The sequence below is a fragment of the Solibacillus isronensis genome, assembly GCF_900168685.1.
Classification (GTDB): Bacteria; Bacillota; Bacilli; order Bacillales_A; family Planococcaceae; genus Solibacillus; species Solibacillus isronensis_A.
The window spans coordinates 1-57,671 of the sequence record NZ_FVZN01000010.1; the positions used below are offsets into that span (position 1 = coordinate 1).

The following is a 57,671-nucleotide window of genomic DNA, read 5'->3' on the forward strand; positions in this document are numbered from 1 at the left end:
AAATTTCCGCTCGACTTGCATGTATTAGGCACGCCGCCAGCGTTCGTCCTGAGCCAGGATCAAACTCTCCATAAAAGTAGTTTGAAAGCTCATTTGCTTTGCTAGCGATCCAACTTCGTTAGAAGTTAGAATCTATTGTTTGCTTCATTTAAGAAGCTTGTTTCATTAACGTTGCTTGTTCAGTTTTCAAGGTTCATTTTGTTTCAATGTCGTTTTAGCGACTCCTCTAATTTAACATCTCTGTTTCTTTTTGTCAACAACTTTTTTGAAAAAGTTTTTTTGAAGAAATTCGAGAAAGTAATTTAGTTGTTATCAAGTACGTCTTAGCGACATTTAATATATTACAATACTTTCAATGTTTTCGTCAACACTTTTTTAAAAATAATTTCAGAGCGTTTTTAAACGCTCTGATTAATATACTATAACCCGTACTCAGATTCAATATAATGTCTGTCTACATAATAGTTCCTGTGGAAGATCGCTTCGTTTTTAGCGATAACCGTTTCCACCAGAATTAGCTCTCTTTCAATTAAGTATTCAACAAACACTTCCAAGTCCACAGAGTAATAACTCAACTCAGGATGATCATGCAATTGCTGAATCGTCCATGAAGGTTGTGCAAGCATTGTTTCTAAAATATGTTGCGCCCCATCCGTAGTTCTGGAATTTATTAAAAACTCACCGGCTAAAAATAATAACTCCAGACGCTTCTCGAGACTTTCGTTGCTCATAATTAATTCTTCATATAATTTATAAATTGCAGGGTCATTGCGTTTCACCTGGGCCCAAACTGTCACTTCAGGATAATGCCCGCTATCAATAATCGATAATCTTCCTAAATGATGTAATGAAGCAACTACATGATTGTACGCATCTAAAAAATGACCATCTTCAAATAATTCTTTTCCTTCTTTATAACGGCGGATTAACTTGGCAAACTGGATACCTGTTTTTAATTTACGACCGAAGAATGGGAACTCTTGCAATTCAGAACGTAGTTTATATAGAAACTCATTGCGGTCAAACATAACTTTACCGTGGAAAAGCCAATCAACTAACCGCTTATGCGAACCAATGAAAATCCATTTACGCAAACGTTCCTCCGTTAAAATATGCATCACCATTTTCGCTTCACCATATGAATAGTGTTTCGAATAAATAGGCTTATCACTTTCTTTTACAATAATTAAAAGAACCGAATCAAATGTATCGGTCATATTCTCAGCACCTTCACGCTTGTTTATCAATATTACTCCAAGCGTTTCCGGCTGACTTGCACGTTCCTGATAAATCGGTCTTAAAATATGTTCCATTGTTATCCCCCTATAAAGTTTACCTTCTATATAATGTCATTGTAGATGCTATAAGATAAATTAACTAGTATTACGCTGATAAACTTTCAACCATGCGGAAAGTCCATCATTCCCTCATATCAAATAATATAAATCCCGTTATTTTTTCTTTCGCCATTCATTTCTAAAAACCCTTCATTTAAACATTTTTAAATAGTATTAAGGGATATTTACGAGCCGCCTAATTCTTTCCTGTCTACTAATTTATATCCAATTTATGTTATAGTATATTTTAGATTAGGAGGCAATTGAAATGAAAAAATATAATAGTAAAATTAATAAGATCCGCTCTTTTGCATTATCCCTTATTTTCATCGGCTTCGTTATTATGTATGGTGCAATCTTTTTCAAAAATAATCAAATACTTGTATTAATCTTCATGACAATTGGACTTCTTTGTATCATCGGCAGTACAGCTGTATACGGCTGGATAGGATTGCTGTCTACAAAGGCTGTGCAAGTTGTCTGTCCGGAATGCGGGAAATGGACAAAGGTTTTAGGTCGCGTGGATATTTGCATGTATTGCAATGAACCGCTCACTTTAGATCCTGCATTGGAAGGAAAAGAATTCAATCAAGAGTACAATAAAAATTAATATTCTACGGGACTGGAGTAAAGGTGATCAAACTTTTGCTCCAGTTTTTCATATAAAAAAAACCCAGCAACAACCGTTACTAGGTTAAATTATTATTGAACTTTTGTTGCACCGACTGCTACACAGTCAGGACATGTACCATAGACTTCTAAACGGTGCGAATTAACTTGAAAGCCTGTTACTTGCGAAGCAAACTGCTCCACTTCATTTAATCCGGGATAGTGGAAGTCTACAATTTTACCGCAGCCATCACAAATCATGTGATAATGGTCGCCTGTTACGAAATCGAAACGACTCGCTGCATCCCCATAAGTAAGCTCTTTTACTAAACCTACTTCACGAAAGACACGTAAATTATTATAAACTGTTGCTACACTCATATTAGGAAACTTATCGCAAAGCGCCTTGTATATATCATCAGCTGTTGGGTGAATCATACTTTGAATTAAATATTCCAAAATCGCATGACGCTGAGGAGTAATTCGTACACCAGTAGTCTTTAACGTGTCCAGCGCATCCTTTAAATGCAATTCAGACATCGTCATGCACCCCTTTTCATACATATTATTAATTTGTAATTGTTATAATTAGTGTAGCGAATTTGTCCATGCGTTGTCAACAATTGCTTATTCCAATTGAAATAAAAGTATTTGGTAAAAAAGCTAATTGAAAATGAAAGCGATTAAAGGCTTATTCTTTCGTATCGCGTTCTCAATTAGTACCCTCTAAGAATATCCATCTTATTTTCTAAATCACGTTCCCCATTGAGCCATTTTGCCAGACTTGGTTTGAAAATGTCCAGACTGCGCTCCACATAACGTGATGAATGACTTGAAAAATGTGGTGATAGCGTAACATTGTTCAAGTCCCATAGCGGGCTGTCTGCCGGTAATGGCTCGATCTCATAGACGTCTAAAACAGCATGTTCTATTAGCTCGTCTTGTAAAACGCCAACAAGAGTATCCGTTTCTACTAAGTCACCACGCCCAAAATTCATGAAGATTGCTGAACTCTTCATCAGTTCAAAATGCTCCCGAGTCAGCATATGCTTCGTTTCCTTAGTAGATGGCAGCATCGAAAGAATAATATCCGCTTTCGGTAACTGCTCTTTTAAATCATCCAGCTTATATGTTTCATTCATATACTCCGCTTCGTTGCCTGAGCGATTACAGCCAATTGTATGTACGTCAAACGCCTGCAGAATACGTCCTACTTCACCGCCGATTGCACCCGGACCGATAATCAATGCTGTACTTCCGTTTAACTCTGTTGGACGCGCCTTTTTATTCCATTCTTTCTTCTGTTGCTGCTCATAAATAAACGGCAATACACGTTTCAATGATAAAATATGAGCTAAAATCGATTCAGTCATCGGCTTCTTATGTATACCGCGCACATTCGAAACGAGTATATTACGTTTCGCAATCGCTTCTGCCGGCATTTTCTCGATTCCTGCAGATGCAACGAAAATCCATTGCAATTTGTCTGCATACTGTAAATGCTCTTCCTTTAAATCTTCCCCATAAGTTACTAAAACGTCTGTTTGAGCAAGTTTCTCCACATCCAGTTTCTTATCAAATAAAAAATCTACTTGAGGAAACTGTGCCAAAAGCGGCTGTTTTAAATCTTCACGTGGTTCAAATGTAAAATAAATCGTTACCATTGTAACTCCCCTTTGTGCACATATTAATTCGTGCGATTTTTTAAATAGTTTAACACATCTTCAATATGATTTTTTACCCGTACTTTACGCCACTCTTTTTCAACGATTCCCTCTTCATTAATTAAAAATGTTGTTCGTTCAATACCCATATACTCTTTTCCGAAGTTTTTCTTCAATGTCCATACTCCATATTTCTCCGCAACTTCATGATTCTCATCCACTAATAATGAAAACGGCAGTCCGTGTTTTTCAATAAACTTTGTATGTTTCGCTGCATCATCCAAACTCACACCTAAAATTACAGCATTCAAATCTGAAAAATCTTCATATTTATCGCGGAAGTCGCAAGCCTGTGTTGTACAGCCCGGTGTTAAATCTTTCGGGTAAAAATAAAGAATAACGTTTCTGCCTTTATACTGTTCCAGCGTAACCATTTCCCCTTCCTCGTTTTGCAATTCAAATGCCGGTGCTTGTAAATTTTCTAATGTCATGTCTATTCCTCCAAAATTTTCTTCTATGATACAAAACAATGCCCGATGCTTCAATTTCTTTGGCGTTCCCTTTCATTACATACTACAATAGATATGAAATCATTTCATGTAACCTATTTTGGAGGAATAAATTATGAATCATACTAAATCTGAACAGCTTCATACAGAAGCACTCGAACATATTGTTGGCGGGGTAAACAGTCCATCCCGTTCTTATAAAGCAGTAGGCGGTGGCGCACCGGTTGTCATGGTCCGCGGTAAAGGAGCATACTTTTGGGATGTGGACGGTAATCGTTACATCGATTATTTAGCAGCCTATGGACCGATCGTTACAGGGCATGGTCATCCGCATATTGCAAAAGCCATCGCACACGCAGCGGAAACCGGTGTATTATTCGGTACACCGACAGAGCATGAAATTAAATTCGCAAAAATGTTAAAAGAAGCTATCCCTACATTGGATAAAGTACGTTTTAACAACTCCGGTACAGAAGCCGTGATGACATGTGTACGTGTAGCACGCGCATTTACAGGCCGTACAAAGATCATTAAATTCGCCGGCTGCTACCACGGTCACTTCGACCAAGTACTTGTTGCTGCGGGATCTGGTCCGGCAACATTAGGTTCACCTGACTCAGCCGGTGTTCCTCATGCTGTCGCAACAGAAGTAATTACCGTTCCATTTAACAATAAGGAAGAATTTACACTGGCAATGGAAAAATGGGGCAATGATGTTGCAGGAATCTTAATCGAGCCAATCGTCGGCAACTTCGGAATTGTAGAACCGCATAAAGGATTTTTGGAACATGTACATGCATTGGCAAAAGAATATGGCGCATTAACAATTCACGATGAAGTCATTACAGCTTTCCGTTTCCACTACGGTGCAGCACATACAATGCTTGGTTTAACTCCGGACTTAGTCGCAATGGGGAAAGTAATCGGCGGCGGTTTGCCAATCGGTGCATACGGTGGTCGTAAAGAAGTTATGGAAACAGTCGCTCCACTTGGCCCTGCATATCAGGCTGGTACTATGGCCGGTAACCCTGCTAGTATGCAAGCAGGTATTGCATGTCTTGAAGTGTTGCAGCAACCAGGGATTTATGAAGAAATGGATCGCTTAGGTGCTCTTCTTGAAGAAGGTATTTTAGCTGCTGCCAAAAAACATAATGTGACGATTACATTAAACCGCTTAAAAGGCGCATTTGCTATTTACTTTACAGATATTAAAGTAGAAAACTATGAGCAAGCGGAAAATACGGACGGCGAAAAGTTCGGTCGCTTCTTTAAATTAATGTTATCTCAAGGCATCAACTTAGCCCCTTCAAAATACGAAGCATGGTTCTTAACGACAGAACATACAGAAGCAGACGTAGAAGAAACGTTAAAAGCAGTGGATTACGCATTTTCTCAACTATAATAACAACTGCCGCTATACATTTTATAGCGGCTTCTCTTCATTGACTCCCTCAGAAAGGAGGAAAAAAACATGAAACTAGGTGCACGCGTTTTAAAAACGGGTGTTGCAATTGTTTTCGCCTTATTTTTAGCCCAAATACTGAATGTACCCTCACCTGTATTTGCTGCAATTGCTGCTGTATTCGCGATCCAGCCTTCTATTTACCGCTCTTATCTTACAATTTTAGAGCAAATACAGGGTAATATAATCGGCGCTACCGTTGCTGTCCTATTCGGTCTTGTCTTTGGACATCATATAGTGTCTGTCGGTATAGCCGCTATTATCGTACTTGGTATTATGATGAAGCTAAAACTCGAAAAATCTGTATCTCTTGCACTCGTAACGATGATTGCCATTATGGAAGTACCGGGCGATGATTTTTTAATGTTTGGTTTAATCCGATTTAGTACGGTGATGCTAGGTGTATTTGCCGCTTTTGTTGTAAACTTATTGTTTTTACCGCCTAAATACGAAATTAAGTTATTTAAAAAGATCAACTCTGTTCAGGATGATATCATTCGCTGGACACGTTTAGCTGTTCGCCAAGCTAGTGAACATACATCTACAAAAATGGCGGTAAATAAATTGCAGTCCCGCCTAAATGAAATTGATACAATGTACGGTTTTTTCAAAGAAGAACGCAGCTATTTCCGAAACCGGAAGTATGTAAAAGCCCGAAAGCTTGTTATTTACCGTCAAATGTTATTAACATCGAAGAAAAGCTATGAGTTGCTTGTTCGTTTACACAAACATGAAAATGAGCTCGGCAAGTTACCAAGTAAATTTCAAGTAATCATTCAAGAACGTTTGGACTTCTTGTTAACCTATCATGAACAACTGTTATTGAAATATACCGGAAAGCTTAGGCCGGAACATTCAAAATGGACACGGCACGAAGAATATCTGCAAGGCAGTGAGCTAATGGAGCAGTTTATCAAACAGATCGCCCTTGCTCAGGAAGAGGCGGCAGAGGATGAGCAGTTTTCAAGCTACCACCTGCTTTATATTTTATCGCGTATATTAGATTACGAAGAAAACCTGGAGCATCTTGATACGTTGATCGTTTCCTATCGAAGCTTCCACAGTGAAGAAAAAAACCTAGATCTGGAATCAGAGTTCTACTAAATAAAAAGAAGGTGTGCATTTTTCGCACACCTTCTTTTTAACTTTTCATCTTCGGATCAAGTGCATCCCGCAATCCGTCACCCATAAGGTTAAAGCCGATTACCGTCAGCATAATCGCAAGTCCCGGGAAAATCATTGCCCATGGTGCGTTTAGTAAAAACATCCGCGCATCTGCGAGCATTTTCCCCCACTCCGGCTGAGGCGCTTCTGCACCAAGTCCTAAAAACCCGAGTGCCGCCGCTTCGATAATCGCTGTCGCAATCGCCAGTGTCCCCTGTACGATAACCGGAGTCATCGAGTTCGGCAAAATATGCTTCCATAGTATCCTGGAGTTTTTCATACCGATTGCTTTTGCAGCATGAATATACTCTTCTTCTTTAATGCTCAGCACCCGCGACCGGATCAGTCGGCCGAAGTTCGGTATATTAATAACCGCTATGGCAATTAATGCATTTTGCAGTGATGGTCCTAAAATCGATACAATTGCGATCGCCAATAAAATACTTGGAAACGCAAGCATAATATCAAAGATTCGTGAAATAATTGTATCAACCCAACGACCATAGTAACCTGCAATAATCCCTAAAAAACTGCCGGCAACTGCAGATATTAATACAGCCGATAAACCAACCGTCAATGAGATGCGGGCTCCATGTAAAATTCGCGAAAATATATCACGACCTAGATCATCTGTTCCAAACCAGAAATCAGCAGATGGAGGCTGCAGACGCATACTTAAATTCTGCTCATTTATACCTTGTGGTGCAAATAGAGGGCCGAATATTGCCAGAAGCACAAAGAATAACACAATTGCACTGCCGAACAGCGCAGACTTACTTTTCTTGAAATTCGTCCACGCCTCTTGCCACGGTCCCTTTACTCGTTCTTCTTCAATTCTCTGAACTTGATTTTGTATAATTTCAGCCATGCTATGCGCCTCCTCTCTAGTTGTATTTAATGCGCGAATCAATCACTGTATATAAAAGGTCGACAATCAGGTTAATCATTACGAATAAAAAGGCAACGATCAAAATACCTGACTGGATAACAGGATAATCGCGGAATCCTATCGCTTCGTATATATAGCGCCCAATTCCCGGCCAACTAAATATTGTTTCCGTTAAGATGGCGCCGCCTAAAAGCATACCCGTTTGTAAACCGACTACTGTCAAAACAGGAATCAACGCATTTTTCAATGCATGCTTATAAACAACAACGAACATTTTTTGACCTTTTGCCCGAGCTGTACGAACAAAATCCGAACGCATTACTTCCAACATCGAGGCTCTTGTCATACGTGCAATGATCGCCGTTGGAATCGTTGCAAGTGCAATGCCAGGTAATAATAAGTGCTTTAACACAACAATAAATTGATCAAACCGTCCTTGCCATAATGTATCAATTAAGTAAAAGTGAGTTATTGCCATAACCGGATCACGTACTTCTTCCCGTCCCGATGTCGGCAACCAGCCCAGTTGAATACCGAATGCCCATTGCTCCATTAAACCTAACCAGAAAATCGGCATCGAAACACCGATTAAAGCAATCACCATCGCTAAGTAATCAAACCATGAATTTTGAAACCACGCCGAAACAATCCCTGCGTTTACCCCGACGATAATCGCAATAATCATCGCGAAAAATGCCAGTTCAAATGTAGCTGCTAAATATGGCCACATTTCAGAAGAAATTGGCTGCCTTGTTCTTAATGACTCCCCCAAATCTCCCGTTACAATTCCTTTTAAGTAATCGAAATATTGAACATACCACGGATTATCTAGGCCAAGTTTCAGGCGAAGTGCCGCGATTGCATCTGCAGTAGCTTGCTGTCCTAAAATGACTTGTGCTGGATCACCGGGTATGGCACGAATAATTAAAAATACTAAAAAGGTCATCCCAAGTAATACAGGTATTAAATGCAGTAGACGTTTGCCAATGTAGTGAAGCATGCTCTTCACCCCTTTTATGAATGTATGTTTCTACTAGTTGAAAAAAAGGAGAGGAATATTCCTCCCCTTTCACTTAACTTTCTATTACTCCATTGAAACGTTATGCAATTTATCAGAGCCTGTTGGGTGTGGCAAGAACCCATTTACACCTGCTTTTGCTGCAAGTAATGGTGTAGAGTGTGCAAGCGGAACCCATGGAGCATCGTCATGAATGATTTCCTGTGCTTTTTTGTATAATTCATTACGCACATTTTCATCTGTTTCAGACTGTGCCTGAATTAATAAACTATGAACTTCTTCATTAGTATAGTACGCATAGTTGTTTGAAAGGATATTGTCTTTGTCTAATAATGTGTAGATGAAGTTGTCTGCATCTCCATTATCACCAGTCCAGCCAAGCATGAATGCATCGGCTTCACCGTTTTTCGCTTTTTCCAAATATGTTGCCCATTCAAATGTTACGATTTTCGATGGAATCCCAACATCTTCTAAGTTCTTTTGAATAACTTCCGCCACTTTCGCTCCGTCCGGCATATATGGACGAGGTACCGGCATTGCCCATAACTCAATTTCTTTTCCGTCATAACCAGCTTCAGCTAATAAAGATTTCGCTTTTTCCGGATCATACGGATATGGAGAAATTGCATCGTTGTAACCGCTAATTGATGGTGGCATCGGGTTTGCCGCCACTTCTGCACGTCCTTCAAAGAACGCATCAACAATCGCTTGTTTATCGATTGCATAGTTTACTGCTTGACGTACCAATTTGTTATCAAACGGTGCACGTGTATTCGTTAAACCTAAATAGCCAATGTTCATCGATGGACGTTCAATCAGTTGTAAAGTAGAATCCCCTTCAACTGTTTTACCGTCTGATGGGTTAATACCATCAGCTAGATCGATATTGCCTGCCATTAATTCATTTAAGCGAGCAGAGTTATCCGGAATTGAACGGAAGATAACTTTATCTAATTTCGGGAAACCTTCTTGCCAGTAATCTTCAAACTTCTCAATCGTAATTGAGTCATTACGTTTCCATTCTGTAAATTTAAATGGACCTGTACCTACAGGGTTATCGCCGAATTTATCGCCTGCTGCTTCAAATGCAGTTGGTGAACCAATTCCGAACGGGCTCATTGCTAAGTTTTTAAGGAATGGTGCCTGTGGACGAGAAAGTGTGAATACAACTGTGTAGTCTCCTTCTGCCGTTACATCTTTAATAATATCTTCGCCCTCTGCTTTAAACATAGAGTTGAAATAGTAGAAATCTTCCTCTTTTCCACCTTTCCAGCGATTGATATTTTTAATAACCGCTTCTGCATTGAAGTCTGTGCCGTCATGGAATTTTACACCTTCTTGAAGCTGGAATGTGTAAGTTAAACCGTCTTCACTTACTTCCCATTCTTTTGCTAGTCCAGGGTTGATCGTTGTATCTTGCTCCCCGAAGTTTAGTAATGTTTCAAATAGGTTTTGTGTTACTTTGAATGATTCGCCATCTGTTACGATACCTGGATCAAGTGAAACTGAATCTGCTCCACGACCAAATACTAAAACTTGAGGTGTTGAAGAACTTGAATCGTCTGTCGTACTGCTGTCTGTATTTGTACTTGAATCGTTGCCTGATTCTGATGATGATGTTTCTGCATCGTCAGCACCACAAGCAGCTAAAAATAATGACATTATTAATAGCATCATAAGACTTACTAAATACAATTTACCTTTCCTCAATAAAAAAACCCCCTAGACTTTTTAATCTATAAAGTGTACCCTTTGTAAAGGACATTTTGAAAAAGCCTAGGCAACTTGTTGAAGCTGCTGTCTGTATTTTACAGGCGGCAGTTTTTTTAAATTCCACTGGCCTCGATAATAATTGTAATACGTCATATAACTCTTTATCTCTCGTTTTACTTCTTCTAACGTCTCACACTCTTTTAGATTGGCTTCATCTTTAAAATGCCCGAAGAATGATTCCTGGGGCGCATTATCCCAACAGTTCCCACGCCGTGACATGGACTGACCTAAGCCCAATCGCTTCACCAATGCTTGATAGATCGGGCTTGTATAATGAAAGCCCTGATCCGAATGGATAAAGGCATCTTTCACTAAATGCTTGTGTTTTTTCAATTTCTTTAATGTATCGAGGGCGATATCCAACGATAAGGAATTTGATACTTCATACGCTAAAATTTCGTTCGTTTCAGCGTCTTTAATCGTGGATAAATAAGCGCGTTTTCCGTTTCGATACGTCAAATACGTGATATCTGTTAATAACACTTTTCCTACTACACCTTGTTTGAAATTCCGTTTTAAGTCGTTTGGGCATGTACGGTGTTCTTTCGTTGCTTTTACCATACGTCGATAAGGATTCGCTTTTCGAATGGGACAAACAATATCATACTTTTTCATAATGCGACGAATTCGTTTTAGGTTGTAGGTGATACTATATTGATTTTGAAGTGTCATTTTGATTTGGCGCGCTCCCTTTTTGCGTCCTCGGAAATGATAGGCCTTTAAAATGATTTCTTTCACTACTTCATCTGCCGCATCTTGGGTTGCCCGGTTTTGGGCGGATTGTTCATCAAAATAATTGTAATAACCCGAACGGGAAACACCCATCATTTCACATAAGTAGCTCACCATGCGCTTCAATTTATACTTTTCGATGGCTCCTTGAATTAATTCAAATTTTATTTTCGCTTCAATTGTGATTTCTTCTTCAACATCTGCCTTTCGAGTAGATCCAGCTTTTTTAGTAGTTCATTCTCTGCCTCAAGTAATCGCGTTTTCGCTTCTAAACGTGCATATTTTTCTTCAAGGCTTAATTCACGTTCAAGTTGGCGTCCCGAATTCGTTTTACGTGTATCCTGTAAACCATTTATTCCGGCTTTTCGGTAAGCTGCTTGCCAGCGTTTTGCGGAAGAACGAACACGCTCCAAACCGATTAATTCAACGTCCAATCCCGCTTCTTCAAAAATGGCTCTTGGTAATTTCCCCTTTTCATTTTCTGCAATAAAATGACGCTTAAATTCATCTGTATAGGTAATGGCCTTGTCACTGACGGCCTGTACATTCGGATTACATTTTAATTGTGCTTGTTGTTTCTCTGTGAAGTAGATTTTTGTCATTCAATTCCGCTCCAGTATCTTTTTTCTTATTATAAATAAAAATACCCTACAAGATAGGCTTTTTTCAAAGTGTCTATCTTATAGGGTACATTTTACTATTATCATTGTGGCGTTTCATATAAATGACACGCAACAGAATGACCTGGTTTAACTTGCTGGAGCATCGGAATTACTTGTTTGCACTTATCCATCGCAAAAGGACAGCGTGTATGGAATGTGCATCCTGTCGGCGGGTTTGACGGGCTCGGTATATCACCTTTCAGCAATAGCTGTTCCCGCTCAAACTGCGGATCCGGAATTGGTACAGCCGATAAAAGTGCTTGTGTATAAGGATGTAATGGCTCATGATATAGCGATTCGCTTTCCGCAATTTCGACTAGCCTGCCTAAGTACATCACGCCTACCCGGTCACTAATATGTCGCACAACCCCTAAATCATGGGCAATGAATATATATGTCAGTTTCAAATCTTCCTGCAATCGCTGCATTAAATTTAAAACTTGTGCTTGAATCGATACGTCCAGGGCAGATACCGGTTCATCTGCAATAATCAGTTTCGGATTTGTCATTAAGGCTCTGGCGATACCGATACGCTGTCTTTGTCCGCCGCTAAACTGGTGAGGATAGCGCTTTGCATGATAGGAGCTTAAACCGACGATTTCCAAGTATTCATGGACTTTCTTTTTGCGTTCCTTCGCATTCCCAATCCCGTGGACAATTAACGGTTCCTCTAAAATTTTTTCAACCGTATGTCTTGGATTTAATGAAGCATATGGATCCTGAAACACCATTTGAATCTCTCTTCGAACTTTTCGCATTTGTTCGCTGTTTAACTTTGTGAGCTCTACGCCATCAAATGTCACCTGGCCGTCTGTCGGTTCATGTAAACGCATAATTGCTCGGCCCGTAGTAGATTTCCCGCAACCGGATTCACCAACAATGCCTAATGTTTCCCCTTCAAAAAGCTCAAATGATACGTCATCGACAGCCTTCACATCACCGACATGACGTGCAAACATTCCATGCCGGATCGGGAAATACTTTTTTAGATTGTCAACTTTCAGCAGCACTTTCGACATGTGTAACTCCCCCTTCTTCCATATCCAATAAGAAGCATCTTGCTTTATGTGTACCGGAGGATTCATATAGCGGAGGATTATTTGTTAAACAACGATCGAATGCATATTCACAACGTGCTGCAAAACGGCAGCCTTCCAAAATGGATCCTGGTTTTGGAACATTCCCAGGAATTGAATAAAGCGTATCTTTTTTATAACGCATATCCGGTACTGACTGGATAAGGCCTTTCGTATAAGGATGCTGCGGGTTTCTAAATATTTCATTAACCGGAGCTTCTTCAACGATTTGCCCTGCGTACATAACAATGACGCGCTCACAAGTTTCCGCAACTACACCTAAATCATGTGTAATGAGTAAAACAGCAGTGTTCAACCGTTCATTTAAATCCCTCATTAACTTTAAAATTTGGGCTTGGATTGTTACATCAAGGGCTGTTGTCGGTTCATCGGCAATAAGCACTTTCGGATTACATACAAGAGCCATCGCAATCATTACACGTTGCCGCATTCCTCCCGACAGCTGATGTGGATAGTCTTTAAGCAACTGTTCCGCGCGCGGCAAACCGACCAGCTTCATGATTTCTACCGCCCGGGCACTCGCTTCTTTTTTCGACCATTTCGGATGGTGGATTCGAATCGCTTCGATCAGTTGATTCCCAATTGTAAACAACGGATTCAGCGAAGTCATTGGCTCCTGGAAAATCATCGCAATCTCATTTCCTCGGATTTTGCGCATTTGCTTATCTGAAAGCTTCGAAATATCTTGCCCTTTCAATAAAATTTCTCCATTTGTTATTTTTCCGGGAGGACTCGGTACAAGCCCCATAATAGAGAGGGAAGTAACACTTTTACCACAGCCGGACTCCCCTACGATGGCGAGAATTTCCCCTTCATGAATTGAAAAGCTTATTCGATCGACAGCTGCAACCTTTCCACTGTCTGAAAAAAATGTCGTTTCTAACTCTCTCACTTCAAGCACAGCTTTTCGACTCATTTAACCACCCCAATTTTCTGAAGATTAAAAGTATTTGAAAATATGATATTATAACATCTACTAATTTACAACATTATCGTAAAAAAATGTAATTTTAAATATACATAAAAAAAGTGACCATGTTGATTTATTTCAACATAGTCACTTAAATTTAATCTAATTTTTGTACTTGGAATAAGTTATAATATGCTCCTTGTTGCTCCATTAGTCGTTGATGTGTGCCGGATTCTACAACTTCTCCATGTTCGATAACGAAAATGTTATCAGCATGAGTAATTGTAGACAGGCGGTGAGCAATAATGATCGTCGTCCGTTCATGTGCTAAACGGTCGAGCGAGTCTTGAATTAGTGCTTCACTTTCCAGGTCGAGTGCAGAAGTCGCCTCATCCAATACTAGAATTGGCGGATTTTTTAGAAATACTCGTGCAATTGCTACACGCTGCTTCTGCCCGCCTGAAAGTTTAACACCACGTTCTCCTACTTTCGTGTCATAGCCTTCCGGTAGACCCATAATAAAGTCATGGGCATTCGCCGCTTTGGCAGCAGCAACGATTTCCTCATCTGTCGCATGCGGATTTCCCATTAAAATATTCTGTTTCACTGAATCACTAAACAAAATATTATCCTGCAATACTATCCCTATTTGTGAGCGTAATGATTCAATCGTTACATCTTTAACGTTTTGATCATCTATTTTTACCGCTCCCTCCGTTACATCATAGAAGCGCGGGATTAAGCTGACGATTGTCGATTTCCCCCCGCCGCTCATACCTACGAAAGCAACAGTTTGTCCAGGTTCAATTGTGAAGTCCACTTCATTTAAAATTGTGTTGCCACCTTTATCATACTTGAATGTAACTCGATCAAATTGAAGCTTCCCTTTTGCTGCGGGTAACACCATCGCGTTAGCCTTATTTTGAACTTCATATTTCTCATCCATCAGTTCAAACATGCGGTCCATTGAGGCAATTGACTGAGTCAATGTTGTCGACGAGCTCACTAATCGGCGAAGCGGTCCATACAGGCGTTCAATATAAGCATAGAATGCAACAAGTACACCGATAGATAAATCCCCTTGTAAATATTGATAACCTGCATAACCAATCACGATCAGCGGCGCCATATCCGTAATGGTATTAACGACAGCAAAAGATTTGGCATTCCAGCGTGAATGGTCCAGCGCTTTATTAAGAAACTCTCCATTCGTTTCATCGAAAATCTTCTGCTCGTGCTTTTCCAATGTAAAACTTTTAATGATGCTCATACCGGCTACACGCTCATGTAAATAACTTTGAACGCCTGCCAAAGCCTGTGACCGTTCCTTCGTTAAGCTGCGAAGTCTTCCGAAGAAATACTTTACACTAAATGCATAAAACGGCAGTGCAATAAGCGATACAAGTGTCAACTTAACATCCATTGCAAACATAACACCGATTACGATTAAAATCGTCGCTAAATCGAGCCATAAGTTCATCAATCCGGTCATAACAAAGTTTTTTGTTTGCTCAACATCATTGATGACTCGTGAAATTACTTCTCCGGCCCGCGTATTCGCATAATACTTTAAGCTTAACTTTTGTAAGTGGCCATACAATTCTTTACGTATATCAAACAAAATATTGTTACTCAAGTTTTGCGCAAAGTATTGGCGGTAATATTCAATTGGTGGTCGAATAACAAAAAACAATACGAGTGCAATTCCGATCCAAGTAAATAATTGGCTTGTTTTTTCTTCTGTAGACATACCATCATTTAATAATATATCATCGATAATTATTTGCAGGAGCCATGGTAAAAATAACGGAATCGCAAATTTAAGTATGCCGATTACGATTGTTAAGAATAAAAGCAGTTTATACGGCTTGACGAACCGCATATAACGTTTAATACTATCCAATGCAAAAAACACTTCCCCTCAGAAATTTTGCAACAGCAATTATCATAACATAATTCCCCATTAAACATTTACACATGTACTTTACCCAAAAGAAAAACACAAGCAACCTAAAAAAGTTACTTGTGTCTCCTCTACTCTTTATTTGCTTCAATTTCACTTAATAAAATATACCGATTTGTCCACGACTCTATGAAGTCCGGAGCGAATGGTCCACGGCGTTGTTCAATCCAGCTAACCAATGTTTTAACATTCCGCTGTAAAATTTTATCTATGACTTCAGGGTAGTTCATTTCCAACCTATGCTGCTCATACTCATCTTCATCCAATAATGCATGACTCATATCAGGAAACACTTTTACATCCAAATCATAGTCAATATATTTTAAGCAGTTGTTATCAAACACAAACGGAGAACTGATGTTGCAATAGTAATACACCCCGTCATCCCGCAACATACAAATAATATTGAACCAATGCTCTGCATGAAAGTAACAAATCGAGGGCTCACGTGTCAGCCAGGTGCGACCATCTGATTCAGTAACAAGTGTTTTTTCATTTGCACCGATAATAATATTTTTTGTTGCTTTCAATACCATCGTTTCTTGCCAGACACGGTGGATATTACCATTGTGCTTATAACTATGTATTTGGATTTTTTCTCCTTCAACCGGTAATGCCATCATAAAGCCCACCTTTTCGTCTTAGCTAAAAATTCTAGCAGTCTTTATTGTATTATAACAATGCTTTGGCAAAACTTGTAGTTCGAATGCAATTATTTTCAATTTTGCGTGAAAATTATTGCGAATCCTTAATAGTTGCACATATTAAAACAAAGTATCAATAAGTTTAGCTTCTTTCTATGATTTCCCCGCTAATCCTTTTTAAAACAAAAAAGATGCTCTGAAAGTTTGCACTTTCAGAACATCTTTCTGCACTTCATTAGAAGTTGTTTTTGTTACGCTTCGCGAATTGTGCGTTACGCTGCTCTTGTTCGCGTTGCTGTTTTTGGTTTTGTTGTTGAACTTCATTGAAGTTTTCGTCTTGACCGAATTCTTCAAGGTTGTTGTTTTGTCGGTTGTTTTGACTATTATTTTGTTTTTGATTTTGGTTTTGGTTTTGCTGGTTGAACTCGTTGAAGTTTAGTTCTTGACCAAACTCTTCAAAGTTGTTCTGTTGGTTGTTACGTTGGTTTTGGTTTTGTTGATTATTACGGTTTTGCTGATTATTACGGTTTTGGTTTTGTTCATTGCGACTCATCTTTTGTCACCTCCATGACCTTTATTGTGGTCCGGTGATAAAAGAATTATGCATTGATTTTCCCCCAGATTTTTAACATCGGCACAGGCATTGGTAAATTGGCAATTTGCTCCTTTGTAAAGAAAGCCGTATTTTCCGGATTTTCATTCACTTCAAGTGCATCAACTAAATAGCTGTCAATATGCCATTTCAAATGAGAAAACACATGTTTAAAACTTAAAATTGGTTCTTTAAAATTGGGCTCCAAAGTTACGTTATATTGTTTTTCCAAGTTGGTTAAACTATTTTCATCTGCATGTCGTTCAATCATGATAAATTGCCACATATTTGCGAGCAGACCATCTGCCGGACGCTTCTCCATTAAATAGCGACCTTCTTTATCACGAATAATATAAACATCATATTCCATATTTTTTGTTTTCAGCTTTTTGGATTTAACCGGTAAGCTAGATGGGTCGCCTTCATGGAATGCTGTGCAATAATCACGCACTGGACATAATAAGCATTTTGGTGAAGTCGGTGTACAAATCAACGCACCAAGCTCCATCAGTCCTTGATTAAACGCAGATGTATTTTCAGGGTCAATCAGCTCCGTAACAGCTTGTTCAAAAATTTTCTTTGTTTTCGGTAAAGCGATATCTGCATCAATATTTAATACACGACTTAGTACACGCATAACATTTCCATCTACAGCATGCTCCGGCTTTCCGTAAGCAATACTTAATATTGCACCTGCTGTATAAGGTCCAACACCTTTTAGCTTTGAAATGTCGACGCGGTTATCCGGTACTTTTCCGCCGTAAACTTCGACTACTTCCCGAACACCTGCTTGTAAATTACGGACACGGGAATAATACCCTAGGCCTTCCCACATTTTAAGCAGCTCTTCTTCCGGTGAATAGGCTAAGCTTTCCGCTGTCGGGTATTTTTCTATAAAACGGTTGTAGTATGGGATGACTGTATCAACTCTTGTTTGCTGCAGCATTACTTCAGAAACCCATATTTGATACGGTTCTTTCGTACGACGCCATGGCAAATCTCGTTGTTCTTCCAAAAACCATTGCACTAAAGCCTGGCGAAATTGTTTTGTATATGGATAGTTCACATTGTCCTCCAAAAATTCGATTTTATTTCCTTCAAAAAGGGTATATTATAATGTGGATACTATTGCTAAATTTTTCCGTTCTCGAACGGTGTTAAGATCGAGGGGTTGATACATTTGGATTCAGGCACACATTTCGTCATGGGGATTGCTATTGGAGGCCTAGCACTTGTAGACCCGACTGTCGCAAGTCATTCCATGACCTTTACGGCTGTAATGGCTGGAACGATTATCGGACAACAGGCACCAGATATTGATACGGTTTTAAAACTTCGTAATAATGCGGTTTATATACGCCATCACCGAGGGATTACACATTCAATACCTGCCGTTTTACTATGGCCTCTATTAATAACAGGTGTACTCGCTCTTGTTTTACCTGATGTCCATCTATTCAATGTTTGGCTATGGACACAGATCGCCGTATTTTTACATGTGTTTGTAGATATTTTCAATGCATACGGCACACAAGCATTGCGCCCATTTTCTAAAAAGTGGGTTGCACTCGGTGTTATAAATACATTTGATCCATTTATATTTACGATGCACTGTATCGGTATTTTACTTTGGTTATTAGGGACTGAACCCGTTCTTACATTTACGGTCATGTACATCATTATTTTCTTCTATTATATTTTACGTTTTGCTCTTCAAAAGGCGGTTAAAACTGCTGTCCATCATGAACTGCAGGACGAAGAATTTGTAATTGTTGCTCCAACAATGCGCTTTTTCCATTGGAAAGTCGCTGCTAAATCCAAAACGCACTTTTATGTTGGCCGTGCCTATCGCAGATCCGTCAATATTTACGATAAGTTCGAAATCGAGCCTATCCCAAAGACGGAGCTCGTTGAAAAAGCGATAAAAGATCCAAACTTAGATGCCTTTTTATCGTTTTCACCACTTTACCGGTGGGAAATTTCTGAGCTTGAAAGCGGCGTAACAGAACTACGTTTAATCGATTTACGCTACCGCAGTAACGATCGCTATCCTTTCGTTGCAGTCGCCCATTTAGATGACGAGCTTAACATTGTCAATTCTTATACCGGCTGGATTTTCACAGAAGAAAAATTACAGAAACGACTGCAAATAGGAGCCGGTAATGACTAAATAAAAAGACGGAAAACCACCAGCCACAACTGGTGGTTTTATGTTGCAATCAGCATTGAAGCTACAATTGCCTAATGGTTTTAATTCAATGTATCATCACTGTCATTTAAAAGTTGCGCATATTTCGGATTTTGTGCCGCAAATAAATGAAGCTTATCCCCATAACTTTCAATTAACTGGCTTACTAATTTAGCCGTATATTCCGCGCCGCGATAATCTGCACCGGCCTTGGCAGATGTCGACTCGAAATCGCTGCATAATAATTCCACCCATGTACGGGCACGACCTGCCGGTAATTTAGGATTTTTCACTAATAATTGTTCCGTTAATTTTTGATATAATTCTTCCATGCTACTTCCCTTCTTTCATTGGACGTAATATAGAAACTGGTAATGCTTCTTCAAAACGTTCCGATCCTAATCGGTGTCCCCATGCAAAACGACCTTTTAAATAATCTACCTGGAAAAACTCACCTGGCGATCCGTTCAGACGATAGATTTCACCCGGAATAATTGTTGAAAGATCAACTAAATACGCCTCTGCCATTAATGCTTTACGCTCATATACAGCATACTCATTCACAATTCCCAATTGCTCTGCTTTTCTTGCTCGTTCACGTAAATTTGCAATTTCCTGACGCAATTCCTGTTCAGACATTGAACTATATGTTAATTCATTCATTATGTTGTTGCTCCTTCTGTTCTATATATTCATTAATTTTCTCTATTGGAAAGCCCTTTTGATAAAGTGCCTGTTTAACTTTTTGCCGAAGCTCAGACCCTGTTAATTTGGATGCATATTTGCGCCAAATTTTATCACCTTGAGCTTCTATTAACTCGGACCATTCATCTTCATCGCGGTCTAATGTAATCTGGTCGAGTATTTCTTTAACAATCTCATAGGAATAACCTTTACGCAACAGCACATCCTGGATTTTCTGCTTCACTTGTGCCGGCGTTCTGTTTTTATTGGAACGCACGGCTTTTTCTGCTAATTCCATTGCTAGCTTTAACTGTTCATCATGTTCAAATGTCGCCAATACCTTCTGCTGCAAATTTTTATCAATTCCTTTTTGCATCAGGTCTTGGCGAATTGCTGCCGGTCCTTTTTTTGTCGTACGCTTTCTCGTTTCAAGCAGTGCTTTTGAATAACTTTCATCATTTAAAAAGCCTAAGCCCGTTAATTTATGAATAGCTTCCTGTACAACTGCCTCCCCATGCCCTGCTTTCAGGAGTTTAGTTTTCACTTCATGTTCACTGCGCATTTGGAAGCTTAAAAAGTTAAGCGCTTTGTTGAACGCTTTTGCAATTTCATCTTCATATTGTATTTCATCTATTTCCATCTGCTCAAGTACTTTGCCTTTTTGCAGACCGAACTTAATAAGTGTGCCTTCATCTACGGCAAAAGCATATTTTTCGTTCAAGTATATATTGTAGCGCTCTTGATTGTTTTTTTGACGACCAATTTTTGTAATGATTTGAACTTGCACCGTGTACACCTCACAATAACAATGTACATTCTAGTATACATCTTTTTACTTATAGTTTCATGGAACGGTATACTGATATGAACAAAAAGAAATAAAGGCGGTGTTTGTTATAAAAGTTGCAATTGCAGGCGGTACAGGAATGGTTGGCAGGAGATTGAGTAAGCTATTACTTGAACAAGGTCACGAAGTCATAGTTTTAACGCGGGGAGAGCAGCAAACTGAAAATAACATCCACTATGTGCAATGGTTAAACGACGACTCGACACCGGAGCGCTATGTTGAAAATACGGATGCATTCGTAAATTTAGCTGGTGTCTCGCTAAATGAGGGACGATGGACAGATGAACAAAAACAAAAAATCCTATCAAGCCGTTTGGAATCTACCGAGGAAATCATCCGTATTATACAAAGCGTGAAGTACAAACCGAAAGTACTCATTAATGCGAGTGCTGTTGGTATTTATCCTGTTTCCGAAACAGCTGTTTATACGGAACAAGCGACCGAAAAAGCAGCTGATTTTTTAGGAAGCGTTGTTGCCCAGTGGGAAGAAAAAGCAATGCAGGCTCACCAATTAGGTATCCGCACTTGTTTAACCCGTTTTGGCGTTATTTTGGAAAAAGGTGAAGGAGCACTGCCGATGATGGTACTTCCTTATAAGCTTGGTATTGGCGGTACAATCGGATCAGGCAAACAGTGGCTTAGCTGGATTCATGTAGAAGATGTGGCACGTGCTATTCTTTTTGCAATTGAGAACAATTCATTATCGGGGCCGATTAATTTTACAACACCAAATGTAAAACGTATGAAGCAATTCGGGTATTCAATTAGTAAATCACTAAAGCGTCCACATTGGTTCCCGGTACCAAGCATCGCTTTGAAGCTTGCTCTTGGCGAGAAGAGTATGCTCGTACTGGAAGGTCAGCATGTCGTACCCGAAAAATTATTAAATGCAAATTTCGAATTTAAGTTTGTTTCTGTAGAAGATGCAATTCGTGATCTATATGAATAAAACAATGCTTTTCACGCAACCTACCTTGTAAAAGGAGGTTGCTTTTTCATTGAAAAAACATATTTTAGGGATTAGCTTCGTGTTAGTCGCCACATTTATTTCCTTTATATCTGTGTCTGTTGCAAAAGCCGAGGAATTTCATTGGGGCTTCAAGCCAAGCCGAAATGGCGCACCTGTTGAAATAGGGGAACCGCTTGAGTCTATGTTAAGTAAATACGGTGCCATTTATAAGGGTAATGAAGAAAAGAAAATTGTTTACTTAACATTCGATAACGGCTACGAAAACGGCTATACCGAAAGTATTTTAAATACTTTGCGGGAAGAAAAAGCTCCAGCCACTTTCTTCTTGACCGGTCATTATTTAACTAGCGCGACCGATTTAGTAAAAACGATGGTCAAGGATGGCCATATTATCGGAAATCACTCTTATGGACATCCAAATATGGCGCGTTTGACCCCTGATGGAATGAAGAAGGAATGGAAACAGTTCGATGATAAGTTAAATGAACTGACTGGTGTCAAACGGACTTATTATGCTCGGCCGCCAGAAGGTATCTTTAATGAAGAAGTTCTGAAAGTCGGAAATGAAGCGGGCTATCGCCATATGTTCTGGTCGATCGCTTTTAAAGACTGGCTAAAAGATGAACGACGCGGCGCAAAATATGCTTATGATGCATTGATGAACCAGCTTCATCCAGGCGCCATTATTTTAATGCATACAGTAGCGCAGGATAATGCCGAAGCGTTACCGCAATTTATAAAAGATGCAAAGGCACAAGGTTACACATTCGGCTCATTGGATGATTTGGTGCTTGAATACGAAAACATTTCCCCGTATTAGAAAAGTAGCGTTCCTTTCTTTTCATTGTACTTTCCGTTATACTGTAATGATGAAGAAAAGGAAGTGACTCGCACTAAATTTTGGTGCGAGTTACTCTATTTAAAGGACGTGTAAACTTGAGTGAACTAAAAATGGAAGTCGGGCAAAAGTTCCCGTTAACGATAAAACGCCTTGGCATTAATGGTGAAGGTGTCGGTTTTTATAAACGTAATGTCGTATTCGTAAAAGGTGCGATCCCTGGAGAAGAAGTAACAGTAAAATTAACAAAAGTATCACCGAAATTCGCTGAAGCAGAAATTTTGGCAATACGTAAAGCAAGCGAATTCCGTCAAGAAGCACCTTGTCCTGTATATTCTGAGTGTGGTGGTTGTCAATTACAGCATATGACTTATGACGCGCAGTTAATGAATAAGCGTGATATCGTCGTACAAGCATTCGAAAAATACGCTAAAGAAATCGGACAAACTGTTGAAATCCGCCCAACAATCGGAATGGATAATCCTTGGCATTACCGCAACAAATCTCAGTTCCAAGTACGCAAAGAAGGCAAGCGTGTATATGCAGGTCTATTTGCAGAAGGAACAAATCAGCTTTTAAATATTAATGACTGTCTTGTACAGCATCCTGTTACTTCAAAAATTACAGTTGCTACTCGTAAAATATTACAAAAGCTAAATATCCCGATTTATGATGGGAAAACATTAAACGGATTAGTTCGTACAATTGTTGTTCGTACTGGTATGCGTTCTGGCGAAACACAAGTATGTCTTGTTACAACACGCCGCGAACTTCCGCATAAAGAAGAATTGATTGAACGTATTAAAAAGATTGATCCTTCAATCGTTTCTATTACACAAAACGTCAACCGCGAGAAAACATCATTAATATTTGGTCCAGATACTTATATTTTAGATGGTAAAGACGCGATTCATGAAAAGCTGGGCGAATTTGCATTTGATTTATCGACACGTGCATTTTTCCAGCTTAACCCTGAACAGACAGTACATTTATACAATGAAATTAAAAAAGCTGCGGCACTGACAGGAAAAGAAAATGTTGTCGATGCATACTGTGGTGTTGGTACTATCGGTATGTGGCTTGCAGAAGGTGCTCGCGAAGTACGTGGTATGGATAATGTCGATGAAGCAATTGCTGATGCGAAGTACAATGCCCGTACAAACGATAACCTGCAGCATGTACGTTTCTTCCCAGGCTCTGCAGATAAATGGCTGTTCCGCTGGTCAAAAGAAGATTACCGTCCGGATGTCATTTGTGTGGATCCGCCTCGTACAGGTTTGGAGCCAGGCTTTATTAGAACTGTATTAAAAATCAAACCAAAGCGCTTTGTCTACACATCTTGTAACCCATCAACACTAGCACGTGATCTAAAAGAATTATCAAAGGCTTACAACGTTGAATATATTCAACCAGTCGACATGTTCCCGCAAACAGCACAGGTTGAATGTGTTGTGAAACTGACTTTAAAAAAATAGTAAAACTACACTTAAAGAGCAGCATTTATCTCTGTGAGATAAATGCTGCTTTTCTATACATAAATTGAGTTCAAATCCGGGGACGCTTTCCAGGGGCGTGAGGCCAACAGGATGTTGGTCACAAAAGCGTTGCCACAGGACGTGGTGTTCTTAGCTTTTGTTCCTAGTCTCAGGCTTACGCTAATCCCCTAGGAGTCGCCCCTCCATTCCAATCAATTTAAAAATTCTTTTATAAAATTTTTCCAAGTTTAATTCTATTTTGGTAAAAACTTGCAAATATGATTCAATTGACGCAATATTAAATTAAATATATTCTGGAGGGATCAATTTGGGAAGAATCATTCATTTTGAAATTCATGTAGATGATATGGAACGAGCGAAAAATTTCTATCAAGCTGTTTTTGAATGGAGGTTTGAGGATTATAGTGAATATGCAGGCATGCCGTATTTTGGAGCCATTACTGGCGACGATCAATATCCAGGTATTAATGGTGCTTTAATGCAACGTCAAGGCCCTTCTCCTTCAGAAGGACAGAGTGTTAATTCCGCAGTATGTACTTTAGGCGTAAGCGATTACGATGCAACCGAAGCAAAAATTTTAGCAAATGGCGGCAAAGTAGCATTGCCTAAATATGCATTGCCAGGTATGGCTTGGCAAGGTTATTTCATCGATACCGAAAATAATATTTTTGGTCTTCACCAACCAGATTCGGAAGCAAAATAACATGAAAGCGACGAACCTTTTAAATAGGTTACGTCGCTTTTTTAGTAAATCATTTTAAGAGAACCTCCCCCACTTCTTTACTTTCATGTAAAATAGAAATCGCCAGGAGGTATTAATTATGAAAAACTTTCTATTTGTAGTGATCACTTTTATTATTTCTTATTGGGCAATTGCATCTTTTGCAGGCCTCATCTTCCCAAGCAATGATGAAAATTCAGCTACTTCAGCAAGCTCACTTCAAGCTGCTGTGACATTTGGTGGTGTAAACTATTTAAATGTGTTCATCTACATAATTTTAGCAATGATTATTACAGCAATAGTCTTCTTTTCAGTAAAAAGCAGACGTTCCAATTAAGTGAACGTCCGCTTTTTTATATAGCTATTTTTTTCGATTTACCGAAAAATTGAATCATAACTGCTACAGTCAAAAGCATGAGCGAAATAACAAATAAAAACCCGTTACTCGGAAAAATTTCCAAATATAATCCGCCTAAAAGTGGACCTGTCAAACTGCCTAAACTGAAGAAAATACCACAAAGCAAGTTCCCTGTCGGCAACAGCTCTTTCGGAGTCAAATCGGTCATATATGTGATACCGAGCGAGAACATCGAACCTACACACATACCTGCTAAAAAGAATACTGCCGCTACAAACAATTCGGAGTGCTCGAAGAAATTTCCTATTAAGAAAAAGATGCTTCCGGCAAGCAATCCTGAAACAATGACTTTATGGCGACCAATTTTATCGCCTAATGCACCAAGCGGAAACTGCATAACAATCGCACCGATTGAAAATCCAGCCAAAATAACGGATACATAAGCTACGTCAAAATCTTTTCGTAACGCGTATACCGGGAATAAAGCATTTAAGGACGACTCTAAAAATCCATAAACAAACGGCGGTAAAAAGGCTATCCAGCCGTACTTTATAGCAAGACTATAACGCTTGAAACCCGACTCATTTGCGTCTCCTGCCAACGCTTCCGGTTTTTCGTTTTTCACGAAGAAGATTAAAGACCATGCCAATAAACATAAGGCCGATGAAATAATAAACGGAAAGCTTTCCGAAATTTTAATTAACGGGACAAACAATGGGCCGACAGCAAAGCCTACACCGAAAGATATGCCGTATATGGACATGCTTTTACCAAGTTTATGTGTAGCTGTTGTTGAAGTAATCCAAGTTTGTGTCGAAAAATGCAGTGCATGATCCCCAATACCGATTAACAGACGGAGAACAAACCAAAACATAACACTTTTCCATAATGGAAATAAAAACAGTGACATGAAAACGAGTGCCCCACCTAATAAAATAATAGGTTTATAACCGTATTTACGTAATGGCTGCTCGATAAATGGCGAGATCAATAATGTACCTATGTATAAACCTGTTGCATTCAAACCATTGAGCGTCGAGGATACACCATCCCCTTCAAAAATCACTGAAATTAGAGGTAAAAGCATTCCTTGCGAAAATCCTGAAATTGATACAATAATAACTAAAATAGCAAATCTGCGTTGTTCATAACTCATTTCAATTTTTCTCCCTTAGTTCATACAAATTATCGTATCACAGCTTTTGGGAGAAATAAAAGCAAACTCAAAAACCCTAGCTAACTTTATCTCTAAAAGTTAACTAGGGTTTTAAATATCACTATAATCCATTTCTGCTTTGCGTAAACAGTCGTATCGGCAATTAGCCGTAAATGTTTAAACTTCCTCCTTTTCCTGAGTTTGTCTATACATGTTTTTTCCGACCATCTCCTTCATATTTAAGTATGAATTTACTTTATCATAACACTTCAATAATGTAAATATTCAAAATTAACAGAATGTTAAAATAATTAACAAGTACTATACAATTTCCTATTTTTTAAAGTTAATTTAATAGATTGGTCCGGTATATACTACAAGTTGTTGTTTAACTTTTAGAAAAGGGCGTAGTATAATATTAATAAGTCAATGCAAAAGGAGCATCATAAATTATGAAGCCAATTACAAACAAAGAACAACAAGTAACATATTTAAAAGAACGTCTGGAAATTTTCCTAGAGGTGCTTGATGCAATCGATCCTGAAACGACGGAAATTGAAGATATTGATCGCTTAATTCAAATGATGGATGATTTAGAAGAAAAAATGGACCAATTCCAATCTCGCGAAGAAAAATAGCAAATTCAGCAATGCCTGTACATTAGGTATTGCTTTTTTTGTTCTTTTGACTAGTTCTGCTATTATTCGCTGTTTTTTCTTTTAATCTGACAACATTCATGTAAGCGCTCTTTTTTTTCCACTTTAAAAGAGTTATAATGTAAGATGGATTATTAAGAAGAACATCACATTTATTTCTTTGTGAAAGTTTTGTTCTAACTTATATCAAGCTTTTCACTGATCAAAATACACATATTTTTCTGGGGGGAAAAATAAGATGGCATACTTAGAAACTTTAGAAAAAAGTCTTTATTCTTTAGTAACTGAAACATCTACTAACTTACCAAAAGACGTTCGTCGTGCTATTAAAGCTGCAAAAGAAGCAGAAAATGCTGGTACACGTGCAGCGATGTCTTTAGACACAATCACTACAAATATTGTAATGGCAGAAGATAATGTATCTCCAATTTGTCAAGATACAGGTCTACCAACATTTAAAGTATATACTCCGGTTGGCGTAAACCAAATTGAAATTAAAAAAGCAATCCAAACTGCAATTGCTGCAGCTACAGGTGACGCAAAATTACGTCCAAACTCAGTTGATTCATTAACGGGTAAAAACTCTGGAACAAACATTGGTGCTGGCCTTCCAGTAGTTAAGTTTGAACAGTGGGAAAATGACTATATTACAGTTAAGCTTATTTTAAAAGGCGGCGGCTGTGAAAACAAAAATATCCAATATTCTTTACCTACAGAATTAGAAGGTTTAGGACGCGCTGGTCGTGACTTAGACGGTATCCGTAAATGTATTTTACATTCTGTATGGCAAGCACAAGGACAAGGCTGTTCTGCTGGTTTCATCGGTGTTGGTATCGGTGGTGACCGCTCTTCAGGTTACGATCTTGCAAAAGAGCAGTTATTCCGTCACGTTGATGATGTGAATCCAATCGAAGACTTAGCAAAACTAGAAAAGTATATTGTAGAAAAATCAAATACATTCGGTGTTGGTACAATGGGCTTCGGTGGTGAAGCGACATTACTAGGTTGTAAAATCGGTGTAATGGACCGTTTACCAGCTTCATTCTTCGTATCTGTAGCTTACAACTGTTGGGCTTACCGTCGTATGGCAATCGATATCGATCCGGCGACTGGTGAAATCACAAACTGGCACTACCAAGAAGGTGAAAAAATCACTTTCCGCGATGAAGAAAAACAAGACAACTCTGACAACAAAGTAGTTGAATTAGTTGCTCCAATTACTGAAGAAAAAATTCGTTCACTTAAAGTTGGGGACGTAGTAAAAATTTCTGGCCGTATGTACACAGGTCGTGACGCAATCCACCACCACTTAATCGGTGAAGGTGTAGAAGCGCCAGTAGACTTAGATGGTCAAATTATTTACCACTGTGGTCCGGTAATGGCTAAAGACGAAGCAGGCAACTGGGTAGTTAAAGCTGCTGGTCCTACAACTTCAATTCGTGAGGAGCCATACCAAGGCGATATCATGAAAAAATTCGGTATCCGTGCTGTTATGGGTAAAGGCGGAATGGGACCAAAAACACTTAAAGCTTTAGAAGAACACGGTGGCGTTTACTTAAACGCAATCGGTGGTGCTGCTCAGTACTATGCAGACTGCATCAAATCAGTTGACGGTGTAGACTTAATGGAATTCGGTATTCCAGAAGCTATGTGGCATTTAACAGTAAAAGACTTTACTGCAGTTGTAACGATGGACTCTCATGGTAACTCATTACATGCTGATGTAGAGAAATCTTCTTTAGATAAACTAGCAATGCATGCAGAGCGTGTATTCTAATAGATAAGAAAAACGACTTCTACCGCAAAAGGTTGAAGTCGTTTTTTATTTCGTTTCAAATTACATATAATTCTAACTATTCTTTTTATTGGTATGCTATACTACTTTATTATATAAGGTATAGGTGGTGTTTTATGTTCTATATTAAGATATTGATCAATGCATTATTTATAGCTGCTCAAATACACGTGAGCACAAAATATCAGTATAAACGCAGTTTCCTTGTTGCTCTTTTGTATACGATTTATGTTAGTATCATTTTCCCTTATGTAACTTTGGGATACATATATCTATATCTTTCAGTAATGCTTTGGCTATTTTTCAGCGCAAGCTTTTTTATGCGGGATCGATTATTTGGTTAATAAAAAGCAGCACAGAAATTAATCTGTGCTGCTTTTAAATATTATTGAACTAATTGTTTATCAGCTGATTCATTGTAGATTGTTGTATCGAGCTCTTTTGTTGCACGGCTTGATACGACACCCGAAACCATTGACCCGCTTACATTAAGTGCTGTACGACCCATGTCGATTAACGGTTCTACCGAAATTAAAACACCCGCTAAAGCAATCGGTAAATCCATTGCAGATAATACGATAATGGCTGCGAATGTCGCACCACCACCTACACCTGCTACACCAAATGAACTAATCGCCACAATTAAAATTAATGTAGCGATAAAGCCAGGTGTTAACGGATCGATACCAACTGTCGGTGCAATCATTACGGCCAACATTGCCGGATATACACCCGCACAACCATTTTGCCCGATTGAAAGACCAAATGAGGCAGCAAAGTTGGCAATTCCATCAGGAACACCTAGACGCTTTGTTTGTGTTTGAATATTTAACGGTAATGCCCCTGCACTTGAACGTGAAGTAAAGGCAAACAGTAATACTTCTGCTGTCTTCTTCAAATAAGTTAATGGACTTAAACCTGTTAAAGCCACAATGATTAAATGCAGGATGAACATAGCGATCAATGCCACATAAGACGCCAGGATGAATTTACCTAAATCCATAATCGCCCCAAAATCACTCGTTGCTACTGTACGTGCCATAATGGCAGCTACACCATATGGAGTCAAACGTAAAATAATACGTACAACACCCATAATTAAACCGTAAAGTGCATCGACACCTTTTTTTACATTTGCCGCCGTTTCTTCTTCTTTTCGACGGAGCGTTAAATAACTAAATCCTAAAAATGCCGCAAAAATTACAACCCCAATTGTCGACGTTGCACGGGATCCTGTTAAATCTGCAAATGGATTCGCAGGAAACATTGATAAAATCTGTTCAGGTAAAGGTGTTACTTCCGCCGAACGTTCAACCAATGATTCTCCACGGGCTTTTTCGGCCTCGCCTTGCATAATTTGAGATGCATCTAAATCAAACAGAACTGTTGATGCAATACCTAAACCAGCTGCAACAGCAGTTGTGCCGATTAATACTGATAAAATGACTGCTGCTGACTTACCTAAGTTTTTACCAAATGTAACTTTTGTAAATGCCGCCAATATCGAGATGAATACTAAAGGCATTGCAATCATCTGCAGTAACTTTACATAGCCGGTTCCGACGATGTTATACCATGGAACAGTTTCATTAATGGCATCTGCTCCTGCCCCATACGAGAATTGTAAAACTACCCCAAGCAAAATACCTAATCCTAAGGCAATAAAAACACGATTTGAAAACTTAACATGCTTCGTTTTAAGGAAGTATAAAAAAGCAATGACGATTAACAGCAAAGCAATATTAAGCAATACGTAGAAATTCAAAGTAAACTCCTCCAATTTAATAAATGTACTCCATTATATTACTCTATAATCCTTATAAGTCAAGTTGGCATTATTTTTTTTAATTCTCTATTGTATGTTATTTACAAAATAAGTTACCTATATTATAATTATTCTAAATAAGAAATCATTCTAATCTAATTGAAATCCATTATCAGTCCTTATTAATATTAATAATCATTATCAAGGAGGTATTTATGAATAATTCTAATCGAGAAAACTTATCATTAAATGAGAAAATTCTAGAACATAAAGAATTAATTGCTGCTTTAGTATCCGGCTTTATCATTTTGCTCGCGTGGCGAATGGAATCAACAGAACAAACGACAGCTGCTGTAATAGCATATTTAACAGCATTTTTTATCGGTGGCTATGCAAAAGCAAAAGAAGGTATTGAAGATACTATTGAAGATAAGTCCTTAAATGTAGAAATTTTAATGATTATCGCTGCCATTGGATCTGCCATTATCGGTTACTGGATGGAAGGCGCTGTATTAATCTTTATATTTGCCTTAAGTGGTGCCCTTGAAACATATGCAATGAATAAAAATAATCGTGAAATCTCTTCATTAATGGAATTACAGCCAGAAGAAGCATGGCTTGTTCGAGGCGGGTTTGAACCGATTAAAGTTTCTGTAAAAGACTTGAAGATAAACGACCATATTCTAGTAAAGCCAGGCGAACGTATTCCAGCTGATGGCGAAATTTTTAAAGGTGTCTCAACAGTCGATGAGGCAGCGATTACCGGTGAATCAATGCCGATCACTAAAAATGTAGGGAATGAAGTTTTTGCAGGTACAGTAAATTTAAACAGTGTATTAACTGTAAAAGTAACTAAGCCCAGTTCCGAAACGTTATTCCAAAAAATCATTACACTTGTTCAATCTGCACATAGTGAAAAATCACCTTCACAACAGTTTATTGAACGCTTTGAAAGTGTGTATGTAAAAGCTGTATTATTGGCCGTAGCAGTTATGATGTTTTTACCGCACTATTTATTAGGGTGGGACTGGACGACAACACTGTACCGCGCAATGGTGTTACTAGTTGTTGCTTCTCCTTGTGCATTAGTTGCTTCTATTATGCCGGCTACCCTTTCCGCTATTTCCAACGGTGCAAGAAACGGGATACTTGTTAAAGGTGGTGTGCATTTAGAGCATTTAAGCGCTATTCGCGTATTGGCTGTTGATAAGACCGGGACATTAACACAAGGAACACCTGTTGTGACGGATTTTATTGTACGAGAGGATTTAGACAAACAGCAGACGTTAGCTTTAATAGCAGGGATCGAGGGACAATCAAACCACCCCCTTGCACAGGCCATTAACGCATTTGCTAAAAAGGAGAATGTCATTACTCCGCACAGTATTACCATTGAGGATATTCCTGGTTACGGGATGAAAGCGCAATTTAATGAACAGTCCTATTTAATCGGAAAACCTGACTTTGTAGGGGCAAATTTAGCAAATCAATTTGCTGATGGAGCACTCGAACAATTAGCGAATGAAGGAAAAACAGTTGTCTTTTTGAAAGATCATCAAGGCATTGCAGCGCTCATCGCCCTTAAAGATGTAGTTCGGGACGAGGCGAAAAAAGCGGTAGCTGCACTGCAAGAACTTGGGATTAACGTAGCCATGCTGACTGGTGACAATGAAACAACCGCAAAAGCGATTGCAAAAGAAGCCGGTGTTTCAACTTATGTAGCGGAGTGCTTGCCGGAAACGAAAGTCGAGTATATTAAGCAATATCAAAAAACATCCGGCCATGTCGGTATGGTCGGGGATGGCATTAATGATGCCCCTGCCATAGCTACTGCCTCCATCGGTATTGCAATGGGCGGCGGTACAGATGTAGCACTAGAGACAGCGGATGTCATTTTAATGAAAAACGACTTATCTAAAATCGCACATGCGGTTAAGCTTTCGCGAAAAATGCAGCGTATTGTAAAACAGAACATTATTTTTTCATTAACGGTTATTGCACTGCTGATTATTTCGAACTTTTTCCAAGCAATCAGCCTTCCTTTAGGCGTTATCGGTCATGAAGGCAGTACGATTTTAGTTATTTTAAATGGTTTACGTATGCTAAGTAAAAATGTTTAATACAGCAATAAAAAGGTGCATCCCATTAACAGGATGCACCTTTTGCTTTCTCTATTAAACTAGTACAAACCATAAAGCCATCGTTACGATAATTGTTGTTAATCCCATCAGCAATGTTGCCATCGTTTGCGCTTTATATGCATCCGTTACTTTCATTCCGCTGTATTGTGTAATTACCCAGAAGAAACTATCGTTTACATGGCTCACTGTCATAGAACCTGCCCCTGTTGCCATAACGACTAAAGCTAACGGTACTGCCCCTTCGATTCCTAAAGTCGGCAGCATCGGTGCGATTAAGGAAGATGTAATAACTAATGCTGCAGTTGACGAACCTTGCGCTGTTTTTAAAGCAGCGGCAATTAAAAACGGAATTAATAAAAATAATGCGCCTGTTGCCAATGCACCTAAATCCATTTCCTGCAGTTTATCACCGACGCCTGTATTTTTAATAACAGTACCAAATGCGCCACCAGCACCTGTGATTAATAAAATAGGCGCTGCTTCTTTTAATGCTTCACCAATCCAGTTTGATAATGTTTCTTCACTTAGTTCAGGCAATAGTAAAAATGCAGCAAATACCCCTAGTATAAGTGCAACTGTCGGCGAACCGAGGAATCTGAAGAACGTATTAATTCCCACTTCCGGGTCACCTACTAATGCAGCTACTGAACCTGCACCAATCAACACTATCGGCAACACAATCGGTAAGAACGATTTGAACGTAGAAGGCATTTTACCAAATGACTTAATAATTTCATCGTAATCTAATGCCGGTTCATCATCTGCCTCTACCCGAATTTTTGATGCTACTTTCGTCGCCCAAATATAGCCTACGATTGTTGCAGGAATAGCAACGATTAATCCGATTAAAATGATTGTGCCTAAATAATCTGCCGCGCCAATATTCCCTGCAGCCGCAATTGGTCCAGGAGTTGGCGGCACGAGTACGTGTGTTGCATATAAACCTGTAGCTAAAGCAACTGCCATTGAAGCAATTGTTACGCCTGCACGTTTAGCCAGCGCTTTCTTTAAACTCGTCAAAATAATATAGCCCGAATCGCAAAATACCGGAATGGATACAATGTAGCCAATGATCGACATCGCTAATTGCGGTCGTTTCGGTCCGATTACCCGCAATACGACTTCTGCCATACGATATGCAGCACCGGACTTTTCTAATATAATTCCAATAATCGTACCTGCTACAATGACGATACCGATACTCGTCATCAGTCCTCCAAAACCTGTGTTAATACTCTCTACAACTGTTAATAAAGGCATACCTGCTGCAATACCAACAAAGAATGAACTAATTAATAATGCAAGAAAAGGATGCAGCTTTAGTTTTGCCGTAGCAAAGACAATGAACAACACACCAATCAGAATAATTAGAAACAACATTTCTTCCCCACTCCTTTATATTAATCTTTTTATTAAATCCATAACCTTTTGATCCAAATAAAAGCTTGGATTACTCAATGATTGCTCCGCTGAAATTTCATCACTAACAATGCTCTCAACCTGATGAAAATAGGTTTTTAGCATATGAGAATTTTCGATCATTCCTGAAAGTAAAATGGTAGGAACACCTTGTTCTTTAGCCAGCTTAGCAACCCCTATAGGAGCTTTCCCGGAAAGTGTTTGTTCATCCGATTTCCCTTCCCCTGTTATGACAAAATCCGCATGTTCCAGATGATTTGAAAATTGCACTGCTTCCAGCACAATATCTACACCAGGCTTAAATTGGTGAGGGAAAAATGCCATAAATGCTGAGCCAATCCCGCCAGCCGCACCAGCTCCTGCACAATGACGAACTGTTACGTTTTGCTGCGACTCGATTACAGTAATATAATGATTTAAATTTTGATCAAATATATTAATATCATGCGGATCTACTCCTTTTTGGGGACCAAATACAGAAGTAGCTCCATTTAAACCTATTAACGGATTATCTACATCACAGGCAATCATGAATGTGCTCTCCGAGATTCGTGAATCAAAATTATTTATATCGATTTTCTCGAGTTCCTTAAATTGAAATACATCATTTAAAATTTCCTTACCATCTTTTGCAATGAACTTCATTCCAAGCGCTCTAAGCATCCCTTGGCCACCGTCATTTGTAGCGCTTCCCCCGATACCGATAATAAAGTGGCGATAACCTGCATCCATTGCATGTTGTATTAATTGACCCGTTCCATATGTTGTCGCAAAACGGGGGTTTTTTTCTTTTTCATTGATAAGCGTTAACCCTGAAGCTTGGGCCATCTCTATTACACAAGTTTTTCCGTCACCGAGTACTCCATATTTAGCTTCAATCAGTTTCCCTAGAGGATTTTGAACAGATGCTGTCAAATACTTACCTTTTGTTGCTTTGACTAATGCATCAAGTGTTCCTTCACCACCATCTGCTATCGGTAAACAAATTGTTTCAATGTTATTGTCCACCTTTTTAATCGCTTCCTTTATAACTGATGTAACCTCTCCGGAAGTCAATGTTCCTTTAAAGGAATCCGGGCTTATTATAATCTTCATTTGATTCCTCCCTCACATGAATAAAGCGCTTACAAAGATTATAGTGTTAAAATTCTGAATTTACTTTATACTTAGTGTATAATTTTTTTATAAATATTACTTTATTTTTATACGAGGTGTACAAATTGTTAACAATAAGGCTGGCAAATGAAATTGTAGAACAAACAATGTTACGGTTGAAGCGTAATGTAAATGTAATGAACATTGACGGTATTATATTAGCTTCCGGTGATAAGGAGCGGGTTGAAAAATTTCATGAAGGTGCAAAGTATGTGGCGGAAACGAAGAAAACACTCATAATATCAGATGACAATATACATGATTTTCCCCGAACAAAGCATGGAATAAATTTGCCGATCTTTTTCCAGGACGAAATCGTTTGTATTATTGGAATTACCGGTTTGGTCGATGAGGAGCTGCTAAATATTTCTTCATTAGTTCAGTTAACCGCAGAAGTTTTAGTACATCAGGCTCTTATTGAATCTAAAAGCGAGTGGCAGCGGAAAATGAGTGTACATATTTTTGAAGAACTGATTAGTGGCACATCCATAAATCGGGTTATAAAAGAACGGATAAATAAACTGTCCATTCCTTTTCTTGCCCCATATTGCATCATATTATTGAAGGCTGAACAAAAGACTGGTTCCCACCGGACACTTATTCAATATATCGAAGACTTCTTTTATAACAAACCCGTCATTTTTGGACATTTTCAGTTGGACGAATATTTTATTTTAACGACTGAAATGGATCAGCCTACTCTGACTAAATTAGTGGAAGCTTTTAATACATATATAAAAAGCAAATTCCGTATAAAAATTGCTGTCGGTGAACATGTCAAAGATCTCGAACGACTACCGCATTCCTATAAAACAGCACAGTTAGCCTTAAAGCATCACCACACCGTCTCAAAAGTAATTTACCATAAGGAAGTTGAAGTTTTTACATTATTTAATCCTGATGCGGCCCAACACTACAGTATAAAAACCTTGAACCGGCTTGATGATAAATTACTAATTACATTGCAATGCTTTTTTAATAATAACAAGTCAGCTTCAGCGACGGCCGATGAATTACAAATACATCGGCATACATTAGCTTACCGGCTATCACAAATTAGAGAGCAAACCGAATTAAACCCTAATGAATTTCACGATGCGTTAAAACTGCAAATCGCACTATGGCATCATGTAGGAATAAACGAATAAAAAAATGCCATTTCGATAAAAGAAATGGCATTTTTCCGTATTTAATTTCCACCTAAAAAACAGGAGATTTAGCTTGCTTTTTACTTTCCTTGGCAAGTTGCCTTTTCTGGAATGACGCATTTAGCAGTCCTCCCAATATAAGAATCATGCCGGTGAAATATAGCCAAAGCATTAAAATAATGACCCCACCAATACTTCCGTATGTCGAACTGTAATTTCCAAAATTGTTAATATAGAATGAGAATCCGTAAGTTAATACAAGCCAGCCCAAAGTCGCAAACACAGCTCCTGGAATAACACTAAACATCGTTAATCGCGGGTCTGTATTCGGAACGATCCAATACATGATTGAGATTACGATGAAAATAAGTGTTGGCGGCGTAATCCAGCGCACAAAGTTCCAAATGCTTTCGAATGACTCCTCTACACCTAAATAGCCAAAAACGATATTACCGATCTGCTGACCAAAAACCGGGAATAACAGAGCAATTAAAATAACTGCTACTAATGCAATCGTAAAAACAAGAGACCATAAACGGTTTAAAAATCCTGCTCTACCTTCTACATCATAGGCACGGTTTAATGCTTTCATCAGTGCATCAACACCTCTTGAAGCAGACCAGAGCGTACCAATAATACCGATTGAAAGCAGACCGCCGTTTTGATTGTTCAATACATCAGTTAGCGTAGATTCGATCAGTCCATATACTTCTTCTGGCATAACATCACTTAAAAAATCGAATATTTGCCCTTGTTCCAAATTTAAATACGGTAAAAGCGTTACCATAAAAATAAGCATAGGGAAAAATGATAACAGGAAAAAATAGGCCAACTGTGCCCCCATGCCTGACATGTCCACATTTTTTATCCGATAAATTAAATCTTGGATGAACCCTTTTGTCGTTAATATATTTATTTGGCTGCGCTCCGGTGAAACATATGATTTTACAAGTGAAATCTTTTCTTTTAGTTCTTCCTTTTCTTCCATGCTGCCACCACCTGTTCACATTATATTGATTCAGTGGATATCATGGACAGACATCCGGTTACCCGATTTGATCGTCCTTTTTCGAGAAAGCCTGAATCGTTTCTGAAACCATACTTTGAATTGTAGCAGGTAACTCTTTAATATCATTTTGGTTTTGCATAATTGATTGGACACCATTATTTACTGTCCCGTACAATGATTGTGCTTGGTCCATTTTTGTTTCTACCAATGCCATTAATTCATCGCGATTTTCAGCATAGTATGTTACTGTATCTTTTGCTTTCTTTGCTGTTTCTACAGTATGCTCCCGAGTTTGTTTGTCCAACATACTAATTGCTGCACCAGTTACGGCTCCAATCGCTATAAAAGGTAATAGTTTACTTTTCATTATTTTTTCTCCTCCTATATATGCTTTCGTATTCCCCTAATAATTTTTCATAAAACTTATCTATTTGTATTTTAACGAATGTTCGATATTATTAAAAGTATTCAGTTAACTTTAACCTGTTGACAAGATGATGGTTGCATGAAATGATATTTTTGTAAACATTGAAAGGTAGGGCACACAAATTATGGACTTATCAAACCCGTCGCAGCAAAATGTCATCTATATGATCGAGCAAATTAAAGAAAAACTTCGTATGGTAAATGTTGATGCTATGCAGTCTACTGCATTTGATGAAGAAAAATACGAAGATCTACAATATTTATATGAAATGGTTATGAAACGCGATTCATTTAGCCCAAGCGAAATGAATGCCATCGTAGCAGAACTAGGCGCCCTTCGTAAATAACATCAAATGTGTAATGCGAAAAAGGGTTCTAAATCAAATGTTGGGGTGAAATTATTCTAAACAGATTTCATCCCACATGACCACCCAAATTTTTATACTTCAAATTTAATAAAATCTTTGCCTTAAAGTGATCGAAACGTCTGAATCCATATGCATTCCGTTTCATCACTTTTGTTTTATTATTAATGCCTTCTAAGAAGCCATTTGAATAACCAAATGTAAAGCTATTTAAGATTTCTGTCTGCCAATTTTTAAATGTCTGAATCGCACGTTTAAATGCAGGAATCCCTGATTCTTCAACTTGTTTGTAGAACTGAAATAGTCCCTCTTTAATCTTTGATACATCGGTTTCTTTTTTTGCCTGATCAAACCATTCACAGTAGCTTTGTTTTAGATGATACGCTGCTTTTAAAATAGGAGACATCTCTGTATAGCGGGTTAAATAAAATTGATCCGTTTCTTTCAGCTTTTCTGGACGTTTATAGAGCACATGCCGCATTCTTTTACACTTTTTCCGGTCGTATTCGTGCCAGTCCTTTTGAACTTCTCGACGAACCGAATCTAGTGCCCAATAAATATAACGACAGTAATGAAAGCGATCTGCCACAATGACCGGTCTACCTAAAGACTGGCGGACCGCTGATTTAAAGGAAGGGCTCATATCCATCACCACGATTTCCACTTCACTTCCGTAACGCTTCAAATAATCTTTAATCGTTTCTTTTCGGCGGTTTGGCAAAATATCGATCGGTTCTTTGGTTTCGGCATTCGCTATAATTAATTGATATTTTCCTGCGTCGGTATCGCCTTTATATTCATCAATCGCAATCGCTTTCGGCAATTGAACACCTTGGACCATTTCTTTATGCACCATTTTCTTAAAGCGACGAATTACGGTTGTGCTAGAGGTACCCGTAACCTCCGCTGCTTCTTTAAATGTCTTCGCTTTAATTGCGCGAATGCTTAACGCTTGATTCGCTTCTTTTGTAAAACGCTGATACCGCTCAATAAAGGATGCTTTTTCAGCGAAGCGCTTTCCACAACCGCATGCATAACGACGGCGCTTATAAAAGATTACGGTCATTCGCTCAAACCATTTTAAGTGCTTAATTTTTTGAATCCGGTAATCATGTACTTTCGTAGTCCATTGTTGGCAGGCTGGGCATTGATGTGCCTGACGGGGAAGTTCAATCGAAATTGCCATACCCATCTCTAACTCTTCAATTTTTGTAATTTCTACATCTTTTAATCCTGGGATATTCATGTTAAAATTCATACAGCACAAATCACCTTTCTATTGCTTGTTTCTCGACAATTCAAGTATATAAAAAAGTGTGATTTTGTGCTTTTTTTAGTTGTGAAATTGTTTGAATACCCCAACAAATATTATAGAACCCGAAAAAGAAGCTCATCGATTAATTCGACAAGCTTCTTTTTTTCATTTAATATTCCCCAGGAAATATTAATTATTTATTTAATTCGACAGCGATTTTTGCACCTACACGGGCATTATGTTTAACAAGGGCAATATTTGCATCCAATGATTTACCTTCTGTCAGCTCTTTAACTTTGCCTAATAGGAATGGTGTTACATTTTTGCCTGCGATACCTTGTTCTTTTGCTTCATTTAATGCATTTTCAATAATTCCGTCGATAACGCTTGATTCCATAGCATCTTCAACTGGAATTGGGTTTGCGATTAATGCGCCGCCACGTAAACCTAAATCCCATTTTGCGCGTAAAATTGCGGCTGTTTCTTCTGCAGAATCAACACGGATATTTACATCGAATTCACTTTCACGTGCATAGAATGCAGGCAATTTATCTGTTCCGTAACCGATTACCGGTACACCTTTTGTTTCAAGGTATTCCAATGTTAAGCCGATGTCTAAAATCGATTTTGCACCTGCACATACTACAGCTACATTTGTCATTGCCAGCTCTTCCAAGTCTGCAGAAATATCCATTGTTGTTTCAGCGCCACGGTGAACTCCACCAATACCACCTGTTACGAATAATTCAATACCAGCAAGCTCAGCACAGATCATAGTTGCTGCTACAGTTGTTGCACCGATTTTTTTTGTTGCAAGCAAATAGCCAATATCACGACGGCTTGTTTTTGCTACACCTTGCGCATTACCGAACATTTCTAATTCTTCATCAGATAAACCGATTTTAATTTTTCCATCGATTAATGCGATTGTTGCCGGTACAGCACCGCCATCACGAATAATTTGTTCCACTTCACGAGCTGTTTGTACATTTTGTGGATATGGCATACCGTGTGAAATAATTGTAGATTCCAATGCGACTATTGGTAAGCCTTTCTCTTTAGCTTCTAATACCTCTTGTGAATATGATAAATATTGTTCCATTATAAATTCCTCCATTCAAGTAAGTTATCTTTTGTTAAATCTTCACGAACTGTTTTATCCGATTGCAATGTTTTTGATGCATTTACCAACCCGAGCTGGATTGCTTCTTCAAGTTCTTCATCGTTTAATACACCATGTAAAAAGGCACTGACAAATGCATCTCCGGCACCTGTAACATCGACAATATTTCTCGTTGCAATTGCCTTGTAATGTACTACATTACCTTCGTTACCTACCATTACTCCATGCTCGCCTAAAGTGAGCACAACATGCTCCGCTCCTTTTTGCAACAACGTGCTAACAGCTTTTTCATAATGGCTATATGTGTCCAGCTTTATATTTAAATAGCTTTCCGCCTCATCACGATTGCAAATAAAGTAACGGATACCGTGCAGGTCCTGCGACAAATTCTTCATCTTAGGTGATGAAACAGGGATTACCGCCAATGCGATATTACGCTCTATTGCGAATGTCCTAATATATTCTACTGTTTCTAGCGGGCTGTTTAAGTCAATGACAATACAGCTGGCATTTTGTAATATTGCTTCATGCTTTTTTAAAACACTCGGCAACAACTTTTCATAAATCGCCATATTTGCCATCGATATTACAAGTTCGCCCATATTATCAAGTACTGCTGTATAAGAACCTGTATTATAATCGCTTAATTTCTCTACTAAATCTACATTCATCATACTCTTACAATTTTGTTCAATAAATGCACTATCATGATCATCACCCATTACAGTAATCAGTGAAACACGGTTACCTAATCGCCCTAAATTTTCTGCGATATTACGGGCTACGCCGCCTACAGATTCTGTAACATTAGCAGGATTGGAAGTCCCTAATTGGACATTTTGCTCAATAGTGAATTTACGATCGATATTGGCACCACCAATTGCAATGATTTGATTTTTTTCCGGCAAAACATAAGCACGTCCTAAAATTTCCCCTCGTTTTATAAGGGAAGAAATCATATTGGCAAGCGCCGGCCTGGACATTCCAAGCTGTTCTGCCATTTCCTGTTGTGATAAGTAGGGATTCCTTTTTATTAATTGAAAAATTAACTTTTCCTTTTCATTCAACTTTATCACCTCGAATCAAACATTTGTTTATAATTATAAACTTTTGTTTACCTAATGTCAAATTAATACTAAATATTTTCATCCCGAGTAGTATGGAAGTACTTACTTCTTTTATGAGCGATGAAATTTAAAAAAAGCTGTTCAGAAAGTTTTCCTTTCCAAACAGCTTTCTTACTATTCTACAATTACATCGCCATTTTCTGCTATACGTGGCTGTACGAGCACTTCAACACGGCGGTTTTTAGCTCTGCCTTCTTCAGTATCATTCGTAGCAATCGGCTGGAATTCTCCAAAGCCTTTTACACTAAAGTATTTGGAATCAAGTCCTTCATTGCCCGATACGATTTCCTTCATGAAATTTACTGCACGCATAACTGACAGATCCCAGTTAGAATCAAATTCCGGTGTCTTAATCGGTACATTATCTGTATGACCTGTAATGACAATATTACGCGGTGGATCAAACATTAATAATTGAGCAAGCTCGTCAGCAATTGTATTATATTCCGCTTTTACATCCGCTCGTCCCATATCGAATAAAATACTGTCCCGGATAGTAATCAATAATCCTTCTTCTGTCATTTTAGTTTCAAACTGATCTTCCAGTTCATTAATCGCAATAAACTCGTCCACACGGTTTTGCGTTTCATGGAGGCGTTCCTGATCCTCCATATATTTGGATAACCCCGTTGTTGAATTATCAGGTGGTTGTATGACAGATGAGTTGTCCATTACACCTGTGCCACCAGTAAAAATATTATTAAATACTGCAGACATTTGCTCTAATTTCTTCTCATCCACTGAGCTTGATGCAAAAAGTACAATAAATAATGCTAATAATAAAGTTAATATATCTGCATAAGGTACTAACCAGGACTCGTCAATATGCTCCTCATGCTTTTTATGTCTTTTACGCTTCTTTGCCAAGGCCACCCGCCCCGCTTTCGGTAATTTGCTTACGTTCTTCCATCGTTAAATATGAAGCCAGCTTCTGCTCGATTACACGAGGCGCTTCACCTTCAAGGACGGATAAAATTCCTTCAATCATCATCAGCTTTTGCTTAACTTCTACAGCAGATTTGCGTTTTAGCTTGTTGGCAAATGGATGCCATAAAACGTAACCTGTGAAAATACCCAATAACGTTGCAACAAAGGCCGCTGAAATGGCATGCCCTAATTTATCAATATCAGACATATCTTTTAATGCAGCGATAAGACCTACTACAGCACCTAATACCCCAAGTGTCGGTGCATATGTACCCGCTTGCGAGAAAATGCCTGCTCCACTTGCATGACGGTCTTCCAGCGCTTCAACTTCCTCTGTTAATACATCGCGAATATAGTCTGCGTTTTGACCGTCAATCGCTAATGTCAGACCATTCTTTAAAAATGGATCTTCAATTTCAGCTGCTTTGCTTTCTAATGCCAATAGCCCTTCACGACGAGCTAAATCTGCCCATTGTGAAAACATTTTGATCAAGTCGATATCACTTGCGAGTTTTGTTTCTGAAAATAAAATTTTAAATAGCTTTGGAATTCTTTTTAATTCCTTCATCGGGAAAGCGATTGTAACTGCAGCAATCGTACCGAAAATAATAATTAAAATCGCAGCAGGGTTTATTAACACTTCCGGTGTAACGCCTTTTAAGAACATCCCGACTAACAGGGCGATAAAGGCGATGATAACCCCAACAACTGATGATATATCCATATATAGTACCTCCAAATTACGATGTCTTTTCTTATTTCGGTATATTTAAATTTTTATTAACTTCCTTTACACTAGTTATAAGAAGATTTTTTTATTTTTGACACATTATTGTTCTTATCTGAGCTGGAATATGACTATTCATGTGTCAGGAATTAACTAATTTTTAAGATAATAATTGGAGGAATGAATCAATGAATTCTATGTTCGAAGCAAATTTAACGAAATACGCGGAACTAGCAGTAAAAATCGGTGTCAATATTCAGCCGAATCAATATTTGTATATTGCTGCTTCTATCGAATCGGCACCTTTTGTACAAGTAGTGACAAAAATCGCTTATGAAATTGGAGCGAAACAAGTATTTGTAGATTATACCGATGATCAAATTACACGTGCTCGATACGAGTTGGCACCGGAAGATTCTTTCGACTTCTTCCCTCCTTGGAAAGTGCAGGAGCGTGAATGGCTTGCTGAAGAAGGTGCGGCATTTATGAGCATCGTATCTCAAAGTCCGGATTTACTGTCGGGGATTGATTCAAAACGAATTGCAGCATTCCAGAAGGCTTCGGGCACAGCATTAAACAAATACCGCCAATATGTTCAGTCAGATAAAATTAGCTGGACGGTTATTGCAGCTCCATCAAAACAATGGGCTCGTAAAGTATTCCCGGATTTACCGGAAGAAAAGCAAGTAGATGCATTATGGGATGCTATCTTTAAAGCGACACGTGCTGATCTTGATAACCCGGTAGAAGCTTGGGCACAGCATAATGACAACTTGCATGAAAAAGTTGATTACTTAAACAATAAAAACTATGCGAAATTGCATTATACAGCCCCTGGTACGGACTTGACGATTGAGCTTCCTAAAGGTCATTTATGGTGCGGGGCTGGCAGTATCAACGAAAAAGGCGAAGAATTCATGGCAAATATGCCGACTGAAGAGGTTTTCACAGTACCGCATAAAGATGGTGTAAACGGGTATGTATCTAGTACAAAACCATTAAGCTATGGCGGTAATATTATCGACAACTTCAAACTTACATTTGAAAATGGACGCATTGTTAAAGTAGAGGCCGAGCAAGGTGAAGAAGTGTTAAAAAATCTTGTTGCTACAGATGAAGGCTCACATTATTTAGGAGAAGTAGCACTTGTTCCATTCCATTCTCCAATTTCACAGTCGAATATTTTATTCTACAATACATTATTCGATGAAAATGCATCAAACCATTTGGCAATCGGCAGCGCCTATGCATTTTGTATCGAAGGCGGAAAGTCAATGTCACGAGATGAGTTAAAAGCTAACGGTTTAAACGAAAGTATCACACATGTCGATTTCATGATCGGCTCTGAACAGATGAATATTGACGGAATTACTACAGATGGACAAACTGAGCCAGTTTTCCGTAACGGAAACTGGGCATTTTAATAGCAAGTGAGATTCTGTCTATTGACAATAAACAAAATTTCAAGATGTCGCCATATTTACAATTTTTTCTACATTAACTAACTAAATTACCCTACAATGTTCCAATTTATTAGGTTATAATTGGTTAATGATTGTTATCACTAAAATAGAGAGGAGTTTTTATAATGTTTGATCACCATTATCCGTTCTTGTCTAACTACTATACGGTAGTGTTAGGATTTACGGTAATACTTCTTGTATTCTTATTTATGTTTATTATGTATTTACGTATTGGTTTACAATCACACGACTCTGTTATAGTAGATTCAAAAGCAAACACATTTGCGCCAAACGAAAAATCATTGGATGGCCACCATCATCATTAAATTTTTTACAACCACTCTAAAGAGTGGTTGTTTTTTTAGGTAGCGGATTTTTGCTATACTTCTCTCTATTTAGTAGAAATTTAACTTTATTAATGCGCATTTGTTTGAATTATCTAAAAAATATTTTAAAATATAGAAGAATCGAAAGGGGTTTGAAGAACAAATGTCTGCATTACAATCAATTTTAGAGTTTAACGGAAAATTCGTAGATGAAAAACAATATGAGCAGTATGCTACAACAAAATATCCTGATAAAAAAATCGTTGTTTTAACTTGTATGGATACTCGTTTAGTTGAATTACTACCTAAAGCAATGAATTTGCGCAATGGGGATGTTAAAGTTGTAAAAAGTGCAGGGGCAATCGTAAATCACCCGTTCGGCGGGATTATGCGTAGCTTACTTGTAGCGGTTTATGAATTAAAGGCTGACGAAGTATATATTATCGGCCACTACGACTGCGGTATGAGTGCAGTTGATCCGGACGTAATGATCGGTCATATGCTTGAACGAGGGGTTAAACAGGAAACGATTGATGTCATCAATTACGCTCGATTTGATTTAAAAGAATGGTTATGCGGTTTTGGGGATGTTGAAACAAGCGTATTAAAAAGTGTAGATTTAGTTAGAACACATCCGCTAATGCCAAAAGGTGTTCCTGTACATGGTCTTATTATCGATCCTGCAACAGGAAAGCTGGATTTGGTAACGGACGGAACAGTTGATCAAAAATAAATAATAAACGATAAACGACAGTGCTCTTCATAATGAGCACTGTCGCTTTTTTATTATGTCGTCCCTTTATATTCCCGCTGCAAAATGGCGTACATATAATGGTCGACCCATTTTCCGTTTATATACAACAGCTCCCGCAATAACCCTTCCCTTGTAAAACCTGACTTTTCCAATACTCGGATGGAAGCTGAATTTGGTGGTGCAACATATGCCTCTATTCTGTGAAGATTCAATGTAATGAAAGCGAATTCCATAACTAGACGCACCGCTTCTGTCACAAGTCCTCTACCTGTGAAATTCTCATCCATTGAATAGCCGATAAAACCGCTTGAATAAGGTAAACGTTTAATTGAATAGAGTGAAATATGTCCGATTAATTGACCTGTTGCATTGTAAAAAATTCCGAAAGAAAATTCCCGGTTTGTTTGCAGCAAATGTATGCTTTCCAAAATCTTATTATACTGTACTTGTTCTGTGTAAAATTCATCGCGATGTAACGGTTCAAATTCGGACCAATACATTTTATTGTCTCTTAATAATTTTGCCAACCCTTTCGCATCGGACGGGGTAAATGTACGAAGCGAACATTGTTGCCCAATAAGTCGAACCATTGGACCCTCCTTCTTGTGAAATAGCTTGAATAAGCTTTTCATTGAACCACCTTCATTTCATTTCAAAGCTTGCCTACCGTTTTTTTAACTTTTTTCTTTTTTGATTTTACAGGCTCAGGCTTTATATCTATAGATCCCGTTTTTTCTTTATCTGCAGCTGTTTCTTTACCCTTTTCGAAAATGTTCGTAAGTTTCATGCCCCGTTTTGTAACTTCTTTTTCTATATGGGCAACTGTTTCTTTTAGTACTTGAACACGTGCATAGTTTTTATCGTTCCCTGCTATTAAGTGCCAAGGAGCGTTTTCCGAATCGGTTTTTTCGAACATTTCATCGGCTGCCTCACAATATTGATTAAATTTATCACGGTTCCGCCAATCTTCAGCCGTCAATTTCCATGATTTATACGGATCGGCTGCTCTTTCATTAAAACGTTTAAGCTGTTCATCCGAATCGATATGGATCCAAAATTTAATCATTATATAATCTTCATCTGTCAATTGTTTCTCAAAGCCATTAATTTCTTCATAAGCGCGTTTCCACTCTGCTTCTTCAGCAAACCCTTCTATGCGCTCCACAAGTACCCGCCCATACCAGGAACGGTCGAATATTGCGATCTGTCCATGTTGCGGCAACTTTCTCCAGAAACGTTGCATATAATGATACCGCATTTCATGGGGCTGCGGGGCAGAGATCGGCCATACCATTAACCCGCGCGGATCGATACGTTCTGTTAGGCGCTTGATTGCTCCCCCTTTGCCTGCTGCATCCATACCTTCAAATACAATAATAAGACCAATTTTATTGTTGAATAAAAATTGCTGGGCGTTTAGCATTTCGTATTGTAAAGCTTTCAATTGTTTCTTATAGATTTCCTTCTCCAGTTTTTGCGATAAATCCACATCTTTTAGCTTTTTCAAATAGTGCTGCCTCCCCTACTCCATTGATTTATGTATATTTTACTTGAAAGTGTATGGAATTGGTAATTGTTGCAGTCATTTATTTGAATCATTTGATTATTTTATGTTGGGACCTTGTTTTGATAGAACAAAAAAACGCGGGTGCACTTATGTATGCACCCGCGTATATAATTTAGTCTTCTAAAGTTGTTAAAATGATCGGTTTGTCTTTAGTTACGATAATCGAATGTTCAATTTGGGCAACTAATGATTTGTCCGGTGTAATGAATGTCCAGCCGTCACCTGATTCTACGATATGCTCAGCCTTCGCCGAAATAAACGGCTCTACTGCCAACACCATGCCTTCTTTCATGATAGTTGTATCCCAAGCATCATAATAGTTCAATACATGGTTTGGCTCTTCGTGTAATGATTTACCTAAACCATGACCTGTTAAGTTCATAATTACTGTTAAACCGTGGTCACGTGCTTCACGCTCTACCGCTTTACCGATTTGATTTAATTTTGAACCTGCTTTAACCTTAGTCATTGCACGTTCAAATGCTGATTTTGCTACAGTGCAAAGTTTTTCTTTATCCTCATAACCTTCACCAACGACAAATGAAATACCTGTATCTGCAAAATACCCGTTTAAAGAGCCCGAAACATCAATGTTTACGATATCGCCTTCCTGAATAACCTTGTTACCTGGAATACCATGTGCAACTTCGTGATTTACTGAAATGCAAGTATATCCCGGAAAATCATATTCGCCTTTAGGACCTGAAACCGCGCCTGCTTCCGCAAACATACGGCCTGCAATTTCATCTAATTCTTTCGTTGTCACGCCAGGTACTGTCGCAGCTTTCATCGCCTCACGAATTTCAGCACAAATGCGTCCAATTTTTTTAAACGCCTGTATTTCTTCTTGAGTAGTAACAATCATGTGTAACTTCCTTCCTCTTAAACAATGTCTATCCTTAACTATAGCATACTTAAAATGGGTTGTAATTGTTCAAGGATTTTTAAATTTACCGGTTTATTCCTAATTTAGTACGACTTTCTACTATATAAAAAGAAAAACTTGCAGCGGAGAAAGTATTCCTCGCTGCAAGCCTTGAGTTTTCTATTCTTTATGTTGTTTTTACTTTTTGCAGTAAACGGGGTGCAGAAGTGAATAAAATAACTGCGATAATTGCTGTAAGTATTGTAGCAGGTACCATATAAGTACTGTTGTAAATAATTGAATAGGCCCATACATTATCATCGCCTGCATATTCTTTAAAGAACACGACACCTGCAAGCAAGTGCGAAACAAATCTTAAAGCACCACCTATAAGTGCCCCAATGACAATATAAAGTGCCATTTTTACTTTATTGAGTGATTGTGTAGCCTCTAATAATGGCTTTCTTACAATTGCCGCTAATCCTACTACTGTAAAGGCAAGACCATAATCTAAAATTGCCTGAAGCCAGTGTACAATGTAAGCACCGAACATCATTTGCATAACGCCGATCAGCAAGCCTGTTGCAAGTCCTGCCGTTAATCCCCAACGAATAGCCATTAACATAATCGGTACCATAACAAAGCTGATTGACCCGCCTTGTGCCCACATTTTAAATGATACTTGATCCAATACAAGTCCGATGGCAGCAAATATCGCTATCTCTACCATCATCAATAATTTCTTTCTGTCCATAACAATTCCCCTTTCTTTTATCCGATGTAACAAAAGTGAAGAGGGATAGAATTGAAATCAATTACGCATTTGCGTAATTGATTGCGTCGGGATTCGGCTTTAGGACCCACACGATGTGGGTCAGTCAGCCATTGTCGCACGATGCGACGTTTATTGGCTGACTTCCTTTTTAGAACTCCTAACCGAATCCATGACATCCGTCGGAAACTTTTACTTTTTCAGTAGGTTTTTTGAAAAAGTAAAAAACGATAATCAGGACAAAAGCCTGACTATCGTTTGAACAGTCGGATTCTATCCACATCCCTACGCAAGTGCTAACTTACAGGTTCAAAGAGTCAGTGCAATCCCGTGCACAATCTCAGCCGACTTTCTCGGCACCCCTTGTGGTACATCTAATTTTTATTGTTTGAACATGCTCATTGTAACCAATATTTTTACAACTTTCAACAGCTATTATTTTGAAACGTACTAGAATTACATATAATAGATACGAAGGAGTGATAAATAATGGATCAATCGAAAGGTTTAAGTGCACTGAGCTATTTAAGCTTTTATTTTGCACCGTTTATTTTACCGTTAATTATATTTATTGTTACGAAAGATGCTGCCGTTAAAGGCCATTCTAAAAAAGCTTTTATTACACAACTCATACCTATACTTTTAGGGATTCTGTACATGATTTACTTTTTCACTTCCGTTCTTTCCCGAAATGATACTTTGATCTTGAGCATTCAGGATTTTTTCATAAGTTCACATTTTATCGGATTTATTCTTTTAGTTGTTATTACGTTCATCCTGGCGATATGGAATTTAGCTCAAGCGATTAAAGTTTTACGTTAATGTTTATGAAAGCTCCTTCTTTGGGTATATTTTTTATACGAAATGTATTCGTTAAGGAGTGTTTACTAATGAAATTAAATAAGCTCATTAAAACAGCAATTAAATATGGACCAATCGTGTACCCAATCATTAAAAAAATGATGGACAACAAAAAATCTACACCCCAACCAGCAACTACACGACGAACTCCAAAACGTTAACGCAAAAAAAACATTTCCCACTTTTACTGGAGGGAAATGTTTTTTTTTCTTATTTAATAATGATTTCCGTTTTACTATAGCCTTCTTTTAGCTTTTGCACTTGTAAAATAGCTGGCATTGCTGCTTTTAGTTCGGCCACATGGGAGATGACGCCGATTAAGCGGCCTGTTTGTTGAAGATCGATCAATATATCGATTGCCCTTCTTAACGCTTCCTCATCCAAAGTACCGAAGCCTTCATCGATAAACATCGTATCGATATGCACACTTCCTTGAACACTTTGAATAACATCGGCCATTCCTAATGCTAATGAAAGTGAGGCATTGAATTTTTCACCGCCGGATAATGTTTTTACATCCCGCGTTTGCCCTGTATGGCTGTCATATACGTCGATGCTGAGTCCACTTTGAGCATTTCCTTCTTTCCTTCCTGTAGATTTCAGGAAGTATTGGCCATTTGATAAGACACGTAAACGTTCATTTGCCGCATGTGTCACTTTTTCCAAATAGCCGATTTGCACAAACCGTTCAAATGAAATTTTCGCATCATTTTGACCGCGAATTAAATTATAAACATGTTCAACTTGCATCAGCTTTGCTTTATAGCTTTCGATTTGCTGTGCGGATTGGTCAAGTTTATCGCGCGTCTCCTCACATTGCTCCACATAGGACTGGATCAATGTTATTTTCGAGTACTGTGCCTCGATCTGCTCATTCAGCTCCTGAATCTGTTGCTCACATGCCGTTAAATCGGCTCGTTCTTTTCCTTCAAGCAAAGGTTCTTCCTCAGCAATTTGAACAGATAATGTATGAACACTTTGTTTGTACGCTTCAACCGCATCCTGAATTTGCTGCTGTACATTTAAAGGCAGTAACGCAGTCTTATACGTTTCCAAGTCGAAACCTTCCTGCTCCAATGCTGATTCAAATGCTTTTTGCGCTAAAAGAGATTCCTGCTGTTTTTCTGTTACAAGATTTTTCGCATGAAGATGGTTTACTTCACAAGATTTTTCATCCAATTGGATTTTTTGCATCGCTTCAAGTGCATTTTGAATTGCAAGTTTCAAATGGCGATGTTTTTGCTGCTGGCTCGCCAATTCTTGTGTTACTTCATCCAATCTAGAAAACTGAGGCAATAATGACTGCTCACTTTGCTCAAGCTTCCCTTTTTCCTGCGCATATTGTTTATCAATATCGATTACATATTGCTGCCCTTTTTCAATGCGCCCTTGCAGCACTTCTTTATTTTCTGAAAGCTGTACCATCGTTTTCTTTTCATTGATAAGCTGTGCCTGCTGCTGTTTTTGCTTTGTCAACTGCGCAGTCAGTACGGCCAATTGCTGTTCATACTCATGTAGCTGTGAAAGCTCAGCGTCAAGTGACTGAAGCGCACTTCTTTTCTGTTCCAATGTTGCCTTTTCCACATCTAATTTCGAATTGACCTGGTAAAAGCTTTGCATCGCCCGATCGCCTTCTTGACGCAGCTGTGCCAATGCTTCTTCATCAATGACAACCGCTTCGCTGCTATGAATGGCTGGGTGTTCTGTGCTTCCACATACAGGACATGCTTCACCGTGCTGTAGTGATGCTGCAAGAAAGGATGCCTGGTTGCTGCGTATTTGCTGCTCCATATTGTGCAGCTTCTGTTGTGCTTCATCAGCAACTTGTTTCTTCTCAGCAAGCTGTTTCACTAAAACTTCGACATTCTTCTGTATTGCAGCCACTTCTTTTACCATTTCAATTTTACGTGTTAATGCAGCATGTGCTTCATACGTATCATGGTATGTCACTGTCGCATTTTCCAGCTCATTTATAATGGCTTGCTGCTTTTGATGTTTTTCTTTTAAAGAGGATGCTTCGTTTTGCAGCTTATCAAATAATTGCTTGGCGTTTTTCTGGTTTTCTGCAAGCTTTGAAACATTTTCCCGCTGTGTATTAATCGATTGATAGATCGGAACAAGCTGTTCAAGCTGAGAAATCGATTTTGTATAGTTATCCAACAATGGTTCTTGCTGCTTTTGTTCCTGATAATGAGCTGTCGCCTGCTGAAGTTGTGCCTGTGCGCGTTCATGGTCAGTCTTTGCTTTTTGTAAAGAGACTTCTGCTTGTTCAAGCTGCCGTTTTACCTTCTCATATTCACGCTCTAAAGGTTCAATTTGATTAGCCTTTTTGGCAAGTACAAGTTTCTGCTGTTCTGCTTGTATTTTATCCTTTTGCTCGAGTAATTCTTCGAGCCGCGCTTTCCGCAATGAAAACTTTTCAATCCGCTCATTTAACAGTCTTTGTTCATTTAATGTTTTAACTAACTTTTGTAATTCTATTTTTGAAGCATCATATTCACCTTTTAATGCAGTACAATGATCCTCATAATATTGCTGTTCTGTCAGCAAGGCACTCTTTACTTGATACAGATTAATGACATCATTGTTCAGAGATGAAAACAGTTCCGATTCTCTATGCGGGAGTCGTGATCGGATTTCATGAATTGTGTTATCCTGTTGCATCTTTGCTTGTTCATAATTTTTTTCGGCAATATTCTTTTTCTCTTTCAGCAGTTCCACCATTTTCGTAAAGCGTTCCGTTTTGAAAATTTTTCGGAAAATCTCTTCTTTATGCTTTGATTCCGATGTAAGGAGCTTTTGAAATTCCCCTTGCGGCAGCATGACAATCTGATTAAATTGGGACTGTGTTAAGCCGATCAGTTCTTCAACTTTCGACTGAATGAGCTTAACTTGAAACTTTTCAACAGCGGGTACAATGACCCCATCGGTAATCTCAAAAAACTCACGCTTCGCACTTGCACCGTCATGACCAAACTTCCGCCAAATACGGTAAAGGCGACCGTGTACTTCAAATTCAAGTTCGACTTCCGTATCAACCGTTTCATCCGCAAAATCACTGCGCAAAAACAGCGACTTTTCCCGATCCTCTCCACTTCCAGAATCATAAAGTGCAAACGTAATCGCATCAAAAATAGTCGTTTTCCCCGCCCCAGTTGCACCGGAAACAACAAAAATTCCATGTTCATGAAGTTTTGTAAAATCAATGACTTCTTTTTGATGATACGGTCCAAATGCTGTCATCGATAATTTTATTGGCTTCATCGTTACAGCACCTCCTGTTTTTCACGTTCATTTTCGATTAGCTGCTCTAAAACATCTGTATAAATCTCTTTTATTTCATCACTTAAAGGCTTGCCTGTCATCTCCGTATAAAATAGCTCAAACAGTTCGGAATCATCCATCTGAACACGGTTCATTGTTGTCGCATGCTGTTCAAGCTGTTCATACACAACCGTTCGTTCAATATGCAAAGCATTCGGATAAACCGTGCGGACAAGTTCGGCAGCACCTTTCACATAATGTTCATCCTGTAATTTAACAAATACATAATCGTCATTTACTTTATGCTGCAATATATCCTCAAGCATTCCCGTCACGACACGCATGTCCCGTATTGGTGTAAGCAATCTTTTTTCAATCGCTATTGTTCCGTCTTCTTTTAAATCCACAATTAAAAATCCCTTATTATGTGTCACTTCAGATTCTGAATACTTAAGTGGCGATCCTGAATATTGAATGTTCTCGTTTGCAACAAAGTGCGCCTGATGTAAATGTCCTAACGCTGTATAACAGAACGGTTCGAATAATGCTGAGCTGATACATTCCGTCCCGCCAATTGTCAATTTACGTTCAGAGTCACTCGTATTCGGCTCGGGCATTCCGTCCTTTGTAATGAAAGCATGACCGATGATAATATTGCGTTTCGTATAATCCATTGTCTGCTTAATCTGTTCAATGATTTTCGCCATTGCCGCTTCATGCGATGTAATGGATTGATCGTCAAATACTGCCCGAACAATTGACGGCTCTGCAAAAGGAACTAAATAAAAGTGAACTTCCCCATATTTATCATGCATGATGACTGGATCGATATTCTGTTCTAAATGACCGACGATATGTAAACCGCTCGCCTTCATAAATTCACTGCCAAAATTTAAACGTGTAGCGCTATCATGATTTCCAGCGATTGCTAAAATCGGTGTTTTTTCATCGACTAAAATTTCTTTTAATGTTTTATTTAAAAGTTGGATCGCATCTATCGGTGGCACTGACCGATCATACAAATCCCCGGCTATAATAATGACATCCGGTTTTTCTTTTCTAATTTCTTCGATAAACTGTTCAAGCACAAATTGCTGGTCTTTCGTCATCGATACACCTTGTACTATTTTTCCTAAATGCCAATCTGCTGTGTGAAAAATTTTCATGAATACCGCCTCCTATCTTATAACTATAAGTGTACATGAGGGAAAATAAAAAAACCATATCGTACGAATATTCGTTCGTACGATATGAGCCAGTAATTGAACACAAAAAAGCATTCCTTCAAGAAATTCTTGATGGAATACTTTTTTTATACAAATATCGGTATCGGTTGATTCAGTGTATGCAGTGCGATATATGGTACTTCTTCTAAAGCTGACTTACTTTGCAGCTGCAGTATTTCTTCAAATGTTTTCGGGTTTGGGGCTGGCATTGCATCGATTGGCAAAATGAGTGCCTCATTCCCGCTATAACTTTTCAACATTTCATTAGCCATTATACGGTACCCAAGCTGGTTTGGATGCACATCCGCCACATTCGGCAAATATGTTGTGCGCTGCTGTTCAAATACTTCATAAACATCCACAAATATATAGCCTGCTGTTTCTGTTTCCTGCTTCAGTATTGTATTTAAAAGCTGTACGGCCTCTACCGCTCCACCTGCCTGTTCTTTATGAACACTAGCATAAGGGAAATAGTAGCCAAGTACATACACTGTCGCTTTCGGTGACTTTTCACTAATTAACGAAAGTAGCTCTCCCATTTGGGTACGCACTTCATTTAATGCGAAATTTGCACTAAGCTGACTAAAAGCGAGCGTTCCCTGTTGTGGATTATGTGTAATAAGCGGCAGTAAATTATTCGCTCCTGCTGACAGTGTGATTAATGTTGCTTCACTTAACAAAGGTGCAGCCTTTTCAGACTGAACGGTTTCAATCACATTTCCTACACGGTAACCCGGGAAAGTAAGCTCTTTAGAAAAATGCCCGAGCTTGCCATGGCGCTCCAGCTGCAAAGCAATGTAATCCGTATAACCTGCGTCAATTTGACTGTAAGGTGTTTGCCCTGCTGCCAAAGAGTCGCCAAGTGCAATATAAACTTCTCGTTCATTGGCTAATGCTGCCGTTGGAAACAGAACAATACAAAAAATAAGACTGAATATTATTTTTCGCATTTATTCACCCCACTTCAATTGTTAAAATGCCCAATTACCTTTTCTGAAAATCGGTTCTGTAGTGCCATCTGCCAGAATTCCGTCAATATCCATTTCCTCGCTGCCGATCATGAAATCTTCATGTGTGATCGATGTATTAATGCCCAATGCTTCCAGTTGGCCCTTTTCAAGTTCCTTGCCACCTTCATAGCACGTCGGATAAGCTTCTCCTATTGCTAAATGGTTAGAGGCATTTTCATCGAATAATGTGTTGTAATATAAAATATTTGATGAAGAGATAGGTGATTCATGCGGTACTAATGCCACTTCTCCTAAATATGAAGACCCTTCATCAGAAGCAACCAGCTGCTGTAATAAGTCCTGACCTACTTTTGCCTCAACATTAACGATTTTACCTTTTTCAAAAGTCAGCTTGAAATCATCAATAATATTACCTTTATAAACGAGCGGCTTCGTATTTGATACGTATCCGTTTACACCATATTTTGCAGGTAACGTAAAGACCTCTTCTGTCGGCATATTCGCGATGAATGTTGTACCATCTGGTGCCTCGCTGCTTCCGCTCTTCCACAAATGTTTGTCCGGAAGTTCAATCGTCAAGTCTGTACCAGGTGCCGTGTAATGAAGCTTCGCATACTTTTTCTTATTCAGCATATCTGCACGTGCATGTAAGTTTTCAATATGAGTTTGCCAGTTTGCCACCGCATCCCCTTCACCAATACGCACTGTTTTGAAAATAGCATCCCATAATGCCGGAACCTGCTCTTGTTCCGGTAAATCAGGGAATACTTTTGCCGCCCATTTCGGCGAAGGAACAGCAATAATTGACCATGCAATATCATCATTCATAACAGCTTTACGGTAATTAACTAATGCTGAACCGGCTGCTTTTTGCTGTGCCCCGATTTTTTCTGAATCAATACCTGCCAGTAAATCAGGGTTTTCTGCATCGATCCAAAGTAGTGCACCTTTACGTTCAATTAATTCTTCACGTTGTGCGACAACCCATTTCGGGAAATTAGCTGTTTCTTCTACCGTTACATTTTCAAAATAAGCACGCTCAAAGCTGGCATCAGTTAAGTTTACATGAACACGGCTTGCGCCTGCTTCATATGCTTTTTTAACGACAATACGTGTAAAGTCCAGCGTATCCGTAGATGTGTTAATTAATAAATATTGTCCTTTTTGAATATTTACTCCGATTCGAACGGCTAAATCTGCAAATTGCTCTAACTTTTCTTGGAATGTCATGAATTATTTCTCCTTTTTCTTACTGAAAGTCATGCCTTTTTTATTGGATTTTGCTTGATACTGCTTTTTCTCTGTTGCTTTATTCGCTGCAGGTGCCGCTTTCGATGATACTGTTTTTGCATTCCCCTCGACAAGTTGTCCTTGTGTCCATACTTTTTGAACACCTTTTAAGGAAAGATCGCGCAACCATTTTTTGAAAGTCTTTTCGTCTTTGTACGATAGTAATGTCAGTACTTCTCCGTCAGCACCGGCACGTCCTGTACGCCCTGAACGGTGTGTATACTGCTCGATTGTTCTTGGTACATCAACATGAATAACATGTGTTAAACCTGAAATATCTAAACCTCGTGCTGCAATATCCGTCGCGATTAAAATGCGTGCTTCCCCTTTTCGGAATGCATCCAGCGCTTTTTTACGCTCATCTTTTTTCATATCCGAATGAAGTGCTACAATCGGCGCATCTCGGTATTCCAGCTTGTTCTGTTTCATTAGTACTTGGTCGATGTTATTAACAAAGGCTAATCCGCGCAATCCTTCAATATTGGCTAATCGACGAAGCATATCAGTTTTGTCACGCTCTTCTACTTTTACAAAAGAGTGGACAACTTTACCGAACTTCACCATATCTTCCGGCTTGATTTCGATGCTGATTGGCTCGAACATTAAGCGCTCTGCAACAAGCTTGATCTCCTCAGTAATCGTTGCCGAAACAACAACGACTTGACGACCGAATGCAGCATTTTCGATAAACGATTTTACGACAACACGGTACTCGCGGCTAAGAAGCTGATCGCATTCATCCAAAACGATTGTTTCGATTTCTTTAAGTTTTAATTTACCTTGGCGAGCTAATTCATTTAAGCGTCCTGGTGTTCCGACAACAATTGTTGGCTTCTTCTTTAACTTTTCGATTTGGCGTGCCGAGTTCGCACCGCCGATTAATTGCTGAACAGTGATGTCTGTTCCTGCTGTCCAGTCACGGATTACTTCGACGATCTGCATCGCAAGCTCCTGTGAAGGTGCAACGATCAATGCCTGAGTTTGTTTCTTT

The 57,671-nt window shown here is 38.7% G+C and carries 55 protein-coding genes, 1 rRNA gene and 1 riboswitch (1 of these 57 running past the window's edge); of the genes, 18 read left to right on the forward strand and 38 right to left on the reverse strand.

What is annotated here, in order from left to right; all coding sequences use genetic code 11:
* Both B5473_RS03090 and B5473_RS03095 read right to left on the reverse strand, forming a co-directional pair.
* Positions 1-75 (reverse strand): 16S ribosomal RNA (locus B5473_RS03090); the annotation flags it as partial.
* A gap of 344 nt (positions 76-419) precedes the next feature.
* Positions 420-1,313 carry a nucleotidyltransferase-like protein gene (locus B5473_RS03095; RefSeq protein ID WP_079523608.1) on the reverse strand — a complete coding sequence of 298 codons (894 nt, stop codon included), beginning with the start codon at positions 1,311-1,313 and terminating at the stop codon, positions 420-422.
* Between the two features lie 292 nt (positions 1,314-1,605).
* Here B5473_RS03095 and B5473_RS03100 point away from each other — a divergent pair, with 292 nt between their 5' ends.
* The gene (locus tag B5473_RS03100) at positions 1,606-1,947 is read left to right on the forward strand and encodes a YgzB family protein (RefSeq protein ID WP_008405748.1); all 342 of its coding nucleotides are present in this window, start codon (positions 1,606-1,608) and stop codon (positions 1,945-1,947) included.
* Positions 1,948-2,039: 92 nt separating this feature from the next.
* On the opposite strand, the gene perR is transcribed toward B5473_RS03100, so the two are convergent.
* The 3 genes from perR to bcp all read right to left on the reverse strand — a co-directional run bounded on the left by perR (position 2,040) and on the right by bcp (position 4,101).
* Positions 2,040-2,486, reverse strand: coding sequence for a peroxide-responsive transcriptional repressor PerR (gene perR, locus B5473_RS03105; protein ID WP_079523609.1), 447 nt, complete (start codon positions 2,484-2,486; stop codon positions 2,040-2,042).
* A gap of 176 nt (positions 2,487-2,662) precedes the next feature.
* Positions 2,663-3,610 (reverse strand): D-2-hydroxyacid dehydrogenase, encoded by a 948-nt coding sequence (locus tag B5473_RS03110; protein WP_079523610.1) that lies wholly within the window; start codon positions 3,608-3,610, stop codon positions 2,663-2,665.
* Between the two features lie 23 nt (positions 3,611-3,633).
* Positions 3,634-4,101, reverse strand: coding sequence for a thioredoxin-dependent thiol peroxidase (gene bcp, locus B5473_RS03115; RefSeq protein ID WP_079523611.1), 468 nt, complete (start codon positions 4,099-4,101; stop codon positions 3,634-3,636).
* A 133-nt stretch (positions 4,102-4,234) separates the two neighbouring features.
* Here bcp and B5473_RS03120 point away from each other — a divergent pair, with 133 nt between their 5' ends.
* Together B5473_RS03120 and B5473_RS03125 are read left to right on the forward strand one after the other, a co-directional pair.
* Entirely contained in the window at positions 4,235-5,521 is a 1,287-nt protein-coding gene (locus tag B5473_RS03120) for a glutamate-1-semialdehyde 2,1-aminomutase (protein ID WP_079523612.1), read from the forward strand.
* A 69-nt stretch (positions 5,522-5,590) separates the two neighbouring features.
* A complete protein-coding gene (locus B5473_RS03125) occupies positions 5,591-6,685 on the forward strand; it encodes an FUSC family protein (protein WP_079523613.1) in 1,095 nt (364 codons plus the stop codon).
* Between the two features lie 37 nt (positions 6,686-6,722).
* Here the strand turns inward: B5473_RS03125 and nikC are convergent, their stop codons facing one another.
* The 10 genes from nikC to mutY all read right to left on the reverse strand — a co-directional run bounded on the left by nikC (position 6,723) and on the right by mutY (position 18,091).
* On the reverse strand, positions 6,723-7,613 hold the full coding sequence (nikC, locus tag B5473_RS03130; protein ID WP_079523614.1) for a nickel transporter permease: 891 nt from the start codon (positions 7,611-7,613) through the stop codon (positions 6,723-6,725).
* Between the two features lie 16 nt (positions 7,614-7,629).
* Entirely contained in the window at positions 7,630-8,634 is a 1,005-nt protein-coding gene (locus B5473_RS03135) for an ABC transporter permease (protein WP_079523615.1), read from the reverse strand.
* A gap of 84 nt (positions 8,635-8,718) precedes the next feature.
* Positions 8,719-10,362 carry an ABC transporter substrate-binding protein gene (locus B5473_RS03140; protein ID WP_079523616.1) on the reverse strand — a complete coding sequence of 548 codons (1,644 nt, stop codon included), beginning with the start codon at positions 10,360-10,362 and terminating at the stop codon, positions 8,719-8,721.
* A 66-nt stretch (positions 10,363-10,428) separates the two neighbouring features.
* A protein-coding gene (locus B5473_RS03145) for an IS3 family transposase (protein WP_439848463.1) occupies positions 10,429-11,759 on the reverse strand; the annotation gives its coding sequence in 2 pieces (ribosomal slippage) (positions 10,429-11,378 and positions 11,378-11,759; 1,332 coding nt in all).
* A gap of 101 nt (positions 11,760-11,860) precedes the next feature.
* The gene (locus B5473_RS03150) at positions 11,861-12,838 is read right to left on the reverse strand and encodes an ABC transporter ATP-binding protein (RefSeq protein WP_079523617.1); all 978 of its coding nucleotides are present in this window, start codon (positions 12,836-12,838) and stop codon (positions 11,861-11,863) included.
* Positions 12,813-13,832 (reverse strand): ABC transporter ATP-binding protein, encoded by a 1,020-nt coding sequence (locus B5473_RS03155; RefSeq protein WP_079523618.1) that lies wholly within the window; start codon positions 13,830-13,832, stop codon positions 12,813-12,815. The genes B5473_RS03150 and B5473_RS03155 overlap by 26 nt, the downstream gene beginning before the upstream one ends.
* A gap of 151 nt (positions 13,833-13,983) precedes the next feature.
* Positions 13,984-15,708 (reverse strand): ABC transporter ATP-binding protein, encoded by a 1,725-nt coding sequence (locus tag B5473_RS03160; protein ID WP_176142008.1) that lies wholly within the window; start codon positions 15,706-15,708, stop codon positions 13,984-13,986.
* Positions 15,709-15,860: 152 nt separating this feature from the next.
* Entirely contained in the window at positions 15,861-16,409 is a 549-nt protein-coding gene (ntdP, locus tag B5473_RS03165; protein ID WP_079523619.1) for a nucleoside tri-diphosphate phosphatase, read from the reverse strand.
* 259 nt (positions 16,410-16,668) lie between these two features.
* Complete coding sequence (locus B5473_RS03170; RefSeq protein WP_079523620.1) at positions 16,669-16,986, reverse strand: hypothetical protein; 318 nt, start codon at positions 16,984-16,986, stop codon at positions 16,669-16,671.
* A 46-nt stretch (positions 16,987-17,032) separates the two neighbouring features.
* Positions 17,033-18,091, reverse strand: coding sequence for an A/G-specific adenine glycosylase (gene mutY, locus B5473_RS03175; protein WP_079523621.1), 1,059 nt, complete (start codon positions 18,089-18,091; stop codon positions 17,033-17,035).
* 114 nt (positions 18,092-18,205) lie between these two features.
* On the opposite strand from mutY, the gene B5473_RS03180 reads away from it, so the two are divergent.
* On the forward strand, positions 18,206-19,195 hold the full coding sequence (locus B5473_RS03180; RefSeq protein ID WP_079523622.1) for a metal-dependent hydrolase: 990 nt from the start codon (positions 18,206-18,208) through the stop codon (positions 19,193-19,195).
* A gap of 80 nt (positions 19,196-19,275) precedes the next feature.
* Here the strand turns inward: B5473_RS03180 and B5473_RS03185 are convergent, their stop codons facing one another.
* The 3 genes from B5473_RS03185 to recX are packed head-to-tail and all read right to left on the reverse strand — an operon-like array spanning position 19,276 to position 20,684.
* Positions 19,276-19,545 (reverse strand): YfhJ family protein, encoded by a 270-nt coding sequence (locus B5473_RS03185; protein ID WP_079523623.1) that lies wholly within the window; start codon positions 19,543-19,545, stop codon positions 19,276-19,278.
* 1 nt (position 19,546) lies between these two features.
* Positions 19,547-19,876 (reverse strand): YfhH family protein, encoded by a 330-nt coding sequence (locus tag B5473_RS03190; RefSeq protein WP_079523624.1) that lies wholly within the window; start codon positions 19,874-19,876, stop codon positions 19,547-19,549.
* Complete coding sequence (gene recX, locus B5473_RS03195) at positions 19,869-20,684, reverse strand: recombination regulator RecX (RefSeq protein ID WP_079523625.1); 816 nt, start codon at positions 20,682-20,684, stop codon at positions 19,869-19,871. The genes B5473_RS03190 and recX overlap by 8 nt, the downstream gene beginning before the upstream one ends.
* A 109-nt stretch (positions 20,685-20,793) precedes the next feature.
* Between recX and B5473_RS03200 the strand changes: the two genes are divergently transcribed.
* From B5473_RS03200 to B5473_RS03220, 5 genes are all read left to right on the forward strand, one after another.
* Complete coding sequence (locus B5473_RS03200) at positions 20,794-21,693, forward strand: TIGR01777 family oxidoreductase (RefSeq protein WP_079523780.1); 900 nt, start codon at positions 20,794-20,796, stop codon at positions 21,691-21,693.
* A 49-nt stretch (positions 21,694-21,742) separates the two neighbouring features.
* Complete coding sequence (locus B5473_RS03205) at positions 21,743-22,534, forward strand: polysaccharide deacetylase family protein (protein WP_079523626.1); 792 nt, start codon at positions 21,743-21,745, stop codon at positions 22,532-22,534.
* Positions 22,535-22,665: 131 nt separating this feature from the next.
* Complete coding sequence (gene rlmD, locus B5473_RS03210; RefSeq protein ID WP_079523781.1) at positions 22,666-24,027, forward strand: 23S rRNA (uracil(1939)-C(5))-methyltransferase RlmD; 1,362 nt, start codon at positions 22,666-22,668, stop codon at positions 24,025-24,027.
* 328 nt (positions 24,028-24,355) lie between these two features.
* Positions 24,356-24,751, forward strand: a complete 396-nt coding sequence (locus tag B5473_RS03215; protein WP_079523627.1) for a VOC family protein — start codon at positions 24,356-24,358, stop codon at positions 24,749-24,751.
* Between the two features lie 118 nt (positions 24,752-24,869).
* Entirely contained in the window at positions 24,870-25,106 is a 237-nt protein-coding gene (locus B5473_RS03220; RefSeq protein ID WP_079523628.1) for a carboxypeptidase, read from the forward strand.
* Positions 25,107-25,122: 16 nt separating this feature from the next.
* Here the strand turns inward: B5473_RS03220 and B5473_RS03225 are convergent, their stop codons facing one another.
* On the reverse strand, positions 25,123-26,283 hold the full coding sequence (locus tag B5473_RS03225) for an MFS transporter (protein WP_079523629.1): 1,161 nt from the start codon (positions 26,281-26,283) through the stop codon (positions 25,123-25,125).
* 452 nt (positions 26,284-26,735) lie between these two features.
* Between B5473_RS03225 and B5473_RS03230 the strand changes: the two genes are divergently transcribed.
* Both B5473_RS03230 and B5473_RS03235 read left to right on the forward strand, forming a co-directional pair.
* Positions 26,736-26,921, forward strand: a complete 186-nt coding sequence (locus B5473_RS03230) for an SE1561 family protein (protein WP_079523630.1) — start codon at positions 26,736-26,738, stop codon at positions 26,919-26,921.
* A 256-nt stretch (positions 26,922-27,177) separates the two neighbouring features.
* Positions 27,178-28,716 carry a fumarate hydratase gene (locus B5473_RS03235; protein WP_079523631.1) on the forward strand — a complete coding sequence of 513 codons (1,539 nt, stop codon included), beginning with the start codon at positions 27,178-27,180 and terminating at the stop codon, positions 28,714-28,716.
* A gap of 403 nt (positions 28,717-29,119) precedes the next feature.
* On the opposite strand, the gene B5473_RS03245 is transcribed toward B5473_RS03235, so the two are convergent.
* Complete coding sequence (locus tag B5473_RS03245) at positions 29,120-30,499, reverse strand: L-cystine transporter (RefSeq protein WP_079523633.1); 1,380 nt, start codon at positions 30,497-30,499, stop codon at positions 29,120-29,122.
* 215 nt (positions 30,500-30,714) lie between these two features.
* Between B5473_RS03245 and B5473_RS03250 the strand changes: the two genes are divergently transcribed.
* Positions 30,715-32,619 carry a heavy metal translocating P-type ATPase gene (locus B5473_RS03250; RefSeq protein ID WP_079523634.1) on the forward strand — a complete coding sequence of 635 codons (1,905 nt, stop codon included), beginning with the start codon at positions 30,715-30,717 and terminating at the stop codon, positions 32,617-32,619.
* A 54-nt stretch (positions 32,620-32,673) separates the two neighbouring features.
* Here B5473_RS03250 and B5473_RS03255 read toward each other — a convergent pair whose 3' ends face one another.
* Both B5473_RS03255 and B5473_RS03260 read right to left on the reverse strand, forming a co-directional pair.
* Positions 32,674-34,020 carry a GntP family permease gene (locus B5473_RS03255; protein ID WP_079523635.1) on the reverse strand — a complete coding sequence of 449 codons (1,347 nt, stop codon included), beginning with the start codon at positions 34,018-34,020 and terminating at the stop codon, positions 32,674-32,676.
* Positions 34,021-34,035: 15 nt separating this feature from the next.
* On the reverse strand, positions 34,036-35,154 hold the full coding sequence (locus B5473_RS03260) for a glycerate kinase (protein ID WP_079523636.1): 1,119 nt from the start codon (positions 35,152-35,154) through the stop codon (positions 34,036-34,038).
* Positions 35,155-35,270: 116 nt separating this feature from the next.
* Between B5473_RS03260 and B5473_RS03265 the strand changes: the two genes are divergently transcribed.
* A complete protein-coding gene (locus B5473_RS03265) occupies positions 35,271-36,362 on the forward strand; it encodes a CdaR family transcriptional regulator (RefSeq protein ID WP_254865230.1) in 1,092 nt (363 codons plus the stop codon).
* A gap of 52 nt (positions 36,363-36,414) precedes the next feature.
* Here the strand turns inward: B5473_RS03265 and B5473_RS03270 are convergent, their stop codons facing one another.
* The gene (locus B5473_RS03270) at positions 36,415-37,350 is read right to left on the reverse strand and encodes a YihY/virulence factor BrkB family protein (protein WP_079523638.1); all 936 of its coding nucleotides are present in this window, start codon (positions 37,348-37,350) and stop codon (positions 36,415-36,417) included.
* A 58-nt stretch (positions 37,351-37,408) separates the two neighbouring features.
* Positions 37,409-37,738 (reverse strand): hypothetical protein, encoded by a 330-nt coding sequence (locus tag B5473_RS03275; protein ID WP_079523639.1) that lies wholly within the window; start codon positions 37,736-37,738, stop codon positions 37,409-37,411.
* A gap of 184 nt (positions 37,739-37,922) precedes the next feature.
* On the opposite strand from B5473_RS03275, the gene B5473_RS03280 reads away from it, so the two are divergent.
* A complete protein-coding gene (locus B5473_RS03280) occupies positions 37,923-38,144 on the forward strand; it encodes a DUF1128 domain-containing protein (protein ID WP_079523640.1) in 222 nt (73 codons plus the stop codon).
* A 67-nt stretch (positions 38,145-38,211) separates the two neighbouring features.
* Here the strand turns inward: B5473_RS03280 and B5473_RS03285 are convergent, their stop codons facing one another.
* The 5 genes from B5473_RS03285 to motA all read right to left on the reverse strand — a co-directional run bounded on the left by B5473_RS03285 (position 38,212) and on the right by motA (position 43,318).
* A complete protein-coding gene (locus B5473_RS03285) occupies positions 38,212-39,420 on the reverse strand; it encodes an ISL3 family transposase (protein WP_079523641.1) in 1,209 nt (402 codons plus the stop codon).
* Between the two features lie 190 nt (positions 39,421-39,610).
* The gene (locus B5473_RS03290; RefSeq protein ID WP_079523642.1) at positions 39,611-40,519 is read right to left on the reverse strand and encodes a pseudouridine-5'-phosphate glycosidase; all 909 of its coding nucleotides are present in this window, start codon (positions 40,517-40,519) and stop codon (positions 39,611-39,613) included.
* The gene (locus tag B5473_RS03295) at positions 40,519-41,607 is read right to left on the reverse strand and encodes a carbohydrate kinase (RefSeq protein WP_079523643.1); all 1,089 of its coding nucleotides are present in this window, start codon (positions 41,605-41,607) and stop codon (positions 40,519-40,521) included. Before B5473_RS03295 ends, B5473_RS03290 begins: the two co-directional genes overlap by 1 nt.
* 174 nt (positions 41,608-41,781) lie before the next feature.
* Positions 41,782-42,534 (reverse strand): flagellar motor protein MotB, encoded by a 753-nt coding sequence (motB, locus tag B5473_RS03300; RefSeq protein WP_079523644.1) that lies wholly within the window; start codon positions 42,532-42,534, stop codon positions 41,782-41,784.
* Positions 42,518-43,318, reverse strand: coding sequence for a flagellar motor stator protein MotA (gene motA / locus B5473_RS03305; RefSeq protein ID WP_079523645.1), 801 nt, complete (start codon positions 43,316-43,318; stop codon positions 42,518-42,520). The genes motB and motA overlap by 17 nt, the downstream gene beginning before the upstream one ends.
* 191 nt (positions 43,319-43,509) lie before the next feature.
* On the opposite strand from motA, the gene B5473_RS03310 reads away from it, so the two are divergent.
* From B5473_RS03310 to B5473_RS03320, 3 genes are all read left to right on the forward strand, one after another.
* On the forward strand, positions 43,510-44,745 hold the full coding sequence (locus B5473_RS03310) for an aminopeptidase (RefSeq protein WP_079523646.1): 1,236 nt from the start codon (positions 43,510-43,512) through the stop codon (positions 44,743-44,745).
* A gap of 164 nt (positions 44,746-44,909) precedes the next feature.
* Positions 44,910-45,110 carry a hypothetical protein gene (locus B5473_RS03315; RefSeq protein ID WP_079523647.1) on the forward strand — a complete coding sequence of 67 codons (201 nt, stop codon included), beginning with the start codon at positions 44,910-44,912 and terminating at the stop codon, positions 45,108-45,110.
* A gap of 163 nt (positions 45,111-45,273) precedes the next feature.
* Positions 45,274-45,843 carry a beta-class carbonic anhydrase gene (locus B5473_RS03320; protein WP_079523648.1) on the forward strand — a complete coding sequence of 190 codons (570 nt, stop codon included), beginning with the start codon at positions 45,274-45,276 and terminating at the stop codon, positions 45,841-45,843.
* Positions 45,844-45,896: 53 nt separating this feature from the next.
* On the opposite strand, the gene B5473_RS03325 is transcribed toward B5473_RS03320, so the two are convergent.
* The 4 genes from B5473_RS03325 to thiT all read right to left on the reverse strand — a co-directional run bounded on the left by B5473_RS03325 (position 45,897) and on the right by thiT (position 49,050).
* Entirely contained in the window at positions 45,897-46,454 is a 558-nt protein-coding gene (locus B5473_RS03325; protein ID WP_079523649.1) for a GNAT family N-acetyltransferase, read from the reverse strand.
* 62 nt (positions 46,455-46,516) lie between these two features.
* Positions 46,517-47,371: a polyphosphate kinase 2 family protein gene (locus B5473_RS03330; protein WP_079523650.1), complete on the reverse strand. Its 855-nt coding sequence runs from the start codon at positions 47,369-47,371 to the stop codon at positions 46,517-46,519.
* A 172-nt stretch (positions 47,372-47,543) separates the two neighbouring features.
* Positions 47,544-48,296: a type I methionyl aminopeptidase gene (map, locus tag B5473_RS03335; protein WP_079523651.1), complete on the reverse strand. Its 753-nt coding sequence runs from the start codon at positions 48,294-48,296 to the stop codon at positions 47,544-47,546.
* Positions 48,297-48,483: 187 nt separating this feature from the next.
* Entirely contained in the window at positions 48,484-49,050 is a 567-nt protein-coding gene (thiT, locus tag B5473_RS03340; protein ID WP_079523652.1) for an energy-coupled thiamine transporter ThiT, read from the reverse strand.
* Between the two features lie 283 nt (positions 49,051-49,333).
* Positions 49,334-49,442: riboswitch (TPP riboswitch) on the reverse strand.
* A 115-nt stretch (positions 49,443-49,557) separates the two neighbouring features.
* Between thiT and B5473_RS03345 the strand changes: the two genes are divergently transcribed.
* On the forward strand, positions 49,558-49,890 hold the full coding sequence (locus B5473_RS03345; RefSeq protein ID WP_079523653.1) for a DUF4870 domain-containing protein: 333 nt from the start codon (positions 49,558-49,560) through the stop codon (positions 49,888-49,890).
* A 249-nt stretch (positions 49,891-50,139) separates the two neighbouring features.
* Here B5473_RS03345 and B5473_RS03350 read toward each other — a convergent pair whose 3' ends face one another.
* From B5473_RS03350 to B5473_RS03370, 5 genes are all read right to left on the reverse strand, one after another.
* Complete coding sequence (locus tag B5473_RS03350; RefSeq protein WP_079523654.1) at positions 50,140-53,193, reverse strand: AAA family ATPase; 3,054 nt, start codon at positions 53,191-53,193, stop codon at positions 50,140-50,142.
* A 2-nt stretch (positions 53,194-53,195) separates the two neighbouring features.
* On the reverse strand, positions 53,196-54,359 hold the full coding sequence (locus B5473_RS03355; RefSeq protein ID WP_079523655.1) for an exonuclease SbcCD subunit D: 1,164 nt from the start codon (positions 54,357-54,359) through the stop codon (positions 53,196-53,198).
* A gap of 146 nt (positions 54,360-54,505) precedes the next feature.
* Entirely contained in the window at positions 54,506-55,369 is an 864-nt protein-coding gene (locus B5473_RS03360; protein ID WP_079523656.1) for an SGNH/GDSL hydrolase family protein, read from the reverse strand.
* Positions 55,370-55,390: 21 nt separating this feature from the next.
* A complete protein-coding gene (locus tag B5473_RS03365) occupies positions 55,391-56,620 on the reverse strand; it encodes an aminopeptidase (protein ID WP_079523657.1) in 1,230 nt (409 codons plus the stop codon).
* A 3-nt stretch (positions 56,621-56,623) separates the two neighbouring features.
* Positions 56,624-57,671, reverse strand: partial view of a DEAD/DEAH box helicase gene (locus tag B5473_RS03370; RefSeq protein ID WP_079523658.1) — the 3' portion only. The gene runs 185 nt beyond the window's last position; the window shows 1,048 of its 1,233 coding nt (coding positions 186-1,233); its start codon lies off the right edge, out of view — the gene reads right to left on this strand; its stop codon occupies positions 56,624-56,626.

Excerpts from the sequence above, each read along its gene's own strand:
- B5473_RS03125 (WP_079523613.1), top strand. The coding sequence starts at position 5,591 with ATGAAACTAGGTGCACGCGTTTTAAAAACGGGTGTTGCAATTGTTTTC.
- bcp (WP_079523611.1), bottom strand. The coding sequence starts at position 4,101 with ATGACATTAGAAAATTTACAAGCACCGGCATTTGAATTGCAAAACGAG.
- B5473_RS03255 (WP_079523635.1), bottom strand. The coding sequence starts at position 34,020 with ATGTTGTTTCTAATTATTCTGATTGGTGTGTTGTTCATTGTCTTTGCT.
- map (WP_079523651.1), bottom strand. The coding sequence starts at position 48,296 with ATGATTGTTACTACTCAAGAAGAAATACAGGCGTTTAAAAAAATTGGA.
- B5473_RS03270 (WP_079523638.1), bottom strand. The coding sequence starts at position 37,350 with ATGGAAGAAAAGGAAGAACTAAAAGAAAAGATTTCACTTGTAAAATCA.
- B5473_RS03350 (WP_079523654.1), bottom strand. The coding sequence starts at position 53,193 with ATGAAGCCAATAAAATTATCGATGACAGCATTTGGACCGTATCATCAA.
- B5473_RS03225 (WP_079523629.1), bottom strand. The coding sequence starts at position 26,283 with ATGAGTTATGAACAACGCAGATTTGCTATTTTAGTTATTATTGTATCA.
- ntdP (WP_079523619.1), bottom strand. The coding sequence starts at position 16,409 with ATGGCATTACCGGTTGAAGGAGAAAAAATCCAAATACATAGTTATAAG.
- B5473_RS03190 (WP_079523624.1), bottom strand. The coding sequence starts at position 19,876 with ATGAATGAATTAACATATAGTTCAATGTCTGAACAGGAATTGCGTCAG.
- nikC (WP_079523614.1), bottom strand. The coding sequence starts at position 7,613 with ATGGCTGAAATTATACAAAATCAAGTTCAGAGAATTGAAGAAGAACGA.
- B5473_RS03100 (WP_008405748.1), top strand. The coding sequence starts at position 1,606 with ATGAAAAAATATAATAGTAAAATTAATAAGATCCGCTCTTTTGCATTA.
- B5473_RS03185 (WP_079523623.1), bottom strand. The coding sequence starts at position 19,545 with ATGGAAGAATTATATCAAAAATTAACGGAACAATTATTAGTGAAAAAT.
- B5473_RS03360 (WP_079523656.1), bottom strand. The coding sequence starts at position 55,369 with ATGCGAAAAATAATATTCAGTCTTATTTTTTGTATTGTTCTGTTTCCA.
- B5473_RS03310 (WP_079523646.1), top strand. The coding sequence starts at position 43,510 with ATGAATTCTATGTTCGAAGCAAATTTAACGAAATACGCGGAACTAGCA.
- motA (WP_079523645.1), bottom strand. The coding sequence starts at position 43,318 with ATGGATATATCATCAGTTGTTGGGGTTATCATCGCCTTTATCGCCCTG.
- B5473_RS03155 (WP_079523618.1), bottom strand. The coding sequence starts at position 13,832 with ATGAGTCGAAAAGCTGTGCTTGAAGTGAGAGAGTTAGAAACGACATTT.
- B5473_RS03260 (WP_079523636.1), bottom strand. The coding sequence starts at position 35,154 with ATGAAGATTATAATAAGCCCGGATTCCTTTAAAGGAACATTGACTTCC.
- B5473_RS03160 (WP_176142008.1), bottom strand. The coding sequence starts at position 15,708 with ATGCGGTTCGTCAAGCCGTATAAACTGCTTTTATTCTTAACAATCGTA.
- B5473_RS03135 (WP_079523615.1), bottom strand. The coding sequence starts at position 8,634 with ATGCTTCACTACATTGGCAAACGTCTACTGCATTTAATACCTGTATTA.
- B5473_RS03250 (WP_079523634.1), top strand. The coding sequence starts at position 30,715 with ATGAATAATTCTAATCGAGAAAACTTATCATTAAATGAGAAAATTCTA.
- perR (WP_079523609.1), bottom strand. The coding sequence starts at position 2,486 with ATGTCTGAATTGCATTTAAAGGATGCGCTGGACACGTTAAAGACTACT.
- B5473_RS03150 (WP_079523617.1), bottom strand. The coding sequence starts at position 12,838 with ATGTCGAAAGTGCTGCTGAAAGTTGACAATCTAAAAAAGTATTTCCCG.
- B5473_RS03235 (WP_079523631.1), top strand. The coding sequence starts at position 27,178 with ATGGCATACTTAGAAACTTTAGAAAAAAGTCTTTATTCTTTAGTAACT.
- B5473_RS03275 (WP_079523639.1), bottom strand. The coding sequence starts at position 37,738 with ATGAAAAGTAAACTATTACCTTTTATAGCGATTGGAGCCGTAACTGGT.
- B5473_RS03355 (WP_079523655.1), bottom strand. The coding sequence starts at position 54,359 with ATGAAAATTTTTCACACAGCAGATTGGCATTTAGGAAAAATAGTACAA.
- B5473_RS03095 (WP_079523608.1), bottom strand. The coding sequence starts at position 1,313 with ATGGAACATATTTTAAGACCGATTTATCAGGAACGTGCAAGTCAGCCG.
- rlmD (WP_079523781.1), top strand. The coding sequence starts at position 22,666 with ATGGAAGTCGGGCAAAAGTTCCCGTTAACGATAAAACGCCTTGGCATT.
- thiT (WP_079523652.1), bottom strand. The coding sequence starts at position 49,050 with ATGGACAGAAAGAAATTATTGATGATGGTAGAGATAGCGATATTTGCT.
- B5473_RS03170 (WP_079523620.1), bottom strand. The coding sequence starts at position 16,986 with ATGAGTCGCAATGAACAAAACCAAAACCGTAATAATCAGCAAAACCGT.
- B5473_RS03280 (WP_079523640.1), top strand. The coding sequence starts at position 37,923 with ATGGACTTATCAAACCCGTCGCAGCAAAATGTCATCTATATGATCGAG.
- B5473_RS03320 (WP_079523648.1), top strand. The coding sequence starts at position 45,274 with ATGTCTGCATTACAATCAATTTTAGAGTTTAACGGAAAATTCGTAGAT.
- B5473_RS03110 (WP_079523610.1), bottom strand. The coding sequence starts at position 3,610 with ATGGTAACGATTTATTTTACATTTGAACCACGTGAAGATTTAAAACAG.
- B5473_RS03325 (WP_079523649.1), bottom strand. The coding sequence starts at position 46,454 with ATGGTTCGACTTATTGGGCAACAATGTTCGCTTCGTACATTTACCCCG.
- B5473_RS03220 (WP_079523628.1), top strand. The coding sequence starts at position 24,870 with ATGAAAAACTTTCTATTTGTAGTGATCACTTTTATTATTTCTTATTGG.
- B5473_RS03365 (WP_079523657.1), bottom strand. The coding sequence starts at position 56,620 with ATGACATTCCAAGAAAAGTTAGAGCAATTTGCAGATTTAGCCGTTCGA.
- B5473_RS03120 (WP_079523612.1), top strand. The coding sequence starts at position 4,235 with ATGAATCATACTAAATCTGAACAGCTTCATACAGAAGCACTCGAACAT.
- B5473_RS03285 (WP_079523641.1), bottom strand. The coding sequence starts at position 39,420 with ATGAATTTTAACATGAATATCCCAGGATTAAAAGATGTAGAAATTACA.
- B5473_RS03290 (WP_079523642.1), bottom strand. The coding sequence starts at position 40,519 with ATGGAACAATATTTATCATATTCACAAGAGGTATTAGAAGCTAAAGAG.
- B5473_RS03345 (WP_079523653.1), top strand. The coding sequence starts at position 49,558 with ATGGATCAATCGAAAGGTTTAAGTGCACTGAGCTATTTAAGCTTTTAT.
- B5473_RS03230 (WP_079523630.1), top strand. The coding sequence starts at position 26,736 with ATGAAGCCAATTACAAACAAAGAACAACAAGTAACATATTTAAAAGAA.
- B5473_RS03315 (WP_079523647.1), top strand. The coding sequence starts at position 44,910 with ATGTTTGATCACCATTATCCGTTCTTGTCTAACTACTATACGGTAGTG.